The 56,962-nt window shown below is 64.2% G+C and carries 55 protein-coding genes and 3 pseudogenes (1 of these 58 cut by a window edge); 25 read left to right on the top strand and 33 right to left on the bottom strand.

Annotated features, from left to right (window positions below; all coding sequences use genetic code 11):
* From L810_RS02610 to L810_RS44575, 3 genes are all read right to left on the bottom strand, one after another.
* On the bottom strand, positions 1–79 hold the beginning of the coding sequence (locus L810_RS02610) for a Crp/Fnr family transcriptional regulator (protein ID WP_051392136.1). It extends 554 nt beyond the left edge of the window; 79 of the gene's 633 nt are visible here — the first part of the coding sequence; it begins with the start codon at positions 77–79; the stop codon falls past the left edge of the window.
* Positions 80–110: 31 nt separating this feature from the next.
* Complete coding sequence (locus L810_RS02605; protein ID WP_021156817.1) at positions 111–644, bottom strand: hypothetical protein; 534 nt, start codon at positions 642–644, stop codon at positions 111–113.
* Positions 645–878: 234 nt separating this feature from the next.
* Positions 879–1,049: a CBS domain-containing protein gene (locus L810_RS44575; protein WP_226204632.1), complete on the bottom strand. Its 171-nt coding sequence runs from the start codon at positions 1,047–1,049 to the stop codon at positions 879–881.
* Between the two features lie 350 nt (positions 1,050–1,399).
* Between L810_RS44575 and atpD the strand changes: the two genes are divergently transcribed.
* The 9 genes from atpD to L810_RS02565 are packed head-to-tail and all read left to right on the top strand — an operon-like array spanning position 1,400 to position 7,994.
* Positions 1,400–2,830 (top strand): F0F1 ATP synthase subunit beta, encoded by a 1,431-nt coding sequence (atpD, locus tag L810_RS02600; RefSeq protein ID WP_021156816.1) that lies wholly within the window; start codon positions 1,400–1,402, stop codon positions 2,828–2,830.
* Entirely contained in the window at positions 2,827–3,291 is a 465-nt protein-coding gene (locus L810_RS02595) for a F0F1 ATP synthase subunit epsilon (RefSeq protein ID WP_021156815.1), read from the top strand. The genes atpD and L810_RS02595 overlap by 4 nt, the downstream gene beginning before the upstream one ends.
* Positions 3,266–3,625 (top strand): AtpZ/AtpI family protein, encoded by a 360-nt coding sequence (locus L810_RS44570; RefSeq protein WP_224383342.1) that lies wholly within the window; start codon positions 3,266–3,268, stop codon positions 3,623–3,625. Before L810_RS02595 ends, L810_RS44570 begins: the two co-directional genes overlap by 26 nt.
* 3 nt (positions 3,626–3,628) lie before the next feature.
* Positions 3,629–3,913 (top strand): N-ATPase subunit AtpR, encoded by a 285-nt coding sequence (locus L810_RS02590; RefSeq protein ID WP_042972912.1) that lies wholly within the window; start codon positions 3,629–3,631, stop codon positions 3,911–3,913.
* The gene (locus tag L810_RS02585; RefSeq protein WP_021156812.1) at positions 3,910–4,608 is read left to right on the top strand and encodes a F0F1 ATP synthase subunit A; all 699 of its coding nucleotides are present in this window, start codon (positions 3,910–3,912) and stop codon (positions 4,606–4,608) included. The genes L810_RS02590 and L810_RS02585 overlap by 4 nt, the downstream gene beginning before the upstream one ends.
* A complete protein-coding gene (locus L810_RS02580) occupies positions 4,605–4,853 on the top strand; it encodes a F0F1 ATP synthase subunit C (protein ID WP_021156811.1) in 249 nt (82 codons plus the stop codon). The genes L810_RS02585 and L810_RS02580 overlap by 4 nt, the downstream gene beginning before the upstream one ends.
* A gap of 9 nt (positions 4,854–4,862) precedes the next feature.
* Entirely contained in the window at positions 4,863–5,615 is a 753-nt protein-coding gene (locus L810_RS02575; RefSeq protein ID WP_021156810.1) for a F0F1 ATP synthase subunit B family protein, read from the top strand.
* Positions 5,608–7,140 carry a F0F1 ATP synthase subunit alpha gene (locus L810_RS02570; RefSeq protein WP_021156809.1) on the top strand — a complete coding sequence of 511 codons (1,533 nt, stop codon included), beginning with the start codon at positions 5,608–5,610 and terminating at the stop codon, positions 7,138–7,140. Before L810_RS02575 ends, L810_RS02570 begins: the two co-directional genes overlap by 8 nt.
* Positions 7,137–7,994 (top strand): F0F1 ATP synthase subunit gamma, encoded by an 858-nt coding sequence (locus L810_RS02565; protein WP_042972911.1) that lies wholly within the window; start codon positions 7,137–7,139, stop codon positions 7,992–7,994. Before L810_RS02570 ends, L810_RS02565 begins: the two co-directional genes overlap by 4 nt.
* A 4-nt stretch (positions 7,995–7,998) precedes the next feature.
* Here L810_RS02565 and L810_RS02560 read toward each other — a convergent pair.
* Positions 7,999–9,257: pseudogene (locus L810_RS02560) on the bottom strand (cation:proton antiporter).
* On the opposite strand from L810_RS02560, the gene L810_RS46830 reads away from it, so the two are divergent.
* The 4 genes and pseudogenes from L810_RS46830 to petA all read left to right on the top strand — a co-directional run.
* Complete coding sequence (locus tag L810_RS46830; protein WP_155836100.1) at positions 9,243–9,551, top strand: hypothetical protein; 309 nt, start codon at positions 9,243–9,245, stop codon at positions 9,549–9,551. The pseudogene L810_RS02560 and the gene L810_RS46830 overlap by 15 nt on opposite strands.
* Before the next feature lie 172 nt (positions 9,552–9,723).
* A complete protein-coding gene (locus L810_RS02555; RefSeq protein WP_051392134.1) occupies positions 9,724–10,692 on the top strand; it encodes a S1C family serine protease in 969 nt (322 codons plus the stop codon).
* Positions 10,693–10,743: 51 nt separating this feature from the next.
* Complete coding sequence (locus tag L810_RS02550) at positions 10,744–11,178, top strand: hypothetical protein (RefSeq protein ID WP_021156804.1); 435 nt, start codon at positions 10,744–10,746, stop codon at positions 11,176–11,178.
* Positions 11,179–11,275: 97 nt separating this feature from the next.
* Positions 11,276–11,689: pseudogene (gene petA, locus L810_RS02545) on the top strand (ubiquinol-cytochrome c reductase iron-sulfur subunit); the annotation flags it as partial.
* Positions 11,690–11,753: 64 nt separating this feature from the next.
* On the opposite strand, the gene L810_RS44565 reads toward petA, so the two are convergent.
* From L810_RS44565 to L810_RS44560, 7 genes and pseudogenes are all read right to left on the bottom strand, one after another.
* Positions 11,754–12,281 carry a TniQ family protein gene (locus L810_RS44565; RefSeq protein WP_081712786.1) on the bottom strand — a complete coding sequence of 176 codons (528 nt, stop codon included), beginning with the start codon at positions 12,279–12,281 and terminating at the stop codon, positions 11,754–11,756.
* A complete protein-coding gene (locus L810_RS02540; protein ID WP_011880224.1) occupies positions 12,259–13,128 on the bottom strand; it encodes a TniB family NTP-binding protein in 870 nt (289 codons plus the stop codon). The genes L810_RS44565 and L810_RS02540 overlap by 23 nt, the downstream gene beginning before the upstream one ends.
* A gap of 8 nt (positions 13,129–13,136) precedes the next feature.
* On the bottom strand, positions 13,137–14,765 hold the full coding sequence (locus L810_RS02535; protein WP_042972942.1) for a Mu transposase C-terminal domain-containing protein: 1,629 nt from the start codon (positions 14,763–14,765) through the stop codon (positions 13,137–13,139).
* 214 nt (positions 14,766–14,979) lie between these two features.
* A pseudogene (locus L810_RS02530) lies at positions 14,980–15,408 on the bottom strand (ABC transporter permease subunit); the annotation flags it as partial.
* A gap of 18 nt (positions 15,409–15,426) precedes the next feature.
* The gene (locus tag L810_RS02525; RefSeq protein ID WP_021156797.1) at positions 15,427–16,377 is read right to left on the bottom strand and encodes a branched-chain amino acid ABC transporter permease; all 951 of its coding nucleotides are present in this window, start codon (positions 16,375–16,377) and stop codon (positions 15,427–15,429) included.
* A gap of 74 nt (positions 16,378–16,451) precedes the next feature.
* Positions 16,452–17,588: a branched-chain amino acid ABC transporter substrate-binding protein gene (locus L810_RS02520; protein WP_021156796.1), complete on the bottom strand. Its 1,137-nt coding sequence runs from the start codon at positions 17,586–17,588 to the stop codon at positions 16,452–16,454.
* A 97-nt stretch (positions 17,589–17,685) separates the two neighbouring features.
* Positions 17,686–18,459 (bottom strand): aldolase, encoded by a 774-nt coding sequence (locus L810_RS44560; RefSeq protein WP_021156795.1) that lies wholly within the window; start codon positions 18,457–18,459, stop codon positions 17,686–17,688.
* Between the two features lie 161 nt (positions 18,460–18,620).
* Between L810_RS44560 and L810_RS02510 the strand changes: the two genes are divergently transcribed.
* Entirely contained in the window at positions 18,621–20,024 is a 1,404-nt protein-coding gene (locus tag L810_RS02510; protein ID WP_042972937.1) for an aminotransferase-like domain-containing protein, read from the top strand.
* Positions 20,025–20,353: 329 nt separating this feature from the next.
* A complete protein-coding gene (locus tag L810_RS44555; RefSeq protein ID WP_021156793.1) occupies positions 20,354–20,851 on the top strand; it encodes a DUF4147 domain-containing protein in 498 nt (165 codons plus the stop codon).
* Here the strand turns inward: L810_RS44555 and L810_RS02500 are convergent.
* From L810_RS02500 to L810_RS02475, 7 genes are all read right to left on the bottom strand, one after another.
* Positions 20,781–21,326 carry a hypothetical protein gene (locus tag L810_RS02500; protein ID WP_042972899.1) on the bottom strand — a complete coding sequence of 182 codons (546 nt, stop codon included), beginning with the start codon at positions 21,324–21,326 and terminating at the stop codon, positions 20,781–20,783. The genes L810_RS44555 and L810_RS02500 overlap by 71 nt on opposite strands.
* A 2-nt stretch (positions 21,327–21,328) precedes the next feature.
* Positions 21,329–21,844: an ABC-three component system middle component 2 gene (locus tag L810_RS02495; RefSeq protein ID WP_042972897.1), complete on the bottom strand. Its 516-nt coding sequence runs from the start codon at positions 21,842–21,844 to the stop codon at positions 21,329–21,331.
* On the bottom strand, positions 21,841–22,968 hold the full coding sequence (locus tag L810_RS02490) for an ABC-three component system protein (RefSeq protein WP_042972935.1): 1,128 nt from the start codon (positions 22,966–22,968) through the stop codon (positions 21,841–21,843). Before L810_RS02490 ends, L810_RS02495 begins: the two co-directional genes overlap by 4 nt.
* 441 nt (positions 22,969–23,409) lie before the next feature.
* Complete coding sequence (locus L810_RS02485; protein ID WP_012367238.1) at positions 23,410–23,823, bottom strand: type II toxin-antitoxin system HicB family antitoxin; 414 nt, start codon at positions 23,821–23,823, stop codon at positions 23,410–23,412.
* Positions 23,824–23,889: 66 nt separating this feature from the next.
* The gene (locus tag L810_RS44550) at positions 23,890–24,084 is read right to left on the bottom strand and encodes a type II toxin-antitoxin system HicA family toxin (protein WP_081712785.1); all 195 of its coding nucleotides are present in this window, start codon (positions 24,082–24,084) and stop codon (positions 23,890–23,892) included.
* A gap of 856 nt (positions 24,085–24,940) precedes the next feature.
* Positions 24,941–25,219: an HU family DNA-binding protein gene (locus tag L810_RS02480; RefSeq protein ID WP_021156791.1), complete on the bottom strand. Its 279-nt coding sequence runs from the start codon at positions 25,217–25,219 to the stop codon at positions 24,941–24,943.
* Positions 25,220–25,481: 262 nt separating this feature from the next.
* Positions 25,482–26,849 carry a tyrosine-type recombinase/integrase gene (locus L810_RS02475; protein WP_021156790.1) on the bottom strand — a complete coding sequence of 456 codons (1,368 nt, stop codon included), beginning with the start codon at positions 26,847–26,849 and terminating at the stop codon, positions 25,482–25,484.
* Between the two features lie 300 nt (positions 26,850–27,149).
* On the opposite strand from L810_RS02475, the gene msrB reads away from it, so the two are divergent.
* The 3 genes from msrB (at position 27,150) to msrA (ending at position 30,428) form a co-directional block, all read left to right on the top strand.
* Positions 27,150–27,680 (top strand): peptide-methionine (R)-S-oxide reductase MsrB, encoded by a 531-nt coding sequence (msrB, locus tag L810_RS02470; protein WP_021156789.1) that lies wholly within the window; start codon positions 27,150–27,152, stop codon positions 27,678–27,680.
* Between the two features lie 35 nt (positions 27,681–27,715).
* Positions 27,716–29,611, top strand: a complete 1,896-nt coding sequence (locus tag L810_RS02465; RefSeq protein ID WP_021156788.1) for a cytochrome c biogenesis protein DipZ — start codon at positions 27,716–27,718, stop codon at positions 29,609–29,611.
* A gap of 121 nt (positions 29,612–29,732) precedes the next feature.
* Positions 29,733–30,428, top strand: a complete 696-nt coding sequence (gene msrA / locus L810_RS02460; RefSeq protein ID WP_051392132.1) for a peptide-methionine (S)-S-oxide reductase MsrA — start codon at positions 29,733–29,735, stop codon at positions 30,426–30,428.
* Between the two features lie 27 nt (positions 30,429–30,455).
* Here the strand turns inward: msrA and L810_RS46825 are convergent, their stop codons facing one another.
* Complete coding sequence (locus L810_RS46825) at positions 30,456–30,710, bottom strand: hypothetical protein (RefSeq protein ID WP_155631966.1); 255 nt, start codon at positions 30,708–30,710, stop codon at positions 30,456–30,458.
* Here L810_RS46825 and L810_RS02455 point away from each other — a divergent pair.
* Complete coding sequence (locus tag L810_RS02455) at positions 30,709–31,824, top strand: aromatic ring-hydroxylating oxygenase subunit alpha (RefSeq protein WP_042972892.1); 1,116 nt, start codon at positions 30,709–30,711, stop codon at positions 31,822–31,824. The two genes, L810_RS46825 and L810_RS02455, sit on opposite strands and share 2 nt — an antisense overlap.
* Before the next feature lie 32 nt (positions 31,825–31,856).
* On the opposite strand, the gene L810_RS02450 is transcribed toward L810_RS02455, so the two are convergent.
* From L810_RS02450 to L810_RS02415, 8 genes are all read right to left on the bottom strand, one after another.
* Positions 31,857–32,246, bottom strand: coding sequence for a cytidine deaminase (locus L810_RS02450; RefSeq protein ID WP_042972890.1), 390 nt, complete (start codon positions 32,244–32,246; stop codon positions 31,857–31,859).
* A gap of 110 nt (positions 32,247–32,356) precedes the next feature.
* Complete coding sequence (deoA, locus tag L810_RS02445) at positions 32,357–33,673, bottom strand: thymidine phosphorylase (protein WP_042972931.1); 1,317 nt, start codon at positions 33,671–33,673, stop codon at positions 32,357–32,359.
* A 38-nt stretch (positions 33,674–33,711) separates the two neighbouring features.
* Positions 33,712–34,986, bottom strand: a complete 1,275-nt coding sequence (locus tag L810_RS02440; RefSeq protein WP_042972929.1) for a NupC/NupG family nucleoside CNT transporter — start codon at positions 34,984–34,986, stop codon at positions 33,712–33,714.
* A 348-nt stretch (positions 34,987–35,334) separates the two neighbouring features.
* Positions 35,335–36,792 (bottom strand): dihydropyrimidinase, encoded by a 1,458-nt coding sequence (hydA, locus tag L810_RS02435; RefSeq protein ID WP_021156782.1) that lies wholly within the window; start codon positions 36,790–36,792, stop codon positions 35,335–35,337.
* 43 nt (positions 36,793–36,835) lie between these two features.
* A complete protein-coding gene (locus L810_RS02430) occupies positions 36,836–38,344 on the bottom strand; it encodes an NCS1 family nucleobase:cation symporter-1 (protein WP_021156781.1) in 1,509 nt (502 codons plus the stop codon).
* 102 nt (positions 38,345–38,446) lie between these two features.
* Entirely contained in the window at positions 38,447–39,766 is a 1,320-nt protein-coding gene (gene preA / locus L810_RS02425; protein WP_021156780.1) for an NAD-dependent dihydropyrimidine dehydrogenase subunit PreA, read from the bottom strand.
* Between the two features lie 70 nt (positions 39,767–39,836).
* A complete protein-coding gene (locus L810_RS02420; protein WP_021156779.1) occupies positions 39,837–41,174 on the bottom strand; it encodes an NAD(P)-dependent oxidoreductase in 1,338 nt (445 codons plus the stop codon).
* A gap of 130 nt (positions 41,175–41,304) precedes the next feature.
* Positions 41,305–42,585 carry a Zn-dependent hydrolase gene (locus tag L810_RS02415; RefSeq protein ID WP_021156778.1) on the bottom strand — a complete coding sequence of 427 codons (1,281 nt, stop codon included), beginning with the start codon at positions 42,583–42,585 and terminating at the stop codon, positions 41,305–41,307.
* Positions 42,586–42,941: 356 nt separating this feature from the next.
* Between L810_RS02415 and L810_RS02410 the strand changes: the two genes are divergently transcribed.
* Complete coding sequence (locus L810_RS02410) at positions 42,942–43,634, top strand: TetR/AcrR family transcriptional regulator (RefSeq protein ID WP_021156775.1); 693 nt, start codon at positions 42,942–42,944, stop codon at positions 43,632–43,634.
* 142 nt (positions 43,635–43,776) lie between these two features.
* Here the strand turns inward: L810_RS02410 and L810_RS02405 are convergent, their stop codons facing one another.
* The 3 genes from L810_RS02405 to L810_RS02395 are packed head-to-tail and all read right to left on the bottom strand — an operon-like array spanning position 43,777 to position 47,443.
* A complete protein-coding gene (locus L810_RS02405; RefSeq protein WP_021156774.1) occupies positions 43,777–44,967 on the bottom strand; it encodes an acetyl-CoA C-acetyltransferase in 1,191 nt (396 codons plus the stop codon).
* An 18-nt stretch (positions 44,968–44,985) separates the two neighbouring features.
* Complete coding sequence (locus L810_RS02400) at positions 44,986–45,753, bottom strand: 3-hydroxyacyl-CoA dehydrogenase (RefSeq protein WP_021156773.1); 768 nt, start codon at positions 45,751–45,753, stop codon at positions 44,986–44,988.
* Between the two features lie 22 nt (positions 45,754–45,775).
* The gene (locus tag L810_RS02395) at positions 45,776–47,443 is read right to left on the bottom strand and encodes an acyl-CoA synthetase (RefSeq protein WP_021156772.1); all 1,668 of its coding nucleotides are present in this window, start codon (positions 47,441–47,443) and stop codon (positions 45,776–45,778) included.
* Between the two features lie 144 nt (positions 47,444–47,587).
* Between L810_RS02395 and L810_RS02390 the strand changes: the two genes are divergently transcribed.
* Positions 47,588–48,607 carry an AraC family transcriptional regulator gene (locus L810_RS02390; protein ID WP_042972887.1) on the top strand — a complete coding sequence of 340 codons (1,020 nt, stop codon included), beginning with the start codon at positions 47,588–47,590 and terminating at the stop codon, positions 48,605–48,607.
* Positions 48,608–48,758: 151 nt separating this feature from the next.
* Positions 48,759–50,012: an SMI1/KNR4 family protein gene (locus tag L810_RS02385; RefSeq protein WP_021156770.1), complete on the top strand. Its 1,254-nt coding sequence runs from the start codon at positions 48,759–48,761 to the stop codon at positions 50,010–50,012.
* A gap of 12 nt (positions 50,013–50,024) precedes the next feature.
* On the opposite strand, the gene L810_RS02380 is transcribed toward L810_RS02385, so the two are convergent.
* The 3 genes from L810_RS02380 to L810_RS02370 form a co-directional block, all read right to left on the bottom strand.
* The gene (locus L810_RS02380; protein WP_021156769.1) at positions 50,025–51,431 is read right to left on the bottom strand and encodes a purine-cytosine permease family protein; all 1,407 of its coding nucleotides are present in this window, start codon (positions 51,429–51,431) and stop codon (positions 50,025–50,027) included.
* Between the two features lie 299 nt (positions 51,432–51,730).
* Positions 51,731–53,122, bottom strand: coding sequence for an aspartate aminotransferase family protein (locus L810_RS02375; RefSeq protein ID WP_021156767.1), 1,392 nt, complete (start codon positions 53,120–53,122; stop codon positions 51,731–51,733).
* Positions 53,123–53,202: 80 nt separating this feature from the next.
* Positions 53,203–54,708, bottom strand: a complete 1,506-nt coding sequence (locus tag L810_RS02370; RefSeq protein ID WP_021156766.1) for an aldehyde dehydrogenase — start codon at positions 54,706–54,708, stop codon at positions 53,203–53,205.
* A gap of 383 nt (positions 54,709–55,091) precedes the next feature.
* Here L810_RS02370 and L810_RS02365 point away from each other — a divergent pair, with 383 nt between their 5' ends.
* The 3 genes from L810_RS02365 (at position 55,092) to L810_RS02355 (ending at position 56,732) form a co-directional block, all read left to right on the top strand.
* Complete coding sequence (locus L810_RS02365; protein ID WP_042972928.1) at positions 55,092–55,691, top strand: hypothetical protein; 600 nt, start codon at positions 55,092–55,094, stop codon at positions 55,689–55,691.
* A 92-nt stretch (positions 55,692–55,783) separates the two neighbouring features.
* On the top strand, positions 55,784–56,155 hold the full coding sequence (locus L810_RS02360; RefSeq protein WP_021156764.1) for a nuclear transport factor 2 family protein: 372 nt from the start codon (positions 55,784–55,786) through the stop codon (positions 56,153–56,155).
* Between the two features lie 112 nt (positions 56,156–56,267).
* On the top strand, positions 56,268–56,732 hold the full coding sequence (locus L810_RS02355; RefSeq protein ID WP_113045665.1) for a GNAT family N-acetyltransferase: 465 nt from the start codon (positions 56,268–56,270) through the stop codon (positions 56,730–56,732).
* Positions 56,733–56,962: the final 230 nt, after the last annotated feature.

Raw genomic sequence — 56,962 nt, 5'->3', positions numbered from 1 at the left:
GCTGTGCGGCCAGACGCAATGCCTCGGGCCAGGAGGGTGGCAGGCCTGCAACGTGGGCATCGATAGCCCGTTCAGGCATGTCCACCGCGGGCTTCGTGACCGCGGACCCGTTATTCGGGTGTGGTGCCGGGGGCATGGTGAGATCTCGTGTCCGCGCCATTCCCCGCCATTGCGTCGTGGCCATGGTCGGACAATTGTGCACTAAACCACTGGTGCAGCGCGGTGACCAGGCGGGGGTGATCGGTTCGATAGGCGATTTCGCCGCCGTTGGGCAGATCGCGATAGGTGATTGCCAGCTCGCCCGGCTTCGCTGCGCGGAGTACCTCGAGGCCCGGCATGGCCTTGCCGTGGATCTGCTCCGGTCCCGCGAAGTCGCCGGCGGCGAACTGCCGCGCGAGCATCGCCAGATGCTGGCGAATCAACCCGGTCTGCTGGGGATCGTCTTGCTTGGTCACAACCTGCTGAATGCCGCCATCTGCGGTCTTGGTGAAGATATGGATAGTGGCCGCCAGCGAAAACGGCATGACGTCGGCACCCCGTTGCGCGACCGTCTTCTGGCGCGCGGCAGTGTCGGCAGCGGCAGATGAAACGAGGAACCCGGCAGCAAGTGAAGTGGCGACCAGAAGCGAAGCGGTGCGTGCCATAAGTGTCTCCCCTCTTGGATGCAGCCGAAGTCTAGCGCTGTGATCATCCGTGCACTATGACTGGAGTCATACTTCGCGAATCTCTGCATCCCGTGCACTCCGCCGTCAACATGGCAAATGCAACTTTGCGCCACGGCCTGCGCCTCAACGCGAAGGACGATTACACCTGACAGAGCTCTGGGCCGAACGGTCGTATCCGACGTCGACAACCACACTCGGGCCCACCGCGAGACATTAACCCCATGTTTTATATGACATTTTTTTGAGGGACGCAAGGCAAGGCCTTATCAGGCTTAAAGGCATCCCATCGATCACGGGCGCACCACTGATTCCATTCTCGACGAGAAGCGCCGCCGTTTGTTGAACGGTCATATCCGGTTTCACGGAAACGACCGAGGGTGTCATGACGTCAATGGCGTGCATTGTCGGCCTCCTCGCACTTGTTTCAGTCATGCGCCAATAGCCGGCGCCTGGCTGCGTTTCCGATATCGAGATTAGGTGACGAGCGCACCGGCTCGTTGATGTGCATCAATCTGGCTTGCACAGTACACATTGCCGGGTATCGGCGGAGTTTTGGCGTGAACGACCCCATCCCCACTTCCACCTCTCAGCCAGCTCAGCGACAGGCCCCTTGATCACGATCAATCGTCGACAGGATGCATCGCAGTAAATATTGGCTCGTGGCTTTTGCCAGTGACGCGGACTCGTACGGCGATGACCGGTGCACGGGTGCCCCCAAACAGCGACGAAAACCGATGAATACTGCCACGATCGCTAATGTCTCCAGCCCGCAGCTTCCCGGATGCGTCGTCGCGGTGCGCGGCGCTGTCGTCGATCTCGCGTTCCCGGCAGGGACACTGCCCCCGGTGGATACCGCGATCTCGATCGAAGTCGATGGCGGCAGTTCGATCGTTGCGGAAGTACAAGCCCACCTCGATGAGAGGACCGTGCGGGCACTGGCGATGCAGTCGACCAGCGGATTGCCCAGAGGCGCGTCGGCGCAAGCGTCATGTCAACCGATCGCGGTTCCGGTCGGCAATGCCGTACTCGGTCGCCTGATCGACGTGATGGGCACGCCGGGCGATCGGGGCGAGCCGCTTCCGGTCGATGTTCAGCGCCGCCCCATCCATCAAACGCCGCCTGCATTGTCCTCACAGGACAGCGCAACGGGCATCTTCGCGACCGGCATCAAGGTCGTCGATCTCCTTGCCCCGCTCGCGCGGGGCGGCAAGGCGGCGATGTTCGGCGGTGCCGGCGTGGGCAAAACCGTCCTCGTCATGGAGTTGATTCATGCGATGGTCGAGCGATACAAGGGAATCTCGGTGTTTGCCGGCGTCGGGGAGCGCTCGCGAGAAGGCCACGAACTGCTGGTGGACATGCAGCATTCCGGTGTGCTGCCGAAGACCGTGCTCGTGTATGGTCAGATGAACGAGCCCCCGGGCGCGCGCTGGCGCGTTCCGCTGACCGCCCTGACTGTGGCCGAGTACTTTCGCGACGAGCAGCACCAGAACGTGCTGCTCCTGATGGACAACGTATTCCGCTTCGTCCAGGCCGGCGCCGAGGTGTCGGGCTTGCTCGGCAGACTCCCGTCACGCGTCGGCTATCAACCGACGCTCGCGACCGAAGTGGCTGCGTTGCAGGAGCGCATCGTATCCGTCGGCGGCGTCTCGATCACGGCGATCGAGGCGGTCTACGTTCCGGCGGACGATTTCACGGACCCAGCCGTCACGACCATCGCCGCGCACGTCGACAGCATGGTCGTTCTGTCCCGCGCGATGGCCGCCGAAGGGATGTATCCGGCGATCGATCCGATCACCTCGTCGTCGATCCTGCTCGATCCGCTGGTGGTTGGTGCCGAACACGTTCAGGTCGCAACCGACGTTCGGCGCACGATCGAGCACTACCGCGAACTGCAGGATGTCATCTCGCTGCTCGGGATCGAGGAACTCGGAGCGGATGACCGCAGGATCGTCGGCCGGGCCCGCCGTCTGCAGCGGTTTCTGACCCAGCCGTTCGCCGTCACCGAAGCGTTCACGGGTGTGCCCGGCCGTTCCGTCGCGGTTGACGACACGATTGCAGGATGCCGCGCGATTCTGGACGGCGAATGCGACGCGTGGCGGGAACAATCGCTGTACATGGTCGGGACGCTGGACGAAGCACGCGAGCGGGAGCGGGAAACGTCATGAGCACGGCGCTTCACATGACCATCGCGACGCCTGCCGGGATGCTGGTCGACGCACCCGATGTCGTTGCTTTCCGTGCGGAGGATGCGACCGGCAGCTTCGGTGTTCTGCCCGGCCACGCGGATTTTCTCACCGTGCTGTCGCCCTGCGTCATGCGTTGGCGCACCGCGGATGGCACGCGCCGGTTCTGCGCCGTAAGCGGTGGCGTGTTGCGGGTCGTCAACGGAAAAGACATCAATATCGCGTGTCGTGACGGCGAACTCGGGGACGCGCTTGAGACGCTCGAAACCCGCGTCCGGGAAGCCCGCGAATCTCGAATCGATGCGGCCCGCCGCGTGCGGGTCGAGCAAACGCGCCTCAATGCCCAGGCGATCCGGCAGGTACTGAAGTACTTGCGCCCCGGCGCCCCGGCTGCGGCCGGACATGCGGATGGCACGAATGAAGGCGACGGTCATGGCCAGTAACTCACGAAAACCCGCTCCTGGCCCGCGCGACCGGGACGTGAAAGCGCCCAAGCCCGTTGCGGGGGTACTCGAGCAAACCACGCAACGCGCCGTCCGGCGAGACCGGCAGGCGCGCGATGTACCGGAGCCGACACTGGGCTCCAGACTGGGGCAGATCGGCATGCTTGGCTGGATGATCGTGATTCCGGCCTTACTGGCACTCTGGGCGGGACATTGGCTCGACCGACATTTTCATACCGGCGTGTTCTTCTCAGCGCCGTTACTGATGCTGGGCGCTGCATTCGGTTTGTGGTCCGCGTGGCGCTGGATGCATCGCCAAGGCCCAGGGAGCTGAAACATGATGCCAGTCCATTTATTGTCGATTCCCCTGCAGATGGTTGCCGGTGGTGTGACCGGTGGCGTCGTCGGGCTCGCCTATTTTGCGTCGCTATTCGCTAATGTGCGCTGGTACGTCAGGGATGCAATCAGCGTCGCCATCATCGTGCATCTCATTCGTTTCGGCACGCTCGCCCTGGTGCTGTTCGGTCTGGCGCATATTGGATACGTTGCGTTGCTGGGCGGCCTCGCCGGCATCATGCTCGCTCGCCGCGCGATGATCCGCTTGCCGGGAGGTTCGTCATGACGCATTCACCGCTCTTGACCGAACCGCTGTTTCGCATCGGGGCGATTCCCGTGTCGACGCCGGTCGCAACCACCTGGGCCCTGATGGTGCTCGTCGCCGTCACCGCGGCCGCGATGCGCAGGCGACTGTCGTTGACCCCGGGCAAACTCCAGACGGCGGTGGAACTGTTCGTCTCCACGCTCGACAGCCAGTTGCAAGACACGATGCAAATCGACCCCGCACGTTGCCGCGCCTTGCTTGGAACGTTGTTCCTGTTCATCCTGACTTCCAACTGGTCCGGCTTGATTCCCGGCGTCGAGCCGCCTACCGCCCATCTCGAAACTGATGCGGCCCTCGCAGCCGTCGTGTTCGCGTCGACGGTGTTCTACGGCGTCCACGAACGCGGGCTCGCTCGCTATCTCGCCTCGTTCGCTCAACCGACCTGGATCATGATTCCGCTCAATCTGGTCGAGCAGATAACCCGTACCTTCTCGTTGATCGTGCGCCTGTTCGGCAACGTCATGAGCGGCGTATTCGTGATCGGTATCGTGCTGTCGCTCGCGGGCCTTCTGGTGCCGATACCGCTCATGGCGCTCGATCTGCTGACAGGTGCGGTTCAGGCGTACATCTTCACGGTACTCGCGGCGGTATTCATTGGCGCCGCGCTCGGCGACGAGAGCGCAGCCACGCCGCATCCACGGCAGGGAGCATCATGAACAACTGGATTCAACTGGTGAGTATCGTCGCGGCAGCCATTGCCGTTTCATTCGGCGCGATTGGGCCGGCGCTGGCCGAAGGTCGCGCCGTCGCGGCCGCGATGGACGCGCTGGCGCGTCAGCCGGAATCGGCAGGCACGATTTCGCGGACGTTGTTTGTCGGTCTGGCCATGATCGAAACCATGGCGATCTACTGTCTCGTGGTCGCCCTGCTCGTTCTGTTCGCCAATCCGTTTATCAAGTAGGCGTTAGCCATGCGAATCGACTGGTGGACACTCGGCTTCCAGACGATCAACGTCCTCGTCCTGATCTGGCTGCTGTCGCGCTTGCTGTTCAAGCCGGTCGCCAAGATCATGGCGGATCGTCAGCAGGCCGCCGCACACCTCCTGCAAGAGGCGTCGGCTGCCCGCGATGCAGCGCGGCAGGATCGCGACAAGGCCTCAAGGGAAAGCGCCGCGCAGGATGCAGAGCGTCTTGATCGATTGAGTGCGGTGGCGTCGGAGGCAGAGCGCCTCAAGGCGACCCTGCTCGCCGATGCGCACGCCGAGGCCGATACGCTCAGAAAGACGGCTGAGGCTGAAGCCGCGGCAATGAAGGACGATGCGCTGCGTGCCAATGCCGAGCGGGCCGGCCAGTTTGCCGTCGACATCGCGGCGCGGTTGCTCGCGACGCTCCCGTCGAGCACGCTGGTAGAAGGATTCATTGCGCCGCTCGCGGACGCAGTCCGTGCCCTGCCCGCGGAGGACCGCGCTTGCCTCGGCCGCGAAGGCGAAACGTTGCGCTTGATAGCCCCGCGCACGTTGAACGACGACGAACTGGCTCATTGCCGTTCGATGCTCGCGACAGCATCGGGCCACGCCCTCTCCATTCGAACCGAAGTCGATCCCACCCTGATCGCGGGACTCGAGCTCGTCGCACCTCACCTGATCGTGCGAAACAGTTTTCGACATAGCCTGGAATCCCTGAGAAGCGGACTCATCTCCCGTGGCGACGAACGACATGCATAACGACTCCGACGACGCATGGCTGACGGACGGCAGAGCCGTGCTGGCGTCGCTGAATCTTGCGCCGCAGGCGGAATCGGTTGGGCGCGTGGAGCATATCGCTGACGGCATCGCACAGGTGAGCGGCCTCCCGCATGTTCGCCTGAACGAGCTGTTGCAGCTCGAGGACGGACAGTACGGCTTCGCGCTCAAGCTGGACGTCGACACGCTAAGTTGCGTGCTGCTCGACGACAGCAGCGGCATTGCCGCCGGCACGCGCGTATCCGGCACCGGCTGCGTGGTTGAGGTTCCGGTAGGTCCGGACCTGCTCGGACGCGTCGTCGACCCACTCGGGAGGCCGCTCGATCGCGGACAGCCGCCGAAATGCACGCTATCCCTCCCGATCGAACGCGCCGCACCGTCGATCATCGAACGCGCACCGGTCTCTCAACCGGTCGAAACGGGCATTCTCCTGATCGACGCGCTTTTCGCGATCGGCCGCGGGCAGCGCGAACTGATCATCGGCGATCGCGCAACGGGCAAGACGTCCATCGCGGTCGACGCGATCGTCAACCAGAAACATTCCGACATGATCTGCGTCTACGTGGCGATCGGTCAGCGGGCCACCGCGGTCGAGCGCGTGATCGATGCGGTTCGGCTGCACGGTGCACCGGAACGCTGCATCTTCGTCGTCGCTTCGGCGGCAGATCCGCCCGGCCTGCAATGGATTGCCCCATTTGCCGCGTTCAGCATCGCGGAGTACTTCAGGGATCGGGGCGAGCATGCGCTCGTCGTCATCGACGACCTGACCAAGCATGCCGCCACCCATCGGGAACTGGCATTGCTTGCACGAGATCCGCCGGGGCGCGAGGCGTATCCGGGCGACATCTTCTATCTGCACGCCCGTCTGCTGGAGCGTGCCGCCAAGCTATCCGCGGAACGCGGCGGCGGCTCGTTGACCGCGCTCCCCATTGCGGAAACCGACGCCGGAAACCTGGCGGCATACATTCCGACCAATCTGATCTCGATTACCGACGGCCAGATCGTGCTGGATGCACACTTGTTCGCGGCCAACCAGCGCCCCGCGATCGATGTCGGACTCAGCATCAGCCGGGTTGGCGGCAAGGCACAACTGCCGGCATTGAGAGCCGCCTCGGGAAGGTTGCGGCTCGACTATGCACAGTTTCTCGAGCTCGAGATGTTCACGCGCTTCGGCGGTCTCGGCGACACGAGGATCAAGGCGCAAATCGCTCGTGGAGAGCGTATTCGGACATTGATTGCGCAGCCGCGATTTACGCCGCTACGCCCGGTTGGCGAGATCGCGTTGCTGTTTGCGCTGGCCGACGGTGTATTCGATGCGTGTACACCGTCGACAATCGCTGCCGTGCGAGTCGCACTTCCCGCCCGTCTCGATTCGACCGGCATCGCGACACGATTGGGCCCAATCCTCGTTGCCGGCGGAAATGTGTCGTCCGACGACCGGTCGGCGCTTGTTCGCATTGTCCGAGACCTCATTTCGCAGTCCGCGGAATTCAGGAGCGGTCGATGAGCAATCGGCTTGACGAAGTCCAGAATCGATTAGGTACGGTCCGCGAACTGGACTCCGTGGTAAATGCAATGCGCGGTATCGCAGCGACACGGACGCGAGAAGCGCTCTCTCGCCTGCCCGGCATCCGGGCTTGCGCCGACCTGATCGGCCTTGCGATCGCGGACGCAATGGGCATTGCCGCCCAATGCCCATCAGAGGGCCGAGAGCCGCCCGTTTCGGCCGACACTCACGTCTTTATCGTCATCGGCGCGGAGCACGGCTTCGTGGGCAGTTACAACCAACGCGTGTTCCAGTCGATTTGTGCGCCTGCGAATGTTGCCGTCGAGTACTTCGTCGTAGGGGATCGCGCAAGAGCCGCTGCCGACGCGCTCAATCTGCCGGTCACCTGGTCGTCGGAAATGATCGGTCACGCCGATATGGTGTCCGATCTCGCAGCCAGGATCATCGATGCGCTTTACGGCTGCCTGCGTCACGGTAACGCCTCGCACGTCACGCTCGTCCACGGAGCGCCGCAAGCGGCTGGCGAATCGGCTGTACAGTCGACTTCGCTGCTGCCGTTCGATTTCCGGCGGTTCGAGCCGGCCAGACGGCCCTTCCCGCCAGTCGTCACGCTCCCGATACAACAACTGCAGGAAAGACTGGCCGAAGAATACGTCTACACCCAGGTATGCGAGGCCATCATTCTGTCGTTCGCCGCGGAGAACGAAGCGCGAATGCGCGCGATGATCGCGGCGAAACGCAATATCGACGACACCGCACAGCGGCTGAACCGGGACTATCACCGCTTGAGGCAGGAGCAGATCACTGCCGAAATCGTTGAATTGTCGACCGTCGAGGGGACGCTCGCTTCATGAATCGCTACGGTGCCGTAATGGTCGGTTCGGGCGGCGATGTCAACTTCCGCAACAGCCATCCGAACGTGGTGCCCTGAGTCAGTACGGAAAAGACGACGACGACATAGGTTACGGTCACGATCAGTTCCCGCTGGGGCCCATGGGGAAGCAAAAGCGCGAGCGCGAGCGAGATGGCACCGCGCAAGCCTCCCCAGATCAGCAGCCTGGTCGTGCCTTTCGGAAACCGGATCCGCAGACCGATCACCCCGAGCGGAATGGCCACGCTGACCGTACGTCCCGCCAGCACACAGCCGACTGCGACTATCCCGGCTATCAGATACGTCCGGCTCTGATGGATCGAGAGGACTTCAAGACCAATCAGCAGAAAGAGCACGCTGTTCATCATCTCGTCGACGATCTCCCAGAACATGCTCAGATACTCCCCCGTCTGGCCGGAAACGGTCTTCATCGTCCCGTGGTTGCCGGCGAACAGCCCGGCCACGACCACCGCGATCGGTCCCGATGACGGCCAAGTTCCGCCAACGCGTAGGATCCCATGCAGAGCGCGATCGATAGCAGGATCTCGACGTGATGATTGTCGATACTTGCGACCAGACGGGATACGATCCACCCAGCCAGCCATCCTGCCAATGCGCCGCCGACCGCCTGTTGGATAAACAGCAAGGTGACGTCGAAGACACCGGGTTCGCGAGCCGCAGTTGTGATACTCAGAAGCGTCAGGAAAACGATCGCACCCACCCCGTCGTTAAATAGGCTTTCCCCGGTAATTCGGGTTTCCAATTCCCTTGGAGCACCCGCCTTCTTGATGATGCTCATCACAGCAATCGGGTCGGTAGGCGAGATGAGCGCGCCGAACAGCAACGCATAGATGAAGCCGATCCGTACGCCCAGCCACCATGACGCATACCAGAACGCGGTACCGACGAACACGGTGGAGATGAGTGTGCCGACGGTCGAGAGCACGCCGACTGTCCACTTCACCTGGCGGAGATCGTGAAGATCGACATGCAACGCGCCGGCAAACAGAAGAAACGGCAGGAAGCCGTGAAACAGGAGTTCGCTGAAGTCGATCTCCGGAATCAGCCGCGTGAAGCGCGTCACGTCGATTGCGCCGAATTCGCCCAATATGACGAGCAGGACGGTTGCCACCAGTGCGATCGTCATCACCCCAATCGTCGGCGGCAAATGGAAAACGCGATGATTGACGTAGCTGCCCAATGCCGCCAGGACGATCAATGCAGTCAGCGCGTGGAAGAACGTCATGTCAATCGATCCGATGGCCGGCCGAACGGTGTGCTGCCGCGCGCCGAAATAGAAAGGTCACAGTGTGACAGGAATACCATGCTGCCCGGAGCGGGATGGCGCATGTTGCGCTTTGCAGGCACCTTCGGCATCACGGAGAAGGCGGGCCGGATGTTCGCCCTTTCCGAATGCGCCGTTCAATGGGGATGGCTGCGCAGCGTCTCGACTTTTCTGCGTTCGAAACTGATCGTCTTGCCGATCATTCCTCCGTTCATTGACTTGCGTAGGCGCGCACTCTCGCGTGCCCGGCCATGACGACCTTGCCGCTCGAGAAGCCGCAACGCACGCTTTTTGAACGGACACGCTGATTCCGGCTTTTTAAGCAAAATTTAATTCTGGTGACCTACGGTGGAATGGTCGTGTCATGAAATAGCCGTGTGGGCGGCTATACGCAGTGCGTTCGGCACGGCGCGATGGGAGCGTAGTCATGGCAAGCATCGGGTTCAAGCGTATCGCGCTTACCAGTCTGGCCATTGCAGCCGTGTCCGCGAGTTGCATGGGGAAGGAATCGCTGTCGCCTGCAACGGCGCCACGCGCTCCGCAGGCTGTTCTGTCCGCAAGCCGGGGTTTCACGGCCTACCCGGGAATCGTGTCCGACTTCGAGTACATGGCGCGAATCGACGGCCCCGCCGTCGTGACCGTCAAGGTGTCCAGGATCGACACAATACCGAGTGTGCGGCAACTGTGGCCCCCGGCAGGCAGCGCGAACGCGCCGTTCCTCGGCTTCTTCGAGGAATTTTCACCCCCACCCGGCGCCGATCGCGGTGCCCTGGCACGGCGGCACGCCAGCGGCTTCATCATCTCGCCGGACGGCGACATCCTCACCGATGCCGGCGACGTTGCGGGCGCATCGAGGATCGCCGTTACCCTCGCCGACGGGCAAACGTACCACGCACGGTTGATCGGCAGCGATCCGGCGAGCGGTGTCGCGCTGCTTCATATTCATGCGACGGGTCTGCCTGTCGCCCGGATCGGATCACCTGCGATGCTCAAGGCCGGCGAATGGGTCGCCTCGATCGGTTCGCCCTACGGGCTGGGAACCTCGATCGTCAAAGGTGTCGTCAGCAACCTCTCCCGTCTGCTTCCCGATCAATCGTACGTTCCGTTGATCCAGACCGATCTTACGGAACACTCCGGGGACGGCGGTAGTCCGCTCCTGAACCTCAAGGGTGAAGTCGTCGGTATCGAAATGCCACCTCCGGACGACGGCAACGTGTATCAGGGTCTCGCCTTTGCGATACCGATCGACAAGGCCATGAAGGTCGAACGCCAGTTGAAGTTGCATGGCAAGGCCGTGCATGGACAACTCGGAGTCTCGGCGAAGAAGGTGACGGCTCCGCTTGCCAAGGCGTTCCGGCCGATGCGGCCGAACGACCCCGCCACGGACACAGGTTGAGCACGTTTCGCTGCCAGCAGCTCGGTATGGCGCACATTCAAGGAGTCAGTCATGAAGTACTCGTCCAGAACAGCGCTCGGCGTCGTCGCCGTGACGATTGCCGTGTTCGCCCATGACGCGTTTTCCGCCGAGCAGGCATCACTGCCGCAGCCCGAACACGCTGGCAACGTGACCTATCTATCCGGCGGCATCGGTAGTGATCAATCGGCCGCAATCAAACAGCAGATGGGCAAGTATCCGCTCGTGCTCGTGTTTGCGGGGCATACGAGCAGCGGGAACGACTATTTGGCCGATGTCCCGGTCAAGATCGTCGATGCACATGGCAAGACCGTGCTCTCGACGCGAACCACCGGGCCATTCCTGCTCGTCTCGATGCCCGACGGGCGCTATACCGTGTCGGCCACCTATAACGGGCAGGCCATGCGGCGAAGCGTCGACGTACGCGAGTCGTCGCATGCCCACTCGGTGTTCGTCTGGACAATGTAGCTCGACCTCCGGGAGCCGGCCCCATCCGCTCGACCAGGGTGTCGGGCATGGCAGCGACCCGGAAAGCACGAAAGACGGCTGCATCGAAGGAGTCGACATGGACGAGAATCCGACCGAGCCGGTGGGGCCCGACATCAAGCGTCGCCGTTGGCTGATCGCGACATCCGTCGCGAGCGGCATCGGCGGCATCGCGGCCGCCATCCCTTTCGTTGATTCCCTGACACCACCCGCCAATGCGCTGGCCGCTGGCGCACCGGTCAAGGTCGACATCGGTCGCTTGACCGAAGGCGCAATGTTGACCGTTGCATGGCGCGGGAAGCCGGTGTTCATCGTCGACCGCTCGCCGGCCATGCTTGAAAGCGTCATCAAGGCGACTCCGCTCGTCGCTGATCCTGACTCGCGCCACGCCTTCTCAATGCCATTGCCGCTCTATTGCCAAAACACCTTTCGCTCGCGAGCCGAACATCGGAACATTCTGGTCGTGGTTGGCGTCTGTACGCACCTCGGTTGTTGTTGAAGTTCGAAGTTTGTGCTAATGGCGTCCGCGGCAACGCTAATCGTGTCCGTTAATTCTGCTAACGCAGCCATCTGCGGTCCTTGAACACTCGTTTCTCGCGATAACGGCTGATCGCGCGCAGCGCGGCAGCAAAGTGACCCGACAGCCGAAATACAGAGGCGGGGACTGTTTCCAAAACCGTGTGATGCACGCTACAGAATTCGGCTGTCGGATCGAGCCACTCACGTTTCCAGCGAGGCACTGAAACGTCCGCGTCGTTCAGCACGAGGCATCTGAAGCAGTACGGCACGCAGCGCCAGTTGAAGAGCCAGTCCGATGGCGTCTGGATGTGCCTCAATCTGTCTTCATCAAGGCGTGCGAGCGTTGAGAATCGTTGAAGCGCTGGCTGAGAAATCGGAGGAAAAAGAATCCATCCAGCAGTCCCAAGCGAGGGCAGCGGCTCGCTCGAGCTCATCTGCCACAGCATCGCAACGCTCACCTGATATCGCGTCGCGACACGGCCTAACCAGCCACCAAAGGCCTCCTCGTAGAAGGGCCTGGGGGCAATCGGCCATGGAACGACGTTACTGCTCGACTCGGCAGACATGCTCGAGATGCGTAATGCCGATAAATTCGTCGCCGCTGCGAATTGATAGCTCGGCGGCATTGTTCAGCAACGTGGATATCTCACCGGTAAGTCCGCCGCTCGCGCTCAGAACAAACTGAACGATCTCGCGTCGTGCGAGATCCGATGGCTTGCGCAGTGGCAGCACGCGTTCGAAGGCCGCGAGAAGCCGCCGTAGACCATCGCTCTCCCGCCACCGTGGTATTTCGAACGGCACATACCGACTAATCATCTGGGTATCGGTTTGAAGCGCCAGCACCGCGTCGCGGGTGCCGACCAGAACCATGCTGATCTGAAGGTCGTTAGCCAGAAATTTCAGCAGGTTCAGCGACGCGCGCTGCTCGCGATAAGAGCCCGCAAGTAGGTGATGCACCTCATCAACGACCAGCATGCGCGGTGACATCCGCCTGAGAATCTCGCGTGCTAAACGTTCAAGGGCTGCCAAGCCGGAAGCGGCATTGTGCGGAGCACCTAGCTCGACCAGTAAGCCTGAATAGAATCGATGCTGATCAGGGGTCGGTGGCATCTGCATCGCGACGACCGGACAACGTTCGACCCCGCTTTTCTCGTCAAACTCGCTTGGATGTGCGCGGCGAAATTTGGCCGTTATTTTCGTCTTGCCAATATTTGAATCACCGTGCAACAGCAGGCACGGCATACGTTCTCGGCGGGGCGTCTCAAAGAGGCGCTCAAGTTGCTGCAGGGCTTGCGTCGCGCGGGGATAGTCGATCCAGCGGTCTCGAAGAAGTCCGAGGATTCGTTCGTCGTTCCCTAACTCGGCTTGCTGTCTGGCAGCCGGTAGCAGATGCGCAAGTGCCCCACCCTTCATGTTTCACCTCACCATTGCTCCACATCGAAGGCCTGAACTGGCGTCGCGTAGTCGACCGCCTCAGCCTCCTGCTCCTTCAAGTCATGCCTGTACGGGACAATCCTGTCGCGCAACTCTTCCAATGGGACGATCTTTTTGCGTGACCGTCGACGTGCACGGGCCGTTGTCTGTTTGGCTCTGGAAATTACATGCCGTTGCTCTTCTATTGTCCTGAAGATCAGCGACTCAGAAACAGTTTGTTGTCCTTCCAACCTAATGGAATGCAACGCTGCCCGGTGTTCAAAAAGAGAAATTGCCGGCCGCCGCATGTCTGCGTAACGGACTTCGAGGTAGTTGCCGCTCCCTGCTGTCACAAAAACCCGCGAGAGGTCCTCCGGATGATACCGAACGGTGACCGCCCGCCGCGTCTGGCGCCAGGCGACGAAAATCGGATGCCAATAACGAACATGGAAGAGCGTCAGTCCGTCAGCCTGGATTTTCCTCTGCACTACAGGCAAAAACCGAATCAGGAACCTGAGCTCAGCGTCGCTGGAAGCGGGAAGCTGCCGCGAATCAAGGCTAAGGGCAAGCATCCGCCACGTGTCAGCTGGCGTCGCTCCAAGCAGCCCGCGATGCGGAACGTGGTGGTAGCGTCTGGCGATCTCGATCGCGAGCCATTGCTCGAATTCTCGAAGCGTCAACGAGGCCGTCTTTTCAGACTCTCGCGCCTTCCGTCCTTTGGGAGACGATCCAGTCGCCCCCGGTAAGCCCCGGACACGCTCCATCAGGGTGCGGTTCAGGCGTTCAATATGGCCGCCAAAATGAGGCCGCCCGACTGGACGATACATCAGTTGGATACCGTATTCCCGACATCCACGGCGAAGCGCCCTGCTCTTGAACTCGGCAGCGTTGTCCAGATGTAGAACGCTCGGAATCCCACGCATTGGCCACTCTGCGTCCGCCTCGATCTTCGCGAGCCAGGGGCCTTTGGGCAGTGCCGCCCTGGTCAGCAGCAAACCAACGGTAGCCGCTCCCGGACGCTCCATGCCAACGTAAAAACTCAACACGCACCTGGTTGCAACGTCCAGAGCGATAGTCAGCCACGGGCGGCCAATCACCTGTCTGTCGTGTTCGCTAACCAAAACGACGTCCGCCTGGGTATGGTCGACCTGAACGATTTCCAGAGGATACTTTGCGACAAGTGAACCTGGCGCTGCCAGCGCGCTGGGAAGGGCCGCGCGCTGCAGGGCGTCCGCCTCGCGATGCTGAGCCCACCGCCGGCCTATGGTGGTTCGGCCTGGTGGTTGCAGTCCGGCAAGCTCACATCTGCGTCGAACCTCCAGTACGAGATCGGTTGCAGGATGCGCCAAATGTCGTTGAGTGGGCAGCCAGACGTGCACTACTTCGTCAATCACTGCATCAACGGCCCCTCCCAATCGATGGCTGCTCTCAGATGGGCCTCGTCGTTTCGGGATGACCGCGCTCGCTACCGGGTTTGCCAGAAATTTCCGCCGCAGACGATAAACAGTAGTCCAGTGGACGCCGAGCAGATTGGCAGCCAAAACCGCGCGCTTCTTCGAAAGCGGTCCTCGCCCCAATGGCCGGAGGACATCTGCTACTTTTTCCGCTCTGCTAACTGCTTCCTCGGAAACCGTCATTGCCGCTCCTAATCGAGCCTCGTCAGACGCGTTAGCGGAATTAAAGGACAGGTAGAACGCGTTAGCAAAATAAACGGACATCGGATCGTGCGCGCGTTGCCAAAACGCAACGCATGAAAAGACGCGCGAGACGGCAGCAATGCCTTATCTCGCGGGGCCGTGGCCGTGTCTTACATTAGCGTAATCTATGGACACGATTAGCAGTTTTTAAGGGCTTCAACAGCAGCGTCGGCGCGCCGAGCAGGATCCCGAAGGTCGCCGCCAGCGCCATCGCGATCGGCACGATGATCAGGAACGGCACGTGCAGGCCGTTCGGCGCGAGCGCCGCGATCCACTCGAACTGCGAGGTCAGGTGCGGCGAGCTCAGCAATGCCGCCGTGTATGCGCCCACCGCGTAGAACGCGATGTAGCCGAGGTCGAGCAGGCCGGCGAAGCCGACCACCACGTTCAGGCCCAGCGCGAGCATCACGTACAGCATCGCGAAGTCGAGCACGCGGACCCAGTAGTTGCCGCCGGCCGAGCCGATCACGATCGGCGCCGCGATCACGAGGACGGCGGTCAGCAGGCCGATGACGATGGTCTTGGCGGTGTTGCGCTCTTCGACGAGCGACGTCGAGGATTCGATCGGTTGAATGGATGTCATGTTGTTTGCTCCCTTCCGTTACGCGCGATCCGCGACCCGTTCGCCCAGCAGGCCCGACGGACGGAACACCAGCACGATGATCAGCACGACGAAGGCGAACACGTCCTGGTAGTTGCTGCCGAATACGCCGCCCGTGAGGTTGCCGATGTAGCCGGCCCCGAGCTGCTCGATCAGGCCGAGCAGCACGCCGCCGACCATCGCGCCGCCGAGGTTGCCGATCCCGCCGAGCACCGCGGCGGTGAACGCCTTCATGCCGGGGATGAAGCCCATGTAGAAGTGCACGTTGCCGTATTCGGAGGCGATCATCACGCCGGCCAGCGCGGCGAGCGCGGAGCCGATCATGAACGTCGCGGAGATCACGAAGTTCGGGTTCACGCCCATCAGGCTAGCCGTATTCGGGCTTTCGGCGATCGCGCGCATCGCGCGGCCGAGCTTGGTCTTGTGCACGAGCAGCAGCAGGCCGCCCATCACGATGAACGCGACCGCGATGATCACGATTTCAGTCACGGAGATCACGGCGCCCGGCGTCGTGTCGGTGGCCTTGATCACGTTGATCGGATCGGTCGGCAGCAATTGCGGGAACGGCAGCGGGTTGCGCGACCAGATGATCATCGCCGCCGTCTGCAGCAGGATCGACACGCCGATCGCGGTGATCAGCGGCGCGAGGCGCGGCGCGCGGCGCAGCGGCCGGTACGCGACGCGCTCGATCGTGAAGCCGACGAACGCGCAGACGACCGCGGCGATGCCCAGGCCGATCGTCAGCGTCGCGACGTTGCCGAGTCCGGGAAAATGGTTCTGCAGCACGGTGATGGCCGACAGCGCGACCATCGCGCCGATCATCAGCACGTCGCCGTGCGCGAAGTTGATGATGCCGAGAATGCCGTACACCATCGTGTAGCCCAACGCGATGATGGCGTAGACACTGCCGAGCACCAGCCCGTTCAGAATTTGTTGGACAAAAATGTCCATGTCACTCCCAAGAGTTGATTACTATTGGATCGGCATGCGAGAACGCCGATTACTCGTCGTTCTCGCTCGAAGTATCACTGCGTCGGACTGAGGTTATCGCCCGACACTTTGTACACGGTCACCGGCGCATCAATCCATTCACCGTTCTTGTCGAACGCGACCTTTCCGACCAGCGTCGAGAACTGGATTTGCTTGAGCATCGGAACGAACTTTTCGGGGTCCGTCGAATTCGCCGCCTTCATCGCCTGCGCGACCACCATCGTGGCCGAATAGAATGCCGGCGAGTAAACATCGTTCTTCACACCGAATTGCTTTTCATACCGCGCCGCGAATTCCGGACCACCGGGCAACGTCGCGAGCGGTGCGCCGCCTTCGGCGCAATACCCCCGCCCATTCAGCGTTCCGGCAGCCAGCTTCGGCATATCGACCGAGCAGATCCCGTCCCCGCCTAGCACCGGAACCGCAAGACCCAACTGCTTGGACTGTCGCCCGATGGCGGCTGCCTGCGCGTAGTACCCGCCGTAGAAGATCGCGTCCGGGCGCTGAGCCTTGATGTGCGTCAGAATCGCGTTGAAGTCCGTTGCCTTGTCGTTGGAATATTCCCTGGCGACGACGTCGATACCGTTCTTCTTCTCCGTCGCGGCAAACACGTCAGCTACGCCTGATCCGTATGCCGTGCGATCGTCGATCACCGCCACGCGTTTTGCATGCAATACCTTTGCCGCATATTCGGCCATGCGTGCGCCCATCACGTTGTCATTGGCCGCAAGCCGGAAGACATACGGGAAGCTCTGCTGCGTGATCGCCGGATTTGAAGCGGCGCCGGTAATCATCGGAACACGCGCGTTGTTGTAGATGCGGGACGCGGGAATGGTCACGCCGGAGTTGTAGTGGCCGATGACCGCCTTCACACCCGAATCGACGAGCTTCTGAGCGACAGAGACGCCCGTTTTGGGATCTGCAGCATCGTCCTCGGACAGCATTTCGAACTTGATGGATTGACCGTCGACGACGATCGGCGTCCGATTCAGCTCTTCAATCGCCAGCCGCACGCCTCGCTCATCGTCCTTGCCGAAATTCGATTGGCCGCCCGTCAACGGGCCCGCGACACCGATCCTGACAGTCTGATCCGCATGCGCGGCAGAAATCAATGCGGGGCTGATTCCCCCGAGCAACAGGGTGGCGATGGTGAGTTTGTGACAGTACTTCATGTGAAACCTCCGTGGCGTGGGCAAATTGGGTAGTCGACATGGTTGCAGCGTCAGGAGCGCGGGCACGAGATGGCCGATTTCGCTTGACGTGGGATAGTCAGTCCCGCCAGTGCGGTTCTGCAGATTCCAGAAGCCGCTTGAGCGAGCGAAAATGAAGTCGTGCATATTCATCTCGATCACGGGCGAATTCACGAGAAGTCCGACGAGCCAGTTCATCGCTCACGCGCTTAAGCGGACGCCCGCTCGACATCGCGAGGATTTGGACCTGGGCGGCTCGTTCGAGGTAGTAGAGATCGTCAAGTGCCGCGGCAATCGAAGGGCCCGTGACTATCACGCCGTGGTGCTCGAGCATCAGGACACGCTTGGAAGACAACGCGGCGGCAATCCGGTCTCCTTCCTGTTCGCTGAGTGCAAGTCCTCCGTATTCCGACTGATCACGGTCGTATGCAATGCGATCGAAAAAGCGAAGGCTGTTCTGATGGCACATTTCGAGGCAAAAGCCGTCGAGCGTCGTCAGTGCCGTGGCATAAGGCATGTGCGTATGAAGTACGCATGCGGCATCAGGCGAGGCGCGATGAACTCGGGAATGGATGTTGAGCGCGGTTTTCTCGACTCGTCCGACTCCGTCGATTACCGAGCCGGCGGAATCGACGAGCAGCAAATCAGCCGGTCGGATCTCTTCGAAGCTGAGTCCGAACGGATTGATCAGATACGTTTCCCGACTGCCCGGGAGCAAGAGACTGAAATGGTTGCATGTGCCCTCGTGGAAGCCGAGGCGCGCGGCGATGCGAAATGCCGCGGCCAGATCGTCGCGAGCATTCGCGAGCTCATCGGTCTTCGATCCAGGAAAAAAATCGGTGGCGTGTGCCATGGGGTCGTCCAGTGCAAGTATGCGTATGCGATTCCCCTTCAATGTAGTGAATCAAACCTGCACGGATACATGTACACTTTAAAACGAGGGTGACTAACTGTATTGGGTTCGTCGCCTGCACGGTTATATGGGCCGGTATTTTTGATGTGATAGGTGCGGCGATGAAACCGATACTGACGCTCGATCCCCAGGGGGAATCGTCCCTGGTTCAACAGATCGTGGCCGGGCTGACGGCAACGGTGAACGAAAGAACCTGGCGGTCCGGGGCCAAGGTTCCGAGCATCCGCGTATTCGCCGAGGCACATGGCGTGTCGACATTTACGGTCGTCGAAGCATACGATCGCCTGGTGGCGCAAGGCGTCTTGATGGCACGACGTGGATCCGGCTTTTATGTCGCGGATCGAAGCCGTAGCGAGATACCTCCGACCATCGAGAAACTCAACGAGGAATTCACGAATGGATGGTCGCTGCGTAACGTTCTGGAGGGAACGGAAGGCACGATTCACGCGGGCTCGGGATGGATTCCGGAGGCATGGTTCGACGCGGACGGCCTTGGGCGGGCGCTAAGACAGGTAGCGGCGCAGCCGCGATCGCTATTGGGGTATGGGCACGCAAAGGGGTATGAGCCGTTGCGTGAGCAAATCGTGCGGCAACTTGCGGAACACGAGATCGAGGCAAGTTCCACGGGCATCGTCACTACGCTGGGTGCCAACCAGGCGCTGGATCTCGCCATTCGTCACCTTACGCGCGAGGGCGATACCGTGCTGGTAGACGAGCCCTGCTACAGCGATCTGCTCGTTGCATTGCGATTGCGCCGGATCAAGGCAGTCGGGATTCCGATGACACCCACCGGTCCGGACGTCGTTTCGATGGAGCAGGCGTTCGAGACTCATCGCCCCAAAGTGTTCTTCACCAATACGCGGTTGCATAATCCGACCGGTGCAAGCTACAGCTCGGCATCGGCATTCAAGGTCCTGAAGCTTGCCGAGCGCTACGACTGCATCATCGTCGAGGACGACGTCTCTGCCGGTCTGGTGTCCGGAAATTCAGTCGCGCTCGCGTCCATGGATCAATTGAAACGAGTGGTCTATGTCGGCAGCTTTTCAAAGACCATCGGTGCCGGCCTGCGCGTGGGATTCGTGGCCGCGGAGCCCGCGCTTCTCGAGGGCCTGCTTTACCAGAAGCTGGTGTCCGGAATGTCGACACCGACGATCACGGAGCAGCTGGCACATGCAGTGCTGTCCGAAGGACACTTCAGGAAGCAGGCCGAGCAATTGCGTGATCGTCTCGCTACCGCTCAGGAACGGACCTGTCGCCGGCTTGAATCGATCGGTTTTGAAGTGTTCTGCGAACCTCGATCCGGAATGTTCGTATGGGCACGGCCCGCGGGAATCAATTGCGATTCAGCCGAACTCGCTGTACGTGCTGTCGACCACAAGATTCTTCTGGCGCCAGGCAATCTTTTCTACGCCACCAATCCAACCAGTAGTTGGCTGCGATTCAATGTTGCGCACTGCAACTTCGATCGTCTTTATGCGTTTCTGGCGCATGCCATTGCACACTGACCCGGTCTCGTCACTAAGCCGCCAGGGAATCGGTGTCGCACAACGCACCGGTGATCTCTCGAACCGCTCGAGTCGGCGCGCGCATGTGCGTCGGGCATTTTTACGGGTGTTCATCCGGCCGGTTTTCAGAACAATCGACACGGCCTGCTGAAACTTCACGGCTGGCGTCCACGCCGTGCGCGGATCCAACTGTGCAGGCAACAAAGCCTCTACAGTTATCTAACGATCCACCGCAGTGTGCATGTATCTGTTTAGCTCGATTGCATAAATTGACGGACAACACGTCGCCCATGACTTCGATGCGGCGGTAACTCCGATCAATTTACAGCATGAAAAAGATACGAAATTACGAAGTACTCCTCTCGAATGGCGTCGTTTCGTCACGGCAGATCGTACTCGAGATCGCGGACCGGACACTCGACAGGCTCGACAGCTACCAGCGCATTCGAAGCATCATGCGCATGGAAGGTAGCGTATTGCATATCGGAACGCGCTCGTGGGACCTTTCGCGCAAGCGAAACGTCTATCTGATTGGCGCTGGCAAGGCTTGCAACCACATGGCAATGGCAGTCGACCATGTGTTGGGTGATCACCTGACGCACGGTATTGCCATCGTGAAAATCCGGGAAGAATCGGACCGTTTCAACAAGACCGAGGTGTTCGTCGGCGGGCATCCCCTGCTGATCGCGCGTCCGTGGAATGCGCACGCGGCTGGCGTCAACCTGCTCGGAGTCGGCTATATGATCGCCGGCTCGCTCAGCGTGGGCTGCTCGTTCGTGTATCGCCGTATCCGGGCTTCCCTGTTACCGGGGAGTGTTGGTCGATGATGGAGACTTCGTCGATAAGGAATAGCGGTTCAATCGTGCGGATAGTAAAGCGTTGGGTTTCGCCATCGACGTTCTTCCGAAGACGGGCCTCCTTGATGCCTGCAAACGGCAGCAAGATCGACGTGACGTCGGCTCCTTTGCTCTTGCCCTTTCTAGTCGGGGCAATCAGCTCGCCTTTTCCAGAAATATCGTTGATGGGTACTCGATACACCATCAGACTTCCGCCGTCTGTTGGGCGCTCCAAGGTGAGGATTTCATCGTTGGAGTTCACGAATTCGACGGCAAGGTGAGTGTATTCCGCCGCTTCTTCGACATGCTTGAGCTTCTCCGCTCCAAGGATGAAGTTGATGCATTCAAGAAGAAAGCTTTTCCCGGTGTCGGACTCGCCAGCGAGGACGTTGGCGCCGCTATAGAACGGAACGATGGCATCTGCCTGACCAGGTCCCCGGAGCCGAATCTTTCTGATTTGAAGCATTGTCACAGTTCCAGTAAATCAACGGCGGTGAGGCTTTCGAACTCTGAGCCCCATCGTCCCACGTTTTGCGCCATGAAAACCTCGAGCTCCTGGTCTGTATAGCCGCCAAACCGGCCGACTATCCACTCCGCTCTAGCGACCAGCTCCTGCGCGTAGGCAGATTTCAGTAGCTTGATGAACGCGGCAGTCATATCGGTAGCTCGGTACAAGAAGCCTTGTGGAGCAAAGACGAGTTCAATCAATTCTTTCCCGAGCATCTGGGTCAGGCCAGCGTGGATGACATTGCGCTTCACGAGCAGCTCGGTGCCTCGATGTGGCATCGCTGGGTGCAAGCTAGGTGGGCCAGCATCCACGTCACCCGAGTGGACGAGCAGGTAGTCGTAGGACACGAGTCGCTCGAGGTCCATCGCGCGACCCGGTGCCGAGTTCAGGATGAACAGCGTCCGGAACCCATACTCTAGGGCTGAATTGAACGGGCGAACTTGAGGCGTTCGACTTGGCCTTTCCGTGGTATTCATGGGTTGCACCAATCGAGGCGTTCTTCGTTAGCCATCTGATGGCACATGCCTTCGCGGTCTTTGCTAGTGACATGCGCGACGAGCGGGTGTGCGCCAAGTTGGATGTTCTGCGCGGCGAGAACCGTTGCCTTCAGGCGCTCAATCGGAGTTCCATTCGGCTCGGTGTATTGGTAGTACAACCCGTCGGAAAACTCGGTCAGCAAAGTTTCGAAATATGCCTGGTCTGCCATCTGGTCTCGCGCTACCTCTTTCAGACCTTCCGCGCTGTAGAAGGTCAACCGCGAACGCTCGAACATACGGGCGTGATACGGACTGTGCTTGAAGTCTTCGGCGCAGCCGATTGTCGTGCCGATGTCATCGCCGATGACGCGATACAGCTGCCCGATATATTTCGTTTCGTTTGCTGCAACGGTCGATGGCGGCGGGGGAGGCGGTGGCCTTTTCAGCAACGGTGCACCGAACACCGTCAGGTGATATTTGGTTTGAGCGTGCTCGGCGATTAGGTCGTGAGGCTGCTTCGCGGAAAAGATGCTGAAATCGAAGCCTAGGATGTGCTTCTTGAGTTCAGGCGTGAGCGCGATGGTCTGCTTTGAAGTTATGGACTTTGAGAAGTCATCCCAAGAGTCGACCATCTTATTCTGAAGCTTGGCCGGCGCGTCGAGCAAGTCTTGGAACGGGGAGGTAACGCCCTTGTGCGTCACGAAAGAATAGCTTTCGGGTGCCGTGTAGTCGCCAATGTGCGTGTAGTAAAGCACCTTCGCTATCTCGATGCCCGCTTTGGACAAACCGAGGTTGGTGTCATAGTGCTTGCATTGGTAGAGCTGCCAGCGCCGCGGGGTTACGTTCGATGCGTCGAGCCAAACGACAACGTCTCGACCTTTATCTCCAGAGCCTCCCCTGACTTGCACTTCTACCGCATTGATTTGCTTTGCGAGGAAATCGCTCGCCCACTCGAGCGTGAACCGCTCGAAGTCGTCGGCGCTGAATTGGGCTAGACGGTCCAGTGGGGCGACGGGAAGGCCAGCCCCCACTCCCAGCAGTCGAGCATTGGCACCGGGCCAAGGTGTTGGCGGCGGCAATGCGGATAGCGCGAGGTTCCCACTCGCTTTGGTGGTCTTTACCACACTCACCCCGAATAAAGGTCTTTTTGTGATTGTAACGAAGCCATGCGCTGACCGATTGCACGACGACGCACCGGTTGTTTAAAGTCCCCTCAGGTGCTACCGAAGTACCAATGCATACGGATGGTTCGATTCGCTTGCACAACTCGCCGCAGATGTCGCGAATCGGCTGACGCTTGCCAATTCCCTCGCCGCTGCATTATCTACCCATTAGCAGTATCTGTGGTCGCTGTTAACGGAGTCGTCACATAGACTGAAGGTCGAAACTCCGCACACGACTGGGACAGCAAAAATTTCGTCACAAAACATCAGAAACGGCAAAACCCGCTGCGCGGCTCTTGAGCCTAAGCGGGTGTCCGGGATTCGTTGGGGCGGCCGGATCAGGCTGAACCCAAGTAGGCAGGCACGGATCCTCCGTGCCCCGCCCCGGCGGGGCTTTTTTAATCAGACGGCTGTTTGCTCGTGCCGAATGGCTTCTAGTGCTGCACGAACGAGAAAACCGCTACGCGTTTCCTTGTGGGCCTCCGCGAAGGCGTCAATCTGTGTAAGCACGAAGCGCGGCAAACTGATATTCACACGCTCTGGCTTCATATCAAATTTCGAAGGATCAATGTCTACGACAGCCCAAAATGAGCCGGCATAGTCCGGGTTGTCGCGAAGTTCCTCAAACGACGTGGGCTCGAAGCGAACTTCGTCCCCCGCCTCGACGGAAGTTTCAACCCATCCCTCGATAGCCTCTTGCGTGTTTTCGAGCGCTTGTTCGAGCGTCGTGCCCCATGAGTTGCAGCCCGGAAAATCCGGTACGACAACGCCATAATCGGTGCCCTCTTGCTTGTCGACAGCGACGAAAAATCTCACATCCAACTCCTTGTTTGGAACCCGCTGACCGGTTGCGGCCCGCGGGGTCCGTTATAGCCACCGGCCTTACTGCCCGGTGAGTGTTAAACCAGATTGCCTCTCGATGCTTTTCAGCGTCGCAATCGTGAGGTCTTTCTGTGGATGCGGCACCGTTACCGTGCCTGGCTTGCTCGGATGCCTGAAGTGATGGTGACTACCCTTCACCCGCTTCTGCACCCACCCGTCCTGCTCAAGCCGCCGTATCACTGTTCTCGAATCCATAACGCCGCACCATTTCCTTCGCCAAAGCTGTCGCCATACACACCCCTTTTCGCCTCATCCAATGTGTAGTCTATACACACCACGGAGAAATGCAAGGTAAATTTGTGTATTCGGTGTGTAACAGCACCAGCCGAGTCAGATCAGTCGGGCGGTGCGACGTTGGCGCGGAAGAAGCCTTTCCAGCTCATGGAGCGGCGCTATACGGGCCATCATCTCCCCGCAGGGAGCCCCCGCCTGCCTTCGGGGCGAAGGAAGTGCGGCCCTAGCTGGAAATCCCCAGCGTTGCGTTGACCGCGACAAGCGGCCGCTGACCCGTTCGCAGTTGCGTCGGGGCCACGTCGTTGCTCATTCAGTTCGCGGATCTAACGGGGCGAGTAGCGGTTCCTGTTCCGTCACGGGAGAACCACTCCCCCACTCCAACAGTGTTTTGCCACGCATCTCCAGCCGAAAGACTGCCCACGGCGGCTCCGCGCCCTACCGATGCCCGGTAGTAACAAAATTAGTTGTGTGAGCGCCGGCGACCGTCACGCGCAGCGCCTGTCCAGAAATGAAGGGTAACATAGCCCTTACTATGTTCCCCTTCACTCACGGTGGCTGACTAACGCGATATCAACGACGCGAAATACCCTGTCGTCCCCTCTCGGCCCAACAATTCGATAAGCCGAGTTTGCTGTTGATACGTATCAACAACAAGCTGAGCGATCAATTTCGCCCGCATCTCAACGTCGTGCACGCGCCCCCGTCATCGACAACTCGGTGATCCAGCGCGACGTCAACATCTGATCGCCGGTCGACCGCAATCGTGCAGACGTCTGCATGCTCCAAGCGATAGGCTTGCAGACTTCGGAGCCAGCACTCAAGACGCGTTCACGGCGTCTTTGAAAGCCTTCCCGGCACTGAACTTCACTGTCGTCGCTGCGGCGATCGCTATCTCAGCACCCGTCGTCGGATTTCTACCGGTCCGTGCTGCACGTTGCCCTTGCGAGAACGAGCCGAATCCGACGAGTTGCACGCTGCCGCCGTCGCTGACAACACGTGTGATCACGTCCAGTACGGCCTGGATCGCCTCGCCGGCTGTACTCTTGCTCAGGCCAGTGTCGGCTGCGACAGCATCAATGAGTTCCTGCTTATTCATGAGTCAACCTCGTTCGAAGAAGGCGCCGTCTACCCTACCGCACCAATCGACGCCGGGGCAACGCACTGCCGCAATCGAAACGCTGATGCGCCTCCGCCATCACCGGGACGAGCGCGGCGCTCCCACTTGCGCACAGGGGGCATCAGAATCGGTCGTCAGATTCTGACGTGATCTCTTGATTCCGCACATCGTAACCCTGATAAGTCGTATTATCAGGGTTACATCTTTCCCCCTTCTCTCTCCGGAGGTAGGCCCGCTCTAATTACGACGCGAACAGAAAACGTACGTTTTCCGTATCCGTGCCAAGCAATACCGAAAGGCGGTCACCCCATCGCCGCCATACGTCACGCATCTGCGCGTCATAATCGAACTGCAGATAGATCCGATCAAGCGGATCGTTTCGTGCGTGGTTCAGACATCGATGCACGATGCTTTCCGGAATGCCCAGCGATTGCATCATCGTTGCGCACGTCCGACGCAAGTCATGACATTTCCATTGACCACCCGGGACAGTGAGCGCATCGGTTGCCCTCGTGCGCCCCTCGGTCGGCGCATCCTTTGGGCGTTGCCGATTACGGATAGCACCGCAGGTCGTATGGATGCTGACGTGCGGCAGCTTGCCCTTTTCCGACGGGAACACATAATCGCGCCGTGCGTCGCCCTCCGGCACGCCGGCGCGCACGACCTGCTGCGTCGCAAACTGCGCGAGGACGAAATCGGACAGGTGAATCGTGATCGCAGTGTTCGACTTCGTGTGTTCCTTTGGGATGGTCCACGTCCGTGTCTTGAAGTCAAGATCGGTCCATCGCGTCAGGACTGTTTCGCCGACGCGCGTTCCGCAAGCGAGCATCACCCATACCGCTGATGCAATGGAGCATGGAAGCCGAGCGGCCGGAATCAGTTCACCGAGCATGCAGATTTCGTCGTCCGTAAGCGTCCGATCGCGTTCGTTGCCACGCACCGGATCGTAATCGCCTGAAACAACATCCTCTTTTGCAAGCGCAAGCACATCGCAATCGATCAACAAGCGCTTCCACGGCTGATTACGCTCGCCCCATCGAATCATTTGTTGGATGGTTATCAGCATCTCGACCGCTTGGCGGTTGTATCCCACATCGGAAATCGCGGTAAGCAGCGGCAGAACGTTCGACGCAAACACGCCTGCGATCCGGTGAGCACGAAGAGTCGGCAGCACATGCTTTTCCATCGCAGCTCGAAGCGACTTACCGCCATCCTTTCGACCTTTCTTGCCGCGCTTCTTGTTGACCGTCGCGAACCACGCATCGAATAAGTCGCCGAATGTGAGGTCCGCCGTCACCGCTTGTTCAACCTTGGCCTGGCGTTCACGCTTCTTCGCTTCGAGGTAGTCCACGCCGTCGCGCGCGTGTGAACGAATCGTCGCAGCCGCTGCGCGCGCATCCTCTAGCGATAACTGCGCGTCTGTCGTCGAGCGTGCCCACGCCTTGCCGAGCGGCTTATCGCGTTGCTTGCCATTGATACTGACGCGAACAAACCAGGTCTTCCCGCCGGCCGGCCCCACGCGCAGGAACAGTCCACGCCCATCTGACAGGAAATACCGCTTTCCGGTCGCCTTCGCAGCTTCGATTTGCCTGACCGTCAATGCCCCCATGATCGCCCTCCATCGATATCGTGATCCGATCGGCCCGCGCATCCTCAGCAGAGCCTACCCCACGCCACGAACACTAAAAAGACACTAAAAAGTTGCGGCTCGTGCGGGATTTCCGCGGAATTGGGCGGACCACCGATTCCCCGCAAACCCTTATCCGACGCGGCTCAGACGGATTTCGTCGGACTTGGCCGGATCACCCGAAAAATAATCACGATTCATTTAACTTTCCGTGAGGACTTCGACACCGACCGCTGACTACGATGGGCGCATGTTTTCAGGACCTGCTGCCAGGAGCCCATCATGCCCACCCGCAGACATCTGCTGTTCGCCGGCGCCACCGGCCTCGCCGCGCTCGCGACCCTGTCGTCCGTCGGCCGCCGCGCGCTGGTCGGCCGCGCGTTCGCCGCGCCGCCGGCCACCCCGCAGACGGCCGCGCCTTTCGAAGTCACCCTCAGCGACGCCGAATGGCATCGCCGGCTCACGCCCGCCCAGTACACGGTCCTGCGCGAAGCCGGCACCGAGCGCCCGTACACCAGCCCGCTGAACGACGAGCACCGGCACGGCACGTTCGCGTGCGCCGGCTGCGACCTCGCGCTGTTCTCGTCGGCCGCCAAGTTCGACAGCCATACAGGCTGGCCGAGCTTCTGGAAGCCGCTCGACCACGCGGTCGCCACCCACACCGACGCGTCGTTCGGGATGATCCGCACCGAAGTGCACTGCCGCCGCTGCGGCGGCCATCTCGGCCACGTGTTCGACGACGGCCCGCCGCCGACCGGCCTGCGCTACTGCATGAACGGCCTCGCCCTCGCCTTCCACCCCGCCACCGCCTGATCCGGCCCCACGCCCGATCGACTGGAGAACGCACCATGCTGCTCATCGTCCTTGCCTATCTCGGCGGCGTGCTCACGATCCTGAGCCCGTGCATCCTGCCCGTGCTGCCGTTCGTGTTCGCGCGCGCCGACCAGCCGTTCGTGCGCACCGGCCTGCCGCTGCTGGCCGGCATGGCCCTCACGTTCGCCGTCGTCGCGACGCTCGCGGCCGTCGGCGGCGGCTGGGTCGCGCAAGCCAACCAGGCCGGCCGCTGGGTCGCCATCGTGCTGCTCGCGGTGTTCGGCCTGACGCTGCTGATGCCGCGTCTCGCGGAGCACCTGACGCGACCGCTCGTCGCCGCCGGCAACCGCCTCACCGGCTTCGCGCAACGCGACGGCCGCCCGGCCGGCCCCGCGTCGTCGCTGCTGCTCGGCGTCGCGACCGGCCTGCTGTGGGCGCCGTGCGCGGGCCCGATCCTCGGGCTCGTGCTGACCGGCGCCGCGCTGCGCGGCGCCAGCGTCGGCACGACGCTGCTGCTGGTCGCGTATGCGGCCGGCGCGGCGACGTCGCTCGGCGTCGCGCTGGTGATCGGCGGCAAGGTGTTCGCCGCGATGAAGCGCTCGCTCGGCGCCGGCGAATGGATCAAGCGCGGAATCGGCGCGGCGCTGCTGGCCGGCGTCGGCGCGATCGCGCTCGGCCTCGATACGGGCGCGCTCGCACAACTGTCGACCGTCACGACGGGTGGGCTCGAAACGAAGCTCGTCGACCGGCTCGGCGGGCGTGCCAACGGCACGCCGGCGGCAATGGCACCGGCCGGCGGTTCGGCGGAAAACGCGGCAGAACACGCGGCGGACGGCTCGGCCAACGGTGTCGCGAACGGTGCTGGCGGCGCGATGATGGCCGCGACAGCCGATGCCGCTCAGGCCGGCGGCGCGATGATGCGCGTGGTGGACGCGACGCATGCGCCGGCCGCGCTGCCCGTCGAAGGCACACTGCCGTCGCTCGACGGCGCGGTGCAGTGGCTGAACTCGCCGCCGCTGACGGCGTCCGGCCTGCGCGGCAAGGTGGTGCTGGTCGATTTCTGGACCTATTCGTGCATCAACTGCCTGCGCACGCTGCCGTACACGACCGCGTGGGCGCGCAAGTACGCGCCGTACGGGCTCGTCGTGATCGGTGTGCACGCACCCGAATTCGCGTTCGAACGCGACATCGGCAACGTGAAGAAGGCCGTGCACGACCTCGGCATCGACTTCCCGGTCGCGATCGACAACCGCTTCGCGATCTGGCGCGCATTCAACAACGAATACTGGCCCGCGCACTACTTCGTCGACGCGCAGGGCCGCGTGCGCCGGCACCACTTCGGCGAAGGCGAGTACGCGGAGTCGGAGCGCGCGATCCAGTCGCTGCTCGCCGAGGCAGGCCATCCGGAAGCGCTGAACGTGCCGCTCGGGCTCGCCGGCGCGCCCGCGAAGGGTGCGCTCGCGGCGGCCGACAGCGCGGACGTCCGCTCGCCCGAGACCTACGTCGGCTACGCACGCGCCGAGGATTTCGTGTCGCCCGGCGGCGTGGTGCGGGATGCGGCGTATCACTATGCCGAGCCGGCCCGTCCCGATCTGAACGACTGGGGCCTCGCCGGCATGTGGCGGGTCGGCGCCGAACGCGCGACGCTCGCGGCACCCGCCGGCCGCATCGTCTACCGCTTCCATGCGCGCGACTTGCACCTGGTGCTCGGCCCCGGCGAGGACGGCAAGCCGGTGCGCTTTCGCGTGACGCTCGACGGCGCGGCCCCCGGCGCCGCGCACGGCAGCGACGTCGATGCGCAAGGCTACGGCACCGTGACCGGGCAACGCCTGTACCAGCTGGTCCGGCAACCCGGCGCGATCGCCGATCGCACGTTCTCGATCGAGTTTCTCGATCCCGGCGTGAATGCCTATGCGTTCACGTTCGGCTGATCCCGGCCGGGGGCGGCGCACCGGCGCCGCGTCCGGGCCAAGCTTTCCATTCCGCCTTCCGAAGGAGCACACCGTGAACACCATCTCCCCCCGCGGTTCCGCGCCGCAACGGCGCACGGCGATGCTGCGCCGCATCGGCGCCATCGCCGTCGCGGCGCTCGCCGTGTTCGGCTACCAGCGCATCGTCAACTCCGCCGAGCCGATGCGCACCGTCCCCGCGCCCACGCTCGACGAAACGCCCGGCGCATCGCACGACGAGACGGCCGTGCTGGCCGGCGGCTGCTTCTGGGGCGTGCAAGGCGTATTCGAGCACGTGAAGGGCGTGAAGCAGGTCACGGCCGGCTATGCGGGCGGTGCGTCCGAAACCGCGCACTATGCGCTCGTCGGCTCGGGGCTGACCGGGCATGCGGAATCGGTTCGCATCGTCTACGACCCGACCCAGATCACGTACGGCCGGCTTCTGCAGGTGTTCTTCTCGGTCGCGCACGATCCGACCGAGCTCAACCGGCAGGGCCCCGACGAAGGGTCGCAATACCGGTCGGCGATCTTCCCGACCACCGCGCAGCAACGCGCGGTCGCGAGCGCGTACATCGCGCAGCTCGGCACCGCGCACGTGTTTCCCGCGCCGGTCGTCACGCGTGTCGAGGACTACAAGGGGTTCTACCCGGCCGAGGCCTATCACCAGAACTACCTCGAGCTGCACCCCGACGCGCCGTACATCGCGTACAACGACATGCCGAAGATCGCCGGGCTGAAGCAGTACTTCCCGGCGCTGTACCGCACCGACGCGGTGCTGTGGCGCGATGCACGCTCGTGACCGCCGCTCGGTCACGCGGTCACGTGGTCACGCCGCCGCATGACGGGGTGACCGGTTGACCGGGTAACGCCTGCCGCGCAGCTGAAGCCCGTGCGGCCATGCACGGGCCGGCGCGAGCCGCCCGCGATCCGGTTTGCGCTGCATCAACGAAACGGCGGCCGCCGTGCCGGGGCAAACCCGCATCGCGTCCGCCGCGACCGGCAACTTCGCGTAGACTTCTCCAGATCCCCGCCGCATCTTGCGGCGCCCGGAATTCCAGTCCAGCCCGGAGGCGTCACGCATGCGAGCAGTGCCCTTCCCTGACAGCGGCACCCTTGGAGAACCCTCTTCCGGCGCGGCCGTGCGCGACTTGCGCCGCGTGCCGATTCATCCCGATCACTGGTACCCGCTCGCGTGGTCGCGCGAGCTGAAACGCGGCAAGACGCTCGGCGTGCGCTTCGCCGGCGAACCGATCGTGCTCGTGCGCACCGAATCCGGCGCCGTGTACGCGCTCGAGGATCGTTGCGCGCACCGCCAGGTGCCGCTGCACGCGGGCGTCGTGAGCGGCGAGACGCTGCGCTGCTGCTATCACGGCTGGACCTACGCGTGCGACAGCGGCCGCTGCGTCGACGTGCCGTACCTCGGCCGCGAGCGCCTGCCCAACGGCGTGCGCGCGTATCCGTGCCGCGAAGCGCACGGGCTGATCTTCGTGTTCCCGGGCGACGCGACGCTCGCCGACTCGCGGCCGTTCCCCGCGCTCGAATCGGCGGACGACCGCGCGTTCAAGACGCGTCGCTTCGGCCGCGAGGTCAAGTGCCACTACTCGTTCATGCACGAGAACCTGATGGACATGAACCATCAGTTCCTGCATCGCAAGCAGATGGGGCAGATGCGTGCGCGCTCGGTCGGCCGGCGCCGCGGCGACGACTGGGTCGAGGTGGACTACACGTTCGCGCGGATGGAAGGCAAGCAGCCGGTCGGCGAGGCGCTCGTGTTCGGCGCGAGCAAGAAGCCGGGCGAGCAGGCGAACAAGAGCGTGATGACGGTGCGCACCGGTTATCCGTACCAGACACTGCAGATCCGCTCGAGCGAAGGCACGCTCGTGATGGACCTGTGGATCGTCTACGTCCCGCTCGACGCGGAGCAGCGCACCAACCGCACGTTCGGACTGCTGTCGATCCACAAGCCCGGCATACCGTTCGCGCTCGATCTCGCGTGGCCGCTGCTCGTCTGGTTCACCGAGCGCATCTTCCGCGAGGATCGCTGGATCGTCGAGCGCGAGCAGGAAGCGCATGACCGGCAGGGCGCCGACTGGAACCACGAGGTGTTTCCGGTGATCAACGAGCTGCGCGACCTGCTGCGCCAGTGCGGCGCGCGCACGGTGATCCCGATCCGCGAAGCGCGCGACGGCGCGTGACGTGAGCGGCGCGCCGTCGCGCGCGCCGTTCGTTACAAGCGGAACGCGCCGGGCAGCAATGCGTCGGCCGTCGTGACGCTGACGGCCCCGTGCAGGTTGGCCAGGATCACTTCGATGTCCGGCGTGCCGATCTCGACGATCACCTGGCGGCAGGCGCCGCACGGCGCGATCGGGCCGTCCGTGTCGCCCACGACCGCGAGCCGCGTGAAATCCCCCGGACGATAACCGGCGGCGATGGCCGCAAACATCGCCGTGCGTTCCGCGCAGTTGCAGAGTCCGTAAGACGCGTTCTCGACATTGCAGCCGTGAAAAACCGTCCCGTCGCGCGCCAGCAGCGCGGCGCCGACCTTGAAGCGGGAATACGGCGCATACGCGCGTTCGCGCGCCGCCTTGGCCGCTTCGATCAGTTCGTGTCGTTCCATCTCGTCGTGCCTCCGATTGTGTGCCGGGGCGCATCGGCGCGGCCGCAACCCGGCCGCCACGATACGCCCGTGGCGTGCAGCGATCGCCGGTATCCGCACCGTGCGACCGGTCAGCCGATCCGCTGATAGAGGGTCGGCGGCGCGTCGCCCGTGTCGCCCAGCACGTAGCTGCGCTGGATCGCCTCCACCGCGTGCGCCGCGGTGGCTGCGTCGCGGGCATGCACATGGCCGAGCGGCTGGCCGGCTTCGACATGCTGCCCGATCTCCGCGAGCGCCGTCAGGCCGACACGGTAGTCGATCGCGTCCGCCGCGCGCGTGCGGCCGCCGCCGAGCGCGACGACCGCGAGCCCGAGCGCGCGGCAATCGACCCGCTGCACGACGCCGCTCACGCGCGACGGAACCGGTACGATCACCTCCGCCCGCGCGAGATGACGCGCAGGTGCGTCGATCAGGTCCGCGGGGCCGCCGAGCGCCGTGACCATCTTCGCGAAGCGTTCCGCCGCCGCCCCCGAATCGAGCGCGTGCTGCAACTTCACGCGCGCCGCCTCGACGTCGCGCGCCAACCCGCCAGTGACGAGCAACTCCGCCGACAGCGCCATCGTGACGTCATGCAGGCGCGCCGGGCGCGACTTGCCCGTCAGGTAATCGATCGCGCACGCCACTTCGAGCGCATTGCCCGCGCACGGCGCGAGCGACTGGTTCATGTCGGTGAGGATCGCGGTCGTCTTCATGCCGGCGCCGTTGCCGACGTCGACGATGCTGCGCGCCAGTTCCGCCGATTTCTCCGCCGTCGGCATGAACGCGCCGGAGCCGACCTTGACGTCCATCACGAGCCCGTCGAGCCCGGCCGCGAGTTTCTTCGACAGGATCGACGCGGTGATCATCGCGATCGACTCGACGGTCGCCGTCACGTCGCGAATCGCATAGATGCGCTTGTCGGCCGGCGCGAGCCGCGCCGTCTGCCCGATGATCGCGACGCCGACCTCGCGCACCGTGCGACGAAACACGTCCGTATCGGGCGTCACGTCGTAGCCCGGAATCGCGCTCAGCTTGTCGAGCGTGCCGCCGGTATGGCCGAGCCCGCGCCCCGAGATCATCGGCACGTAGCCGCCGCACGCGGCGACCATCGGCCCGAGCATCAGCGACACGACATCGCCGACGCCGCCGGTCGAATGCTTGTCGATCACCGGCCCGCCGAGATCGAGCGCGCGCCAGTCGAGCACGTCGCCCGAGTCGCGCTGCGCGAGCGTCAGCGCGACGCGCTCGTCGGTGCTCAGGTCGTTGAAAAACACGGCCATCGCGAACGCGGCCACCTGGCCCTCGGTCACGCTGCCGTCGGTCACGCCGCGCACGAATGCGGCAATCGCGTCACGGTCGAGCGGCTGCCCGTCGCGCTTCCGGCGAATGAATTCCTGCGGTAAAAACATCGTTGCCTCTCCTCGATCGTTCAGGTTCAGGCGCAAGTTCAATGAAGCGAAAAGAACAGGCCCGCAATCGCCGCGCTCATCAGGTTCGACAGCGTCGCGGCCGTCAGCGCGCGCAGGCCGTGCCGCGCGACTTCCGAGCGGCGCTCGGGCGCGACCGCGCTGAAGCCGCCCGCGAGGATCGCGATCGACGAGAAGTTCGCGAAGCCGCACAGCGCGAACGACACGATCGCGAGCGTCTTCGGGTCGAGCACCTGCAGGCCGGCCGCCGCGACGTGCTCGCCGCTCTTCAGGTACGGCGACAGGTCGCCATACGCGACGAACTCGTTGAAGATCAGCTTCTCGCCGATGAAGTTGCCGGCCAGCGCCGCGTCGTGCCACGGCACGCCGATGATCCACGCGAGCGGCGCGAACAGGTGGCCGATGATACCCACGAGCGTGATCTGCGGAAAGCCCGCGAACGCCGCCACGCCGCTGACGATGAGGTTCATCAGCGCGATGAGCCCGACGAACGCGATCAGCATCGCACCGACGTTGATCGCGATCCGCAGCCCGACCGACGCGCCCGACGCCGCCGCCTCGATCACGTTGGCGGCGCGCTTGTCGTCGAAATCGAGCCCGTCGACCACGACGCGGCTCGGCTCGACCGTCGGAAACAGCAGCTTGCCGAACAGCAGGCCGCCGGGCACCGCCATGAACGACGCGGCGAGCAGGTATTCCATCTTCACGCCGAGGCCCGCATAGCCGACCAGCACCGAGCCGGCGACCGACGCCATGCCGCTCGCCATCACCGTGAAGATCTCGGCGCTCGTCATGTTCCGCACGAACGGCTTCACGAGCGCGGGCATCTCGCTCTGCCCGAGAAAGATCGTCGCGACGGCCGAGCACGCCTCGATGCGGCTCACGCCGAGCACTTTCGCCAGTGCGGCGCCGAGGATCGCGACGATCCATTTCATCACGCCGATGTAGTACAGCACCGCGATCAGTGCGGTCACGAAGATGATCATCGGCAGCACGCGCAGGCCGAACACGAACCCGCCGTCGCCGAACAGCTGGAACATCTTGCTGTCGACGAGCCCGCCGAACACGAACGCGATGCCGTGATTGCCCATGTCGAGCACGCGATTGACGCCGTTCGCGGCCGCCGCCAGCGCCGTGCGGCCGGACGGCACGAACAGCACCAGCGCGCCGATCGCCAGTTGCGTGCACAGCGCGGCGATCATGGTCCGGCCGCTCACCGCGCGCCGGTTGTTCGACAGCAGATAGGCCACCAGCAGCAGGAACAGCATACCCAGGAGACTGCGCAGAATATCCACCTCGTACTCCTTGCTCTCAATGTTGTTGGACTGTTCGGCGGGCAGGCCCGGCATACCTGCGAAACGCCGTCGGTGGATATTACTCGCCGGCATGCACGCCGACAACGCAAACAAAATGGCCGCGTTCGAGCAACGTCGCGTGCTTCGTCGACTTGCTCAGTTCTTCTACATACCTGGAAATCGACAAGACGGGATCACGCTACGATCCGTCCCAAATACTGAGAGAATTGGCAGGATGGTGAGCAGCGGGCAGAAGCAGTGCCGGCATGCACGGGAAGACAAGAGGGAGCATGCGGGGCGTGCCGCTCGACCCGACACGCCCCGCACGTTACACACGTTACGCACCGTTCAGCCGGCGCGCTCGACCGGATGCGGTTCGCGCAGCCGGTTCGCGATCCGCGCGGCCTCGTAGTAGCCGGCGGCCGGCGGGCGCTTCAGGTAGCGGCCCGCGCCGCGCACCGCGCGCAATTCGCCGTCGGCCCATGCGAGTGCGCCGCGCGTGAGCGTATGCGTCGCGACGCCCTGCACCGTCATCCCCTCGAACACGTTGAAGTCGACCTGCTGGTGATGGGTCTTCACCGAGATCGTCTTCGTCGCGGCAGGGTCCCACACGACGAGATCGGCATCGGCGCCCACCTGCACGGCGCCCTTGCGCGGATACAGGTTGAAGATCTGCGCGGCGTTCGTCGACGTGATCCGCACGAACTCGTTCGGCGTGATGCGGCCGTGATTCACGCCGTGATGCCACAGCACCGACATGCGATCCTCGACCCCGCCGCAGCCGTTCGGGATCTTCGTGAAATCGTCGCGGCCCATCGCCTTCTGCGACGCGCAGAACACGCAGTGGTCGGTCGCCGTCGTATGCAGTTGCCCCGCCTGCAGCCCGCGCCACAGCGCCTCGCGATGCTCGGCCGAGCGGAACGGCGGGCTCATCACGTGCGCGGCCGCGCGCGTCCAGTCCGGATCGCGATAAACAGCCTCGTCGATCACCAGATGGCCCGGCAGCACCTCGCCGAACACGCGCAGCCCCTCGCTGCGTGCGCGCGTGATCGCATCCACCGCGTCCTTCGCGGAGACGTGCACGATGTACACGGGCACGCCGAGCACCTGCGCGATGCGGATCGCGCGGTTCGCGGCCTCGCCCTCGACCTCCGGCGGCCGCGACAGCGGATGCGCCTCCGGCCCCGTCATCCCGCGCGCGAGCAGCGCCTTCTGCAGCTGGAACACGAGCTCGCCGTTCTCGGCGTGCACGGTCGGCAGCGCGCCGAGTTCGAGCGAACGCGAGAAGCTGTTCACGAGCACCTCGTCGTCGGCCATGATCGCGTTCTTGTACGCCATGAAGTGCTTGAAGCTCGACACGCCGTGCTCGCGCACGAGCGTACCCATGTCGCGATGCACGCTCTCGTCCCACCACGTCACGGCCACGTGGAAGCCGTAGTCGGCCGCCGCCTTCTCGGCCCAGCCGCGCCATTCGCGGAACGCGTCCATCAGCGGCTGCTTCGGGCTCGGGATCACGAAGTCGATGATGCTCGTCGTGCCGCCGGCGAGCCCGGCGGCCGTGCCCGAGTAGAAATCGTCGCTCGCGGTCGTGCCCATGAACGGCAGTTCCATATGCGTATGCGGATCGATGCCGCCCGGCATCACGTACTGGTCGTGCGCGTCGACGACGCTCGCGCCGGCCGGCGCGTCGATCTGCTCGGCGATCTGGAGGATCGTGCCGCCGTCTTCAGGGTCCGCGCACAGAACGTCGGCGCGATAGGAGCGGTCCGCATCGACCACGGTGCCGCCGCGAATCAGGATTGCCATGGGGTTGCCTCCTCGTTGACTGTCGGGTGCCGCATCGCGCGTGTCACGCGCTCGCGATCTGCGCGCGCTGTCCGGCGCGCCACTTCATCCAGGTGCCGTACACGCCCGACGCCAGCACGAGGCCGACGAACCACGAGTACGTATAAAGCGTGTTGAAGATCGCCGGCACGTTCGGGAACGACGCCGGAAATGCCGTGTGCAGGAAGCCGGGCAGGTTCGGCAGCACGCCGACCGCGAGCGCGGCCAGCGCGGCCGGGTTCCAGCCGCGCGCGTAGCTGAAGCCGCCGCGTTCGTCGAACAGCGCGCGCGTGTCGAGCCGCGTGCCGCGAATCAGGAAGTAGTCGACCATCATGATCCCCGCCACGGGCCCGAGCAGCGCCGAATAACCGACGAGCCAGGTGAAGATGTAGCCGTCCGTCGTCGCGAGGATCTTCCACGGCATCATCACGATCGCGATGGTCGCGGTGATCATCCCGCCGGTGCGGTACGAGATCGCCTTCGGCCACAGGCTCGAGAAATCGTAGGCCGGGCCGACAAGATTCGCGGCGAGGTTGCAGCACATCGTGTCGAGCGTGAGGATCACGAGCGCGATGCCCACGCCGATGCCCGTCATCCGGCTCGTCAGGTCGATCGGATCCCAGATCGCGTTGCCGTAGATCACGACGGTCGCGGACGTCACGACGACCGACACCACCGACAGCAGTGCCATCGGCAACGGCAGCCCGATCGACTGGCCGATCACCTGGTCGCGCTGCGAATGCGCGAAGCGCGTGAAATCGGGGATGTTCAGCGCGAGCGTCGCCCAGAAGCCGACCATCGCGGTCAGGCCCGGCCAGAAGGTCGCCCAGAACAGCCCGGCCTTCTTGCCGCCCGCCGCGAACTGCGACGGCGCCGACAGCATCGTGCCGAAGCCGCCCGCCTTCGACGTCGCCCACCACACGAGCGCCACGCACATCACGACCTTGATCGGCGCGGACCAGCTCTCGAGCCAGCGGATCGAATCGGTGCCGTGCCAGATGAAGTAGAGCTGCAGCGCCCAGAACACGAGAAAGCACGCGAGCTGCCCGAACCCGATGCCGACGACCGGCAGCGCCGCGCCGTGCAGCGCGTTGCCGGTAAGGATGTTCAGCAGCGTATAGATCGCACTGCCGCCGAGCCAGGTCTGGATCCCGTACCAGCCGCATGCGACGATCGCGCGCAACAGCGCCGGCAGCTTCGCGCCCTGCGTGCCGAACGACGCGCGCACGAGCACCGCGTACGGAATCCCGTGCTTCGCGCCCGCATGGCCGATCAGCAGCATCGGCACGAGCACGATCAGGTTGCCGAGCAACACCGTCGTCACGGCCTGCCACGGCGACATGCCTTCCTGGATCAGCCCCGCCGCAAGCATGTACGACGCAATGTTCATCACCATCCCGACCCAGAGCGCCGCGAAGTGATACCACTTCCACGTGCGCTGCGCCGGCGTCGTCGGCGCGAGGTCGTCGTTGTACAGGCTGCCGCCCTGCGCCGCGGCGCCATCGGGATCGGCGGGATTCGCTGCGTGATTCATCGAACGCACTCCACGAAAACGTCGGCGCCGGCACCATGCAATGCCGGCCCGGGTGGAACGAAAAGCGGCGGTGCGGGGCTCGCCCGCGCCGCCGGACGCCGGTCAGGCAGCCTTCTTCGCGTGTTTCTCGGGTGCCGCCGCCGCACCTGCACTCGCCCCCGCGTCCGCGCTCGCCGGATTGTTCGGATGCGTGGTCCAGTTCGCGTAGTCGCCCGAATCGACGCGCTCCATCGTGATGCATTGCTCGACCGGACACACATGCATGCAAAGATTGCACCCGACGCATTCCGAGTCCACCACTTCGAAGTGACGCACGCCGTCCTTCGTCGCCGTGATCGCCTGGTGCGACGTGTCCTCGCACGCGATATGGCACAGCCCGCACTGGATGCAGCGATCCTGGTCGATGCGCGCCTTGATGTCGTACTTCAGGTTCAGGTATTTCCAGTCGGTCACGTTCGGCACCGCACGGCCGCGGATATCGTCGAGCGTCGCGTAGCCCTTCTCATCCATCCAGTTCGACAGGCCGTCGGCGAGGTCCGACACGATCCGGAATCCATAATGCATCGCCGCGGTGCACACCTGCACGCTGCCGGCGCCGAGCACCATGAACTCGGCCGCGTCGCGCCACGACGAGATGCCGCCGATGCCGGAGATCGGCAGGTTCGGCGTTTCCGGGTCGCGCGCGATCTCCGCGACCATGTTCAACGCGATCGGCTTGACCGCCGGGCCGCAATAGCCGCCGTGCGTGCCCTTGCCGTCCACGGTCGGCATCGGCGCCATGTGGTCGAGATCGACCGCGACGATCGAGTTGATCGTGTTGATCAGCGACACGCCGTCCGCGCCGCCCTTGTACGCGGCGCGCGACCCCATCCGGATATCGCTGATATTCGGCGTGAGCTTCACGAGGCACGGCAGCTTCGTGCCTTCCTTCACCCAGCGCGTGACCATCTCCACGTATTCGGGCACCTGCCCGACCGCCGCGCCCATCCCGCGCTCGCTCATCCCGTGCGGACAGCCGAAGTTCAGCTCGACCGCGTCGGCGCCCGTATCCTCGACGAGCGGCAAGATCCACTTCCAGTCCCGCTCGTTGCACGGCACCATCAGCGACACGATCAGCGCACGTTCCGGCCAGTCGCGCTTCACCTGCGCGATCTCTCTCAGGTTCACGTCGAGCGGACGGTCGGTGATCAGCTCGATGTTGTTCAGCCCCGCGATGCGCTGGCCGTTCCACTGCACGGCGCCGTAGCGCGAACTGACGTTGACGACGTGCGGATCGAGCCCGAGTGTCTTCCACACGACGCCGCCCCAGCCCGCCTCGAACGCGCGGTTCACGTTGTAGGCCTTGTCGGTCGGCGGCGCGGACGCCAGCCAGAAGGGATTCGGCGAAGTGATGCCCGCGATGGTGCAGCGAAGGTCGGCCATGTTCGGCTCCGTGAGAGTGGGGTCGTGTTCGTTGTGCTCGTGGTGGTGGTATGCGACGCGCGCGGTGCGCTCACGCGGCCTTCGCGTCGCGTTGCGCGAGCGCCGCGTCGATCGACGCTGCCGCGCGCTTGCCGTCCTGCACGGCCTGCACCGTGAGGTCGATGCCGCCCGTCGCCGCGCAGTCGCCGCCGGCCCACACGTCGGGCCATGCGGTGCGCCCGTCCGCATCCACCGCGATACGCGTGGCGTCCGCGGTCAGCAGCGCGGCTGCGCCATCGTCCGGCACCAGCGTCTGGCCGATCGCCTTCAGCACCATGTCCGCTTCGACGGTGAAACGCTCGCCCGATGCCGCCTCGAACTCGACGCCCGTCACCTGCCCGTTCGCGCCCGCCATGCGCACGGGTTTCGCGTGCGTGACGAGCGTGACGCCGCTCTTCTGCGCGAATTCGCGCTCGGCCCACGTCGCGCTCATCGCGTCCACGCCACGCCGGTACACCATCGTCACGCGATCGGCGCCGAGCTTGCGGCTTTGCACCGCCGCATCGATGGCCGTGTTGCCGCCGCCGATCACGACCACGCGCCGCCCGACCGGCACGTTCTCCAGCGCGTCGGCCTGCCGTACCTGCTCGATGAAGTCGACTGCGTTCATCACGCCGTCCAGTTGTTCGCCGTCGATCGCAAGCGCGCGCACGCCGGCGAGGCCCATCGCGAGAAACACCGCATCGTGCTGCTCGCGCAGCGCGTCCAGCGTGATGTCGCGGCCAAGCGCGACGCCGGTCTGCAGCGTGATGCCGCCCACCGACAGCAGCCACTCGACTTCACGTTGCGCGAAATCGTCGACGGTCTTGTACGCGGCGATTCCGTATTCGTTGAGACCGCCGGCCTTCGGGCGTGCGTCGAACAACGTGACGCGATGCCCGGCGAGCGCGAGCCGGTGCGCACACGCGAGCCCGGCCGGCCCCGCACCGACCACCGCGACGTGGCGGCCCGTGTCGGGCGCGCGCGTGAAGCGCACCGCGCCGGTCGCCATCGCCCAGTCGGTCGCATGCCGCTGCAGCGCGCCGATCGCAACGGGCTGCGCATCCTGATGATTGCGCACGCATGCGCCTTCGCACAGGATCTCGGTCGGGCACACGCGTGCGCACATCCCGCCGAGCGGATTCGCCGACAGGATGTCGGTCGCGGCGCCCTTCAGGTTGCCGTTGCCGATCTTGCGGATGAAGCTCGGGATGTCGATCTGCGTCGGGCAGGCCTGCACGCACGGTGCGTCGTAGCAGTAGTGGCAGCGGCTGGCGGCGGCCGCTGCCGCAGTCGGATCGAGCAGCGGCGCGATATCGGCGAATTCGCACGAGAGTTGCGTGGACGACAGGCGATGCGCGGCGATATCGCCGGTTGGCTTGGTGGTCATACGCGTTCCTTCGACTGGGTGGAGACAAAGCCGTCCCCGCCGGCTGCGAATGCACAGTCGGGGCGGTCATCATTATCAGGAATGCTACGGTCAGGCGGTACGCAGCCTGCCGGCTGCTACGGTCCTTGCGTCATGAAGCCGGCTCGCATGCGCGCGACAGCATCGCGTGCAGCAGCACGTTCGCGCCGGCCTCGATCCATGCGGGCGTCGCGTCCTCGATCTCGTTGTGACTGATCCCGTCGACACACGGCACGAACACCATCGACGTCGGCGCGACCTGGGCGAGATAGCACGCATCGTGCCCCGCGCCCGACACGATGTCGCGATGCGAGTAGCCGAAGCGATCGGCCGCACCGCGCACCGCTTCCACGCATGCGGAATCGAACGCGACCGGCTTGTAATAGAAAATCTGCTCGAGCTGGGTCTCGAGCCCGATGTCGGCCGCGATGCGCGCCACACCGTCGCGCAATGCAGCATCCATCTTCGCGAGCACCGCGTCGTCCGGATGACGGAAATCGACGGTGAAGAACACGCGTCCGGGAATCACGTTGCGCGAATTCGGGTAGACCTGCATCATGCCGACCGTCGCGCAGCCGAACGGCGCATGATCGAGGCCGATCCGGTTCACCAGATCGACCACGCGCGACGCACCGAGCAACGCATCGCGCCGGCGCGGCATCGGCGTCGGCCCCGCATGCGCTTCCTGGCCGGTGAACGTGATCTCGTACCAGCGCTGCCCCTGCGCGTCGGTGACGACGCCGATCGTCTTGCACTCCGCCTCGAGTATCGGCCCCTGCTCGATATGCAGTTCGAACGCCGCGTGCAGCTTGCGCCCGCCGCACGGCACGTCGCCCGCGTAGCCGATGCGCGCCAGTTCCTCGCCGATCGTCTTGCCGTCCACGTCCTTGCGCGACAGCCCGTATTCGAGCGGGAAGACGCCCGCGAATACGCCGGATGCGACCATCGCGGGCGCAAAGCGCGAGCCTTCCTCGTTGGTCCAGATCACGACCTCGACCGGATGCTCGGTCTCGATGCCGTGATCGTTGAGACTGCGAATGACCTCGAGGCCGCCGAGCACGCCGTAGATGCCGTCGAAGCGGCCACCCGTCGGCTGCGAATCCGCGTGCGAGCCGGTAACGACCGGCGCCGCATCGGCCACGCGGCCCGCGCGGCGCATGAACACGTTGCCCATCGTATCGACCGTCACCGTGCAGCCGGCGGCCTTCGCCCAGCCGACGATCAGGTCGCGGCCGGCCTTGTCGAGATCGGTCAGCGCGAGCCGGCACACGCCGCCCTTCGGCGTCGCACCGATCTTCGCGACTTCCATCAGGCTGTCCCACAACCGCTTGCCGTCGACCTTGATCGACGTGTCGAAAGCTGCCCGCTTCACTGTTTCCGATACCGCGTTCATTCGTATCGCTCCTGTGGGGTCGGTGATGTCGTCAGCCCGGTCTGTGCCGGTGCGTGCAATACCTGTTTCGGGGCAATCCCGCCCATGCGCGGTGCATGTCCCGGTCGTGTGCGAAGTTCGTCCGACGAATCGCCGGAACTGCCTTCCGCCGCTCGTCGAATCCTGTCCGATTGGACAGGTTTTAGACGATCAAAATGACCAAAGCAATGTCTTTCTTTCGTGGATCGATAGAGCGAGAAACGTGCCATCGCAACGCAGCATCGCTGTGGATGCGCCGTTTCCGCATGCGTGCGTTCGACGCGGATCAGCGGCTAGAATGAAGCCCAACGCGGCATGCCCGCCGCGCGAGGGTAACGATGAGACATGACGAGGCGGCAGCCGAAGCGACCGACAGCGACGAAACGTCCGCGCCTTTGCGGCGACGCAAGGCACACATCCGCGAGTCCAACGAAGCGCATCTGCTCGCGTGTGCAGAGGCCGTGTTCGCGGAACGCGGGCTCGACGGCGCGAGCACCGCGATGATCGCGGAGCGCGCGGGCCTGCCGAAAGCCAACCTGCATTACTACTTCCCGACGAAGCTCGCGCTGTACCGCCGCGTGCTCGACGACCTGTTCGAGGACTGGCACCGCGCGGCCGGCACGTTCGAGGCCGGCGACGATCCAGTGGAAGCGATCGGCGGCTACGTGCGCGCGAAGATGGATCTGTCGCGACGGCGCCCGCTCGGCTCGAAGGTCTGGGCCAACGAGATCATCCACGGTGCCGCGCACATGCAGGACATCCTGTCGCAACGCGTAAAGCCGTGGTTCGACACACGCGTGAAGGTGATCGACGGCTGGATCGCGCGCGGGCTGCTCGCGCCGATCGATGCGAATGCGTTGATGTACCTGATCTGGGCGACCACGCAGCACTATGCGGATTTCGATGCGCAGATCCGCGCGCTGAGCGGCAAGCGTGCGTTCACGCAGAAGGCGTTCGCCGAGACGACCGAGCAGGTCGTGCAGCTCGTGATCCGCGCGTGCGGTGCGGTATCGCCGCACGCGAAGGCATAGCGCAACGCGAATCGCCATTCACTGAAAACGAAGCGGGCGAAGGTCAACGCGCAGAGACGGCCTGCGCGATGCCCTTCGCCCGTAGCGCGATACGGTCAGCGTGCCGTATCGCGCGTGTGCGTCGTTACGTGCGTGCTACGCGTCAAGCGACCCGCTCGATCGCGATGGCCGTCGCCTCGCCGCCGCCGATGCACAGCGATGCGATGCCGCGCTTCAGGCCATGCGTCTCGAGCGCGGCCAGCAGCGTCACCATCACGCGCGCACCCGACGCACCGATCGGATGGCCGAGCGCACACGCGCCGCCGTGCACGTTGACCTTCTCGTGCGGCAGGTCGAGATCGCGCATCGCGGCCATCGGTACCACCGCGAACGCTTCGTTGATCTCGAACAGGTCGACGTCGCGCAGGTTCCAGCCGGTTTTCTCCGACAGCTTGCGCAGTGCGCCGATCGGCGCGGTCGCGAACAGGCCCGGCTTGTCCGCGTAGGTCGAATGCCCGACGATCACGGCCTTCGGCGTGAGGCCCAGGCGCTCGGCTTCCGAGCGGCGCATCATCACGAGCGCGGCCGCGCCGTCCGAGATCGACGACGCATTGGCGGCCGTCACCGTGCCGCCTTCGCGGAACGCCGGCTTCAGCGTCGGGATCTTGTCGAGTTTCGCCTTGCCCGGCTGTTCGTCGATCGACACGACGGTTTCGGACTTGCCGGCCTTCACGGTCACCGGCGCGATCTCCGACACGAAATGCCCTTCGGCGATCGCGCGTTGCGCGCGCGTCAGCGACGCGATCGCGAACGCATCCTGTGCGTCGCGCGTGAACTGGTACGCCTGCGCACAGTCCTCCGCGAACGTGCCCATCAGGCGGCCCTTCTCGTACGCGTCCTCGAGCCCGTCGAGGAACATGTGATCGAGCACCTGCCCGTGGCCCATCCGCATCCCCGCGCGCGCCTTCGGCAGCAGGTACGGCGCGTTCGTCATGCTCTCCATCCCGCCCGCGACGGCGACACCCGCCGAGCCCGCCAGCAACAGGTCGTGCGCGAACATCGCAGCCTTCATCCCCGAGCCGCACATCTTGTTGACCGTGGTCGCGCCTGCCCCGAGCGGCAGTCCGGCCTTCAGCGCGGCCTGCCGCGCCGGTGCCTGGCCCTGGCCCGCCGGCAGCACGCAGCCGAACACGATTTCATCGATACGCTCGGCTGGCACGTTCGCGCGCTCGAGCGCCGCGCGAATCGCCACCGCACCGAGGTCGCTCGCGCTGGCTGCCGCCAGGTCGCCCTGAAAACCACCCATCGGCGTACGCGCCGTGCCAACGATTACGATCGGATCCTGAGTCGTCATGATTCGCTTCCTCCAGTGTCAGCGCGGTGCCATGCGCAACGCGCCATCGAGACGGATGACTTCGCCGTTCAGCATCGTGTTTTCGGCGATGTGGCGCACCAGCGCCGCAAATTCTTCCGGGCGGCCAAGCCGCGGCGGGAACGGCACGCTCTTGCCGAGCGCGTCCTGCACGTCCTGCGGCATGCCGGCCATCATCGGCGTCGCGAAGATGCCCGGCGCGACCGTCACCACGCGAATGCCGAACCGCGCGAGCTCGCGCGCGATCGGCAGCGTCATGCCCACGACACCGCTCTTCGATGCCGCATACGCAGCCTGCCCGATCTGCCCGTCGAACGCCGCGACCGATGCGGTGTTGACGATCACGCCGCGCTCGCCTTCCGCATCGGCGTCCTGCTTCGACATCGCTTCGGCGGCCAGCCGGATCATGTTGAACGTTCCGACCAGATTGATCGACACCGCGCGCGCGAAGCGGTCGAGCGAATGCGGACCCTCGCGGCCCACCACCTTCTCGCCCGGCGCGACGCCCGCGCAGTTGACGAGCGCGTCGATGCGGCCGAACGCGTCACGCGCGGCGGCGACGGCCGCCTGGCCGTCGGCTTCGCTCGTCACGTCGGTCTTCACGAAGCGTGCAGCCTCGCCGAGCGCGTGCGCGAGGCCCGACCCGGCCTCTTCGTTGACGTCCAGCAGCACGGCCTTGCCGCCTTCCGCGACCACCATGCGCGCCACCGCGGCGCCGAGGCCCGACCCGGCGCCCGTGATCAGAAAAACGCGATCCTTGATATTCATTCGCAATCCGTACAGTGTGTGTTCAGGGTTGAGCGACCTTGTCGGCTTCCATCTTGCGCAACACGAAGCGCTGGATCTTGCCGCTCGGGGTTTTGGGCAGCGCATCGACGAAGTCGATCGCGCGGGGATAGGCGTGAGCGGACAGCCGCCGCTTCACGTGCTGGCTCAGTTCCTCGGCCAGTGCCGGCGTGCCGTCGAAGTCGTTCGACAGCACGACGAACGCCTTGACGATCTCCGTGCGCTCCGCATCGGGCACGCCGATGACCGCGGCCTCGCTCACGGCCGGATGCTCGATCAGCGCGCTTTCCACGTCGAACGGGCCGATCCGGTAGCCGGACGACGTGATCACGTCGTCCGCGCGGCCGATGAAGCTCACGGTGCCGTCCGGCTCCAGCTCGACGTTGTCGCCAGTCCGGTAATAGCCGCCCGCGATCGCCGGCGTGTCCTGCTGCCAGTAGCCGTGGAACCACAGCAGCGGCGAGCGCGCGATGTCGATTGCGAGGTTGCCGGGCTCGCCGGGGCCGAGTTCGCGGCTCGCTTCGTCGAGCACCGCGACGCGGTAGCCGGGCATCGCGAAGCCGGCCGAACCGGCGTGGACGGCATGCGCGAGGCCGTGGTGGTTGTTCACGACCATCCCGAGTTCAGTCTGGCCGTAGTGATCGTAGATCGGCGCGCCGAGCGCCGCGTCGAACCAGCGCACGACTTCCGGATTCAACGGCTCGCCCGCACTGCTGACCACGCGCAGCTTGCCCTTCAGCCGCGCCGCCGCTTCCGTCCCGGCCGCCATCAGCATCCGGAACGCAGTCGGCGAGCCGGCGAGGCTCGTGATCCCGAGCCGTTCGATCACGTCGTACGTGCTGTCGACCGTGAAGCTGCCCTCGTAGAGCGTCGTCGCGTGGCCGAGCATCAGCGGGCCCGTGATCGCGTAATAGAGCCCGTATGCCCAGCCCGGATCGGCGATGTTCCAGAACCGGTCGCCCGCACGCAGGTCGACCGCTTCGCGCATGTACGCGCTGAACGCGAGCAGCGCGCGCAGCGGCACCGGCACGCCCTTCGGCAAACCCGTCGTGCCCGACGTCGACATCATCATGAACAGGTCCGACCCCTTGCGCAGCACCGGTTCGAACGAGTCGGACCGCGCATCGAGCGCCGCACGGAAATCGATGTCGTTTTCCGGCAGCGTCTCGCCCGGCTCGCGTACCGTCGCAACGGTCGGGCAAGCGGCGATCTCGTCGAGCTTCGCGCGATTCGCGACGTTGGTCACGACCAGGCGCGCGTCGCTCATGCGCAGCCGGTGCTCGATCGCCTTCGGGCCGAACGCGGTGAACAGCGGCTGGTAGACGGCGCCCGCGCGCCACGTGCCGAGGATCGTCGCGACGAGTTCGGGCGTGCGCGGCAACAGGCCCGCCACCACGTCGCCCGGCTTCACGCCCTGTGCGACCAGCAGGTTCGCAACGCGTGCCGACAGCGCCTTCATCTGCGCAAACGTGTAGCGGCGGTGCTGCCCGCCGGCGTCGATCCAGTCGAGCGCGATCGCGTCCGCGGACGCGTGCCGGTCGCAGCATTCCACGCACGCGTTCAGGCCGCGCTCCAGGTCGCCGTGCAATTGCTGCGCGGCGGTCTCGATACTGAATCGGGCCACGGCGTCGGCGTAGGCCGGCACCGCCCGGGCGGTAGCTCCATCAGGCATGCGTGTCTCCTGTGCGTTATGGCCCCCGGCGAGCCAGGGGCGCGACGGGGATAGCTCGATAGTAGACAGCCCGCACATTGCAATCAATGACAAACAGAATCTAGAATCGTGATCGCTTTTGCCATGTCGGGAGGATGCAGGAAAATGGGGCCGCAGATGATTTCGCCGGACTTCGTCGACGACGCGCTCGCGTGCCTGCGCCGGCAACGCATCGCGACGGCGCCCGTGCTGCGCGCTGCCGGCCTGCCGGCCGCCGTGCGCGAGCCCGTCACGCCGCAGCAGTACGGCAGGCTATGGCTTGCGATCGCCGGCACCCTCGACGACGAATTCTTCGGGCTCGCCGCGCGCCCGATGCGGCACGGCAGCTTCACGCTGCTGTGCCACGCGGTGCTGCACGCCGGCACGCTCGACAAGGCGCTGCGGCGCGCGCTGCAGTTCCTGCGCGTGGTGCTGGACGAGCCGCACGGCGAGCTCGTCGTGGCCGACGGGCAGGCGCAGATCGTGCTGACGCAGACGGGCGCGCCCTACCCGGCGTTCGCGTACCGGACGTTCTGGTTGATCCTCCTGGGCGTCGCATGTTGGCTGATCGGCCGACGCATCCCGCTGCAACGCATCGACTTCGCGTGCCCGAGCCCCGACCAGCGCAGCGACTATCACCAGTTCTTCGGCGTGCCCGTGCATTTCGACCGGCCCGACAGCCGGCTCGCATTCAACGCCGCCTACCTCGCACTGCCGACGATCCGCTCCGAGCAGGCGCTGAGGACCTTCCTGCGCGGCGCGCCCGGCAACCTGCTCGTGCGCTACCGGCACGATACGGGCTGGGTCGCGAAAACGCGTGCGCAGCTGAAGATGCTGCCGGCCGCCGAGTGGCCCGACTTCGATACGCTGGCCGTGCGCGTCGGCACGACGCCCGCGACGCTGCGGCGGCGTCTGCGCAGCGAAGGACAAAGCTTCGCGGCAATCAAGGACGAGTTGCGCGGCGCGCTCGCCCAGTCGCTGCTGCGCGGGCACACGCTCAGCGTCGCGGAGATCGCCGTCGAGCTCGGCTTCACCGAGCCGAGCGCATTTCATCGCGCGTTCCGGAAATGGACGGGCACGAGCCCCGGTGCGTTCCGTCGGGACGTGCATGCGGCCGAGGCGGAACCGGGAAGTGCGAGCGGATGATGCGGCAGGCGGCCGTTGACTGACGTGCAGGGCCGACATGGAAACGCTCACTCGACACTGATACGATGCTGCCAGCCGGCTGCCGTTCGTTGCCGATGGTTGTCGGCAAGCGACGGCGAAGACACGACCCACCACTACCGCTCCCGCTCCGATGCAAGCCACCGACTTTTCCGACACTGAACTGGCCGACCTGCGCGCGCACGGCATCGTGCTGTTTGCCGACCGCGTGATCTTCGACGCTCAGCCGCCGATGCCGGCCGACCAGATCGCGGCCGTGCAGGCCCGCTGTCACGGCGACCTTCCGCCCGCCCTGCTCGAGCTGTGGCGCACGACGGCCGGCGGCAGCCTCGATTACGACCTGACGCTGGAGATGAACGGACACATCGAAGCCATCAGCTGGGGGGAGCTGTTCTACAACGGCAGCAACGGCTACCGCGACCTGGAAGGCTGGATCGACCACGAACTCGAACTGGCCGAGGAAGCCGCCGACGAGCATTCACGCCCGTGGAGCGGCAGGCTCGACGTGTTGCCGTTCGGCGGATTCGAGTACTGCGACCGCATCTACGTCGTGACGGACCCCGATGCGAAGGATCGCGGCCACGTGCTCGCGTGGAAACAGGGGCTGCCGCCCGCGTGGCGCGGCGCGATGCACGAGGACGGCCTCGCGACGGTCGCGCCGGACCTGTACGCGGCATTCGGCGCCCTGCAGCTCAATGCGGACCCGCTGGAGCCCGGCGGCGAAAATGGCACCGGCGCGACATTGCTCGACTATATCGACGAACGCCAGACCGAGCACGGCCTGGCGGCATCGCTGGGAGACAAGGTGATCGCGTTCTATCGCCGGGCCGTGATCGACTGGCGCACACCGTTCGCCGACGGCACGCTCGCCGCCCAACCGGCGCTCGCGCGCCACGCGTTGCGACATGCGATCGACCACGACGACGCCGCGCTCACCGTGCAACTGGTACCGCTCGTCGCGAATCTCGGCGCGGCACTCGCCGGCAGCTCGAACCCGACCGACTATGCGCTGCGGCGAAAGAAATTTGTCGCTGCGAGCGCATTGCTCGAATCCGGCGCACCGGTCGCGCCGGATTCGCTGGCGTCCGTGTCCGGCACGGTGCCGCCCGCGCTGATTCGCGCGCTGCTCGACGCAGGCGTGCAGCCGGATGCCGACGCGATGGCACGCTGCGTCGCCGCCGGCGGCACCGACAGCGCGCGCCTGATCGGCGCCGCACTGTCGGCCCGAGGCGTCGATGCGGCGTCTGCCTGCCGTTCGGCGATCGCGACGCTGCTGCACGAACTCGAGACCGACATCGCCCGGGTCCGCGCCGGCAAGCTCCGCCACCATCTCGGCCTCGACGGGCTCGAAGCCCACGCCGAGCGCCTGCGGACATTCATGCCGTGACGTGACGCGCACTCAGCGGGAAACGCCGTCGACGCTGGCGATATCCCGCAGCGGCCGCGAGAACAGCTTGCAGCCTGCGTAGTAGACGAGCGACGTCAATGACAAACCGACGATCCACGACACGTCCGCACCGCCGAGCCGGCTCGCCAGTTCGCCGGTATGGAGATCGGTCGCCATGAACGGTGCCTGCGCGACGATACCGATGAAATACGAGCCGACGGCGATCGTGTTGAAGCGTCCGTAGATGCCGCCGTCCTGCCGGAAGAACGAATCGACGTCGTACTCGCCGTGACAGACGAGGTAGTAGTCGACGAGGTTGATCGCGGTCCACGGCACGAGCACGTAAAGCAGCAGCAGGATGAAATTCGTGTAGCCGGCGAGGAAATTGTCCTGCCCGAACAACGCGATCGCGAGTGCAATCGCGCACAGGACGATCGCGGTGATCGCCCGTGCACGCGCCTTGCCCGACCACGACGGAAAGAGCGTCTGCAGCACCGTGATGGCCGACAGCGCGCCGCAATACAGCTCCATCGCATTACTGGCCGCGATGCCGAACGACAGCACGACGATCACGAGTACGCTGATCCCTTGCGTGAGGCCCGTGAGGCCGCTCACGACATTGCCGTCGGGCGTCGCAAGGCCCACCAGGCAGCCGAGCAGCATCGGGAAGAACGAGCCGAGCACGCAGCCCCAGTAACTCGACCAGAACGCCGTGCGCGGCCCGGTATCGGGCGGCAGGTAGCGCGAATAGTCCGACACGTAAGGCGCATAAGCGATCTGCCACAGCGCGGCGACCGACATCGCGCCCAGGAAGCCGGACAGGTTCAGCGAATGCTTCGAGAAGGTATCGGCGGGCAATCCGTGCACGAAAATGATCCATGCGAACGCCAGCACGAGTACGCTGCCCGAGCACCAGCTCAGCAGCCGCGCATACGCGTGGATCAGCTTGTAGCCGTAGATCGACCCGAGCAGGCTGATCAGGCCGATCGCCACGACGCCCGCATCGAGCGGAATGCCGGCGCCGAGGCTGTGCAGCGCCTGCCCGCCGAACACGCAGTTCGATGCGAAAAAGCCGACGTACATCACGACGACCAGCCCGACTACGAGCAGCGCGCCGAACGACCCGAACTGCCCGCGGGTCTGGATCATCTGCGGCACGCCAAGCTGCGGCCCCTGCGCGGAATGCAGCGCCATGAAGACCGCGCCGATCAGGCTGCCGACGAGCGTGGCGAGCGCCGCCCACCAGAACGGCTGCTTGAACACCGTGGTCGCGAGCGACCCGGTGACGATCGTCAGCATCATGATGTTCGATCCGAACCAGATCGTGAACAGGTCCTTCGCGCTGCCGTGGCGCTCGGTCAGCGGAATCGGCTGGATGGTGCTTTCCTCGAGATGAGCAATGGACTCGCCCTGACTCATTTCGTCTCCTTGTTTATGTTGTGGTGTTCGCGGGTTCGGCGGCTGGAGGGTGACCCGGAATGCCTGGCGCACGTGAAGCGCGGGTCCTGCAATGAACGCTTTCCTCTCATTTGCATTCCTGATCAATAGGCGGTCGATAACGCATCGCTTTACATGACTGCCGCCTGCGGCACTCCATTCTCAACGTGTCGGGCAGCCGCTCCTGTGGACGAGCGAATCCGGTCCGCTTTCGGAGCGTAACCCGTGGTTCGGTGCGCTTCCGCCCGTCTGTTGCCGGACGGAAGCGCGTCGCTCGACGGTCAGCAGTCGATCCCGAGCACTTCCCGCGCGGTGGCATCCACGGCCTTGCGCATCGTGTCGACCAGTTCATCGATTTGCGCGTGATCGATCACCAGCGGCGGTGCAACGATCAGGCGGCCATTCGTCGAACGCACGATCGCGCCGAGTTCGAACCCGACCGTCCGGCTGTGCCAGGTCAGGTCCGCCTCGTTCGCAAAGCGCTCGCGCGTCGCCTTGTCCTTCGCGAACTGGATCGCGCCGACCGCGCCCACGCCCTGGATCTCGCCGACGAGCGGATGGCCGTCGAACGCCTCGCGCAGCGCCTTCTGCAGATACGGCCCAGTGTCGGTCTTCGTCCGTTCGACGAGGCCTTCGCGCTCGAGCACGTCGAGGTTGGCCAGCGCGACGGCGGCCGCGACCGGGTGCCCCGAATAGGTCAGCCCGTGCGCATAGACGCCGCCCTTGTCGACCAGCGCATCGCCCACGCGCCGGCTCATGATCAGCCCGCCCATCGGCACGTAACCCGAGGTCAGCCCCTTCGCCATGCAGATCAGGTCAGGTTCAAAGCCGAAATGGCGGTGCGCAAACCATTCGCCGGTACGGCCGAAGCCGCCGATCACTTCGTCCGCGCAGAGCAGCACGTCGTATTGACGGCAAATGCGCTCGATCTCCTGCCAGTAGCCGTCCGGCGGAAAGATCATCCCGCCCGCCCCCTGGAACGGCTCCGCGACGAACGCGGCGACGCGGTCCGCGCCGATCTCGAGAATCTTGCGCTCGAGCGACAGCGCGGCCTGTTTGCCGAATGCCTCGGGGCTCAGGTCGCCGCCATTCGCGTACCAGTACGGTTCGTCCACGTGCGTGATGTTCGGAATCGGCAGGTCGCCCATTTCATGCATGAATGCCATGCCGCCCAGCGACGCGCTGCCCACCGTCGAGCCGTGATAGCCGTTCACGCGGCCGATCAGCACCTTCTTCGCGGGCTTTCCCATCACGTCCCAGAACCGTCTTACGGTGCGAATCAGCACCTCATTCGATTCGGATCCCGAATTGGTATACACCACGTGACTGAAGCGATTGCCGAGCAGCGCGAACAGACGCTCCGACAGTTCGATCACCGACGGGTGCGTGGTGTGAAAGAACATGTTGTAGTAGGACAGTTCCTTCATCTGCCGCGCGGCGGCGTCGATCAGCTCCGGCCGACCATAGCCGACGTTGGTGCACCAGAGCCCGGACATGCCGTCCAGGTAACGGTTGCCGTCGTTATCCCATAGATGGACACCTTCGCCGCGTACCATCACGCGCGCGCCTTCCTCGTTCAGCGCCTTCTGGTCGACGAACGCATGCAGGTGATGCGCGGCGTCACTGCGTTGATAGTCCTGCGTCGTACGGTGCGGAAAGTTGGGCGCATTCATGGGCGAGTCTCCGGTTCGTTGTGTGGATAAAGGCGTTGTCGTGTTGCGCGGCGCGGCCGCTCGCGGCCCGCCGCGTCGAATCAGTAACTGATCCAGGTCGTCTTCAGGCCCGTGTACTTGTCGATCGCATGCAGCGAAAGATCGCGGCCGAAGCCGGACTGGCGGAACCCGCCGAACGGCGTCTGCGCGCTCAGCGCATCGACCGTGTTGACGGACACCGTGCCGGCGCGCAGCCTGCCCGACACACGGTGTGCGCGTGACAGGCTGCCGGTCCAGACCGACGCGGCAAGGCCATAGATCGAGTCGTTCGCGAGCCGGATGGCCTCGTCCTCGGTGTCGAACGCCATCACCGACAATACCGGCCCGAAGATCTCCTCGCGCGCGATGGCGTCGTCAGGCTTCACGTCGATGAAGATCGTCGGCTCGATGAAGTAGCCCTTGCCGTCGACGCGCGGCGCGCCTCCGCCGATTGCGAGCGTCGCGCTGTCGCGGCCGCGTGCGATCCACTCGCGCACGCGCCGATGCTGCTGCTCGTCGACGATGGCCCCCATGCCGCTCGCCGGATCGAGCGGATCGCCCGGCATGAACGCAGCGGCATGCGCAATCAGGCGGTCGACGAACGCATCGTGAATCGAACGCTGGACCAGCAGCCGCGAGTTCGCGGAACACACCTCGCCCTGGTTGAAGAAGATGCCGAAGCACGCCTTGCGTGCGGCAAGATCGAGATCGTCCGCGTCGTCGAAGACCAGGTTCGGGCTCTTGCCGCCGCACTCGAGCCACACCTGCTTCATGTTCGACTGTGCGGCGTACTCGAGGAATTTCTTGCCGACGGCCGTCGAGCCCGTGAATGCGAGCACGTCGACGTCGGGATGCAGCCCGAGCGCCCGCCCCGCGGTTTCGCCATAGCCCGGCACGACGTTCAGCACACCCGGCGGCAGGCCGGCCTCGAGCGCCAGCTCGGCGAGACGCAATGCGGACAGCGGCGATTGTTCCGCCGGCTTCAGCACGACGCTGTTGCCGGCCGCCAGCGCCGGCGCCACTTTCCACGCGACCATGTCGAGCGGGAAATTCCACGGCACCACCGCGCCGACAACGCCGAGCGGTTCGCGCGTGACGACCGCGAGGTTGCCGGGGTCGGTCGACGCAACTTCGCCGTGCAACTTGTCGACGGCTTCGCCGTACCAGCTGAACAGCCCTCCTGCGGCCGGCACGTCGATGCTGAACGCGTCCGCCACGCGCTTGCCCATGTTGAACGAGTCGAGCAGTGCGAGCTCCGCACCGTGCGATGCGATGAGCTCACCGAGCCGGCAGAGCACACGCTTGCGCTCCGCCGGTGCGCAGCGCGACCAGACGCCAGATTCGAACGCGTGACGCGCGGCACGCACCGCATCGTCGACGTCCGCGGTATCGCACGACGCAACTTCCGCGATGACGGCCTCGGTAGCCGGATTGATTGCGGCAAACGTCCGGCCGCTTCGGGCCGGCACGCTGCGGCCATCGATATGCGCGAGCGTTCTCGGCTCGACTTGCGCCGCGAGACGTCTCCAGTCCGCGTGCTGATGGTTTTCTGCTGAAGTTGGGTTCATTCAAGACTCCGTTTTGACGACAGGCGTTTGTGCGTTGTTCTCCGCCTGAACTCGACCCGACGAACGACGCCAGCGGGCGCAACCGATGCTCATGACCGCCGTGAATCGCTGCAGTCGTCCGGTCGACAAACTGTCGATCATCAAAAAGCGATTTGAAAGAACAGTTTTTCTTCTCATTGAAGAGGTTATTTCTATTCATCCTGCGCGCCGCAGTGGGTTTTCCTGCCACGGCACGATCCCGGTGCCGTTTGTTTGCGCGCGATCTCGTCGGCTTTCCGGTGCGATGCAACGTGACACCCGGTGCGACGCCGGGCCGGCACGACATTGCGCCGCGGCCCGTCCGACCACATACTGGTCGGACGGTGCGAACAAGGATGCGTTCGATGGGGAATGTCGATCAGGGTGCCGCTTCGATCTTTGGCGTCATCGGAACGGCCGTGTCGTTGCTGGCGGCGATTCCGTACGCGCTCGCGATCTACCGGCGTACCGTTCGTCCGCATCTGTTCACATGGCTCGTGTGGTCGGTCGTCACGGCGATCGCGGCTGCCGGCCAGTTCGTCGCGGGGGCCGGGCCGTCCGCGTGGTGCACGGCGGCGATTGCGGTGACATGCTTTCTGACGCTGGTCGCGAGCATGTTTCGCGGCGAACGCGGCTGGACGCGCGTCGACTGGTTTTTCCTGGTCGCGGCCCTGTCGGCCATTCCGCTTTGGATGCTGACTGACGATCCGACGATTTCCGTCTGCCTGGTGACGCTGATCGAGCTTGCCGGCCTCGGCCCCACCGTCCGCAAGACGATCCGCGCCCCGTGGAGCGAGAGCCTCGCGTATTTCGCGCTGTGCGTGCTCAAGTACGCGTTGGCACTACTGGCATTGAGCACGTGGAGTATCGCGGTCGCGTTCTATCCGGCCGTCAACGTCGTTGCGTCGATCGGCATCTGCGTGGTGATGCTGGTCCGGCGTCAATCGTTGTCGGCCACGCGGTAAGCGGTATCCTTCAGTGCGGTGTGTTGCCTGCTGTCGTGGCTCGTCGATATGCACGGAACCACAAACCTTCAGAGACGATGCGAGGCCCGGAAATGGATGCAATCCGCACAGTCATCGAACCCAGCGAAGCCGCGCTTCGCGCCGCGATGCTGGCCAACGATGTCGAAGCACTCGAAGCGTTGCTCGACGACGACCTGGTGTTCACCGTTCCGACCGGCCAGGTCATCTCGAAGGAAGACGACCTGGCCGCGCATCGCAAGAATCTGCTGCGTCTCGACACGCTCGAGGTGCAAGAAACGCGCGCCTGCGCGATCGGCGAGATGATCCTGACCACGACGAAGGCGACGCTCGCCGGCCATTTCGACGGCACGGCATTCGACGGCGTGTTTGCCTATACTCGGCTGTGGCGTCGATCGGGCGCCGGCTGGCGCGTCGTCGCCGGGCACGCATCGCAGGTCATGTAGTCGCGTCGAGTTCGCCTCCCTTCGAGTCGGCAAGCTGCGAATCCGGAGTTGTTTGAGTCGATGCGAGCCGGACGATACCTCGACGAAGGTGTCGACCATGAGAGGAGACGAAATGCACAAACCATTTACCGTACGTGCTGCCCGTACCGCGGACGCGGACGAGCTCACGCGTCTGGCTCGCATTTCGAAGGCACACTGGGGCTATCCGAAGGACTGGCTCGACTTGTGGCAAGGCGATCTCACGATTGCACCGGAGACGATCGACGGGTCGATCGGTTACGTCGCGGAATCCGCGGAGGCAATCATCGGGTTCTGGGTCAGGGCGTCATCGGAATCGGATCGCCCGACACCCGGATGGCTGTTCGTCCATCCCGACCACATGGGCCGGGGTGTCGCCCGTGCGCTGTGGGAAGCGGTCCGCAAGGAAAGCGCTGCGAGAGGGATCAGGAGCTTTGTGATCGAAGCCGATCCCAATGCGGTTCCCTTCTATCTGACGATCGGGGCTGAAAAAATCGGCGAAAAGGAATCGAGCGTCGTCCCGGGCAGGTTCTTTCCGATCTTGCGGATCACGATCTGACTCGTGAGGCAGAAGGAAGCCGGTATGACCCACCGTGCAGCACTTGGGGAAGAGGTTCCGAGAGAGATGGAGTGAAATGGGGAACGCGTCGGGAGCGTTCGGTGGCGCAGAACTACCGATCGCTCGAGAACGGATGGCGCCTGAACGCATTCTGCGCCCGGTTCCGGCCATGTCAGCGATCCCGATCACTCACGCATTTCCGCCGCCGAAATGCAAAAACCCCCGCCTTT

Origin of the sequence: Burkholderia sp. AU4i (assembly GCF_000466765.1) — a bacterium.
In the GTDB taxonomy this organism is placed as follows: Bacteria; Pseudomonadota; Gammaproteobacteria; order Burkholderiales; family Burkholderiaceae; genus Burkholderia; species Burkholderia cepacia.
This window is presented reverse-complemented; position numbering and strand designations above follow the sequence as displayed.

Coding starts and splice junctions, on each gene's coding strand:
- L810_RS02605 (WP_021156817.1), bottom strand. CDS start 644: ATGGCACGCACCGCTTCGCTTCTGGTCGCCACTTCACTTGCTGCCGGG.
- L810_RS44575 (WP_226204632.1), bottom strand. CDS start 1,049: ATGACACCCTCGGTCGTTTCCGTGAAACCGGATATGACCGTTCAACAA.
- atpD (WP_021156816.1), top strand. CDS start 1,400: ATGAATACTGCCACGATCGCTAATGTCTCCAGCCCGCAGCTTCCCGGA.
- L810_RS02595 (WP_021156815.1), top strand. CDS start 2,827: ATGAGCACGGCGCTTCACATGACCATCGCGACGCCTGCCGGGATGCTG.
- L810_RS44570 (WP_224383342.1), top strand. CDS start 3,266: ATGAAGGCGACGGTCATGGCCAGTAACTCACGAAAACCCGCTCCTGGC.
- L810_RS02590 (WP_042972912.1), top strand. CDS start 3,629: ATGATGCCAGTCCATTTATTGTCGATTCCCCTGCAGATGGTTGCCGGT.
- L810_RS02585 (WP_021156812.1), top strand. CDS start 3,910: ATGACGCATTCACCGCTCTTGACCGAACCGCTGTTTCGCATCGGGGCG.
- L810_RS02580 (WP_021156811.1), top strand. CDS start 4,605: ATGAACAACTGGATTCAACTGGTGAGTATCGTCGCGGCAGCCATTGCC.
- L810_RS02575 (WP_021156810.1), top strand. CDS start 4,863: ATGCGAATCGACTGGTGGACACTCGGCTTCCAGACGATCAACGTCCTC.
- L810_RS02570 (WP_021156809.1), top strand. CDS start 5,608: ATGCATAACGACTCCGACGACGCATGGCTGACGGACGGCAGAGCCGTG.
- L810_RS02565 (WP_042972911.1), top strand. CDS start 7,137: ATGAGCAATCGGCTTGACGAAGTCCAGAATCGATTAGGTACGGTCCGC.
- L810_RS02555 (WP_051392134.1), top strand. CDS start 9,724: ATGGCAAGCATCGGGTTCAAGCGTATCGCGCTTACCAGTCTGGCCATT.
- L810_RS02550 (WP_021156804.1), top strand. CDS start 10,744: ATGAAGTACTCGTCCAGAACAGCGCTCGGCGTCGTCGCCGTGACGATT.
- L810_RS44565 (WP_081712786.1), bottom strand. CDS start 12,281: ATGTCTGCCGAGTCGAGCAGTAACGTCGTTCCATGGCCGATTGCCCCC.
- L810_RS02540 (WP_011880224.1), bottom strand. CDS start 13,128: ATGAAGGGTGGGGCACTTGCGCATCTGCTACCGGCTGCCAGACAGCAA.
- L810_RS02535 (WP_042972942.1), bottom strand. CDS start 14,765: ATGACGGTTTCCGAGGAAGCAGTTAGCAGAGCGGAAAAAGTAGCAGAT.
- L810_RS02525 (WP_021156797.1), bottom strand. CDS start 16,377: ATGGACATTTTTGTCCAACAAATTCTGAACGGGCTGGTGCTCGGCAGT.
- L810_RS02520 (WP_021156796.1), bottom strand. CDS start 17,588: ATGAAGTACTGTCACAAACTCACCATCGCCACCCTGTTGCTCGGGGGA.
- L810_RS44560 (WP_021156795.1), bottom strand. CDS start 18,459: ATGGCACACGCCACCGATTTTTTTCCTGGATCGAAGACCGATGAGCTC.
- L810_RS02510 (WP_042972937.1), top strand. CDS start 18,621: ATGAAACCGATACTGACGCTCGATCCCCAGGGGGAATCGTCCCTGGTT.
- L810_RS44555 (WP_021156793.1), top strand. CDS start 20,354: ATGAAAAAGATACGAAATTACGAAGTACTCCTCTCGAATGGCGTCGTT.
- L810_RS02500 (WP_042972899.1), bottom strand. CDS start 21,326: ATGCTTCAAATCAGAAAGATTCGGCTCCGGGGACCTGGTCAGGCAGAT.
- L810_RS02495 (WP_042972897.1), bottom strand. CDS start 21,844: ATGAATACCACGGAAAGGCCAAGTCGAACGCCTCAAGTTCGCCCGTTC.
- L810_RS44550 (WP_081712785.1), bottom strand. CDS start 24,084: ATGGATTCGAGAACAGTGATACGGCGGCTTGAGCAGGACGGGTGGGTG.
- L810_RS02480 (WP_021156791.1), bottom strand. CDS start 25,219: ATGAATAAGCAGGAACTCATTGATGCTGTCGCAGCCGACACTGGCCTG.
- L810_RS02475 (WP_021156790.1), bottom strand. CDS start 26,849: ATGGGGGCATTGACGGTCAGGCAAATCGAAGCTGCGAAGGCGACCGGA.
- msrB (WP_021156789.1), top strand. CDS start 27,150: ATGCCCACCCGCAGACATCTGCTGTTCGCCGGCGCCACCGGCCTCGCC.
- L810_RS02465 (WP_021156788.1), top strand. CDS start 27,716: ATGCTGCTCATCGTCCTTGCCTATCTCGGCGGCGTGCTCACGATCCTG.
- msrA (WP_051392132.1), top strand. CDS start 29,733: ATGCTGCGCCGCATCGGCGCCATCGCCGTCGCGGCGCTCGCCGTGTTC.
- L810_RS02455 (WP_042972892.1), top strand. CDS start 30,709: ATGCGAGCAGTGCCCTTCCCTGACAGCGGCACCCTTGGAGAACCCTCT.
- L810_RS46825 (WP_155631966.1), bottom strand. CDS start 30,710: ATGCGTGACGCCTCCGGGCTGGACTGGAATTCCGGGCGCCGCAAGATG.
- L810_RS02450 (WP_042972890.1), bottom strand. CDS start 32,246: ATGGAACGACACGAACTGATCGAAGCGGCCAAGGCGGCGCGCGAACGC.
- deoA (WP_042972931.1), bottom strand. CDS start 33,673: ATGTTTTTACCGCAGGAATTCATTCGCCGGAAGCGCGACGGGCAGCCG.
- hydA (WP_021156782.1), bottom strand. CDS start 36,792: ATGGCAATCCTGATTCGCGGCGGCACCGTGGTCGATGCGGACCGCTCC.
- L810_RS02430 (WP_021156781.1), bottom strand. CDS start 38,344: ATGAATCACGCAGCGAATCCCGCCGATCCCGATGGCGCCGCGGCGCAG.
- preA (WP_021156780.1), bottom strand. CDS start 39,766: ATGGCCGACCTTCGCTGCACCATCGCGGGCATCACTTCGCCGAATCCC.
- L810_RS02420 (WP_021156779.1), bottom strand. CDS start 41,174: ATGACCACCAAGCCAACCGGCGATATCGCCGCGCATCGCCTGTCGTCC.
- L810_RS02415 (WP_021156778.1), bottom strand. CDS start 42,585: ATGAACGCGGTATCGGAAACAGTGAAGCGGGCAGCTTTCGACACGTCG.
- L810_RS02410 (WP_021156775.1), top strand. CDS start 42,942: ATGAGACATGACGAGGCGGCAGCCGAAGCGACCGACAGCGACGAAACG.
- L810_RS02405 (WP_021156774.1), bottom strand. CDS start 44,967: ATGACGACTCAGGATCCGATCGTAATCGTTGGCACGGCGCGTACGCCG.
- L810_RS02400 (WP_021156773.1), bottom strand. CDS start 45,753: ATGAATATCAAGGATCGCGTTTTTCTGATCACGGGCGCCGGGTCGGGC.
- L810_RS02395 (WP_021156772.1), bottom strand. CDS start 47,443: ATGCCTGATGGAGCTACCGCCCGGGCGGTGCCGGCCTACGCCGACGCC.
- L810_RS02390 (WP_042972887.1), top strand. CDS start 47,588: ATGGGGCCGCAGATGATTTCGCCGGACTTCGTCGACGACGCGCTCGCG.
- L810_RS02385 (WP_021156770.1), top strand. CDS start 48,759: ATGCAAGCCACCGACTTTTCCGACACTGAACTGGCCGACCTGCGCGCG.
- L810_RS02380 (WP_021156769.1), bottom strand. CDS start 51,431: ATGAGTCAGGGCGAGTCCATTGCTCATCTCGAGGAAAGCACCATCCAG.
- L810_RS02375 (WP_021156767.1), bottom strand. CDS start 53,122: ATGAATGCGCCCAACTTTCCGCACCGTACGACGCAGGACTATCAACGC.
- L810_RS02370 (WP_021156766.1), bottom strand. CDS start 54,708: ATGAACCCAACTTCAGCAGAAAACCATCAGCACGCGGACTGGAGACGT.
- L810_RS02365 (WP_042972928.1), top strand. CDS start 55,092: ATGGGGAATGTCGATCAGGGTGCCGCTTCGATCTTTGGCGTCATCGGA.
- L810_RS02360 (WP_021156764.1), top strand. CDS start 55,784: ATGGATGCAATCCGCACAGTCATCGAACCCAGCGAAGCCGCGCTTCGC.
- L810_RS02355 (WP_113045665.1), top strand. CDS start 56,268: ATGCACAAACCATTTACCGTACGTGCTGCCCGTACCGCGGACGCGGAC.